Source organism: Luteibacter sp. ME-Dv--P-043b (genome assembly GCF_030209605.1).
Taxonomy (GTDB): domain Bacteria; phylum Pseudomonadota; class Gammaproteobacteria; order Xanthomonadales; family Rhodanobacteraceae; genus Luteibacter.
On record NZ_JARVRT010000017.1, the window covers coordinates 55,457 to 112,158 of the forward strand.

Here is a 56,702-nt window from a genome sequence, read left to right on the forward strand (position 1 = left end):
GGCCAGCAGCAGTTCCTCGCCCGCCGACATCTTCAGCACGTAGCCGTTCGCGCCCGCCTTCATCGCGATGTTGGCAAGCGATGGCTCGGCATGCATCGTGAGGATCACGAACGGCGTGGTGTCGCCACGTTCGCGCAATGCCTTGAGCACTTCCAGGCCGTTGCCGCGGGGCATGTTGATATCCGAAAGCACCAGGTCGGGCACCTCGCGACGAACGGCCTCAAGCAGCGCGCCGCCATCCTCCGCCACCGCCACGATGTCGTAGTCGGGTTCCAGCAAGCGGACGATGCCCTCGGCGACCATGCGATGGTCGTCGGCGAAGATGAGGCGTGGACGGGCCTGCACGTTCACGGGCTTGCCAGGGGCAGATGGACGCATAGCTGGACTCCTTTACCGGGCGCGCTGCGGAGATCGAAACGACCTCCGAGCAACCTGGCCCGCTCGTTCATGCTGATAAGGCCGATGCCGGACGCGTGGACCGGCAACCGCTCGGGATCGAAACCGCGTCCATCGTCGGCGATGTGCAGGGCGGCGTGGTCGGCGCCGATCGCCACGGCGATGGTCACCTGCGATGCCCCGGCGTGGTCCAGCGCATTGCGCAGCCCCTCCTGGGCGATGCGGTAGACGCACAGGGCGACCTCGCCGGGCAGCGTGGCGGCGTCCGGCGGCACGGACAGGTCGATGCGCGGCGGCCCCGATCGACCGGTCGACGTGCACAGCGCCTGCAGGGCCTCCTGCAGGCCGGCATGGCTGAGCCAGCCGGGATGCAACTGGTGCGACATCAGCCGCAGGTCTTCCGCCAGCGCCATGACCTGTGCCTGCACGTGGCCGACCTCGCCGGCCAGTGCGGCGGGAACGCGGCGGCGCAGCGCGCTCAGGTCGATGGAGGCGGCGGCCAGGCGCTGGTTGATGTCGTCGTGCAGGTCGCGCGCCAGGCGGGCTCGCTCCTGCTCCTGCGTCGCGATCAGCCGCCCGGCCAGCTCGCGCATGTCGTTGCGCGCGTTGTCCAGCGCGCGTTGGCCCGCCTGGCGTTGTTCCACGAGGGCGCTTATCGCGATCGCGCACAGCGTGGCCCCCAGCGTCCACAACTGCACCGCGAGCGTGGTGTCCTGCAGGCTGGCGGCGACGAACGGGCCACGGCCGCCAACGCTCAGTTGCGCGGCCATCACCACGATCACGAACATCGCGGCCGAGCTGCCGGCCATCTGCGCGCGCAGGCAGGCGGCGACGAGGATGGGTGCGGGGGCCAGGCACAGGAGCGGTAACAGCCCGGGACGCGCCCCCACGGTGTACCAGACCACGCCCAGCAGGGCGATGGCACAGGCCATGACGGCCACGAATACCGGCGGCACGCGCCCGGCGTGCCGTACGGAAGCATCGGGGCTGCGCAGGCTGGTCCACGCGGGCAGGTAGAGCACGTAGCCCAGGGCATGGGCCAGCGCGAGGTTGGTCCCGTCGCCCAGCACGGATCCGGTAAACGCGGTATGCGGTGCGACCAGCCCGATCAGCAGGGCGGAGCCGATCGGCAGGGCGACGACGGCGATGGCACCGCGGACCAGCAGCTTGCCGATGTCCTGCAGCAGCGGTGTATCGCCATGCACGTGGCGCAGTGCCCAGGCGGCGGCAGGCGTAGGGGCCAGCGCGGCGCCCAGCACGGCCATCGTATCTCCCAGGGGCAGGCGGAACAGACCCACGCAGACGACCAGCAGCCCTGCGAACGCGGACGTCACCAGCCACGGCCAGCGACGCGGCGGCGTGGCCAGCAAGGCGCCGAGCAGTACCGCGCCCGGAAACCAGACGATGTGCGTGCCGCCTTGCCGGCTCCACAGCGCGTATGACAGCAACTGCGCCGCCATGCAGCCAACGAACACGCCACCCAGCCACATCGCGCCGCGGCCGGCATCCTCGTCGCGGCCGGCACGCGCCTCAGCCATGCCGCACGCTCCAGCCATGGATGATGCGGCGCAGGGCGGCCAGGCCGTCGGTGAGCGCGGCCGGGCCCGGTTGCAGGATCAGCGGCGATTTCACCTCGTGAAGTTCGCCGTCGCGGATGGCCGGCACGCCTTCCCAGCCGGCGCGGGCAGCCACCTGTTCGGGCCGGAAGCGCTTGCCGCACCACGAGCCGATGATGATCTGCGGCGCGGTGGCGATGATTTCCGCCGGATCGCCGACGATCCGGTCGCGGGCCAGCGACTGGATGGCCCGATGGGGCAGCACGTCGTCGCCGCCTGCGATCGCGACCAGTTCCGAGACCCAGCGGATGCCGGAGATGCAGGGATCGTCCCACTCCTCGAAATACACGCGCGGACGGCATGGCAAGCGCGCGGAGGCCTCGCGCACGTCGTCCAGTCCGCGTGCCAGCTCATCCGCCAGCTGGTTCGCACGAGCGGCCGCACCGACCAGGGCGCCGAGACGGCGGATGTAGTCGAGGATGCCTTCCACGCTGCGGTGATTGGAAATCCATACCTCGACCCCGGCCTTGATCAGGGCCTGGGCGATATCCGCCTGGATGTCGGAAAAGCCCACGGCCAGGTCCGGCTGCAGCGCGAGGATGCGGTCGATCTTCGCGCTGGTGAAGGCGCTGACCTTGGGCTTGTCGCGGCGTGCTTCCGGCGGCCGCACCGTGAAGCCGCTGATGCCCACGATGCGATCCTGCTCGCCGAGCCGGTACAGGGTCTCGGTGGGTTCCTCGGTGAGGCAGACGATGCGGCGGGGGCCCATGACGACTCCGGAGCGTGACAGGCCCCGATTGTCACCGTTCCGGACGCCCTCGGCCAACGCCGCCGTCAGGCATCGCGATCCAGCGACCCTGTTGCCGGATTTCCAGGGGGTGAAAGCGACGCTTGTAGTCCATCTTCGGGTGCCCCGCGATCCAGAAACCCAGGTAGACATAGGGAATGCCGCGACGCCGGGCGAGGGCGGCCTGCTGGAGGATGCCGAAGGTGCCCAGGCTGCGTGCCGCCTCGTCGGGTTCGAAGAACGTGTAGACCGCCGAGACGCCGGTAAGGGCGATATCGGTCACCGCGACGCCGAGCAGGCGGCCCTCACGGCGCATCTCGAGGAACATGGTGGGACTCCACGGCGCGGCCAGGAAACGCTGGAAATCCTCTTCGTCGGCCGTGTCCATGCCGCCGCCGGCATGCCGCGTGCGCAGGTAGCGTTCGTAGAGCGCGTGGCGTTCGGCGGTGAACCCGGGCATCGCCTCACTCACGTCGATATCGGCGTTGCGCTTCAGGCATCGCCGCTGGGTGCGATCCGGCGTGAAGTGTTCCACGTCGATACGGCAAGGCACGCAAGCCTGGCAGGTAGCGCACTGCGGCAGGTAGAGGTGGCTGCCGGCCCGGCGGAAGCCCTTCGCCAGGGCCTGGCCGTAGAGCCGGTCGAGATGGGGCGCCCCCGGATCGATCACCAGGTTCTGTGCCGTCCGCTCGGCGAAATAGCCGCAGGCGTGCGGCAAGGTCTGGAACAGGCGGACGCGATCGGTCATGGACCGATCTTATCGCGTCTATTTGGGGATGTCGGCGGTGCTCAGGCCGGGTGGTAGACCGACATCCAGTGGGTGATCACGCCGGCGGCATCCAGCACCGGTTCCAGTTCGAGTCGACCGTGCAGTACCCCGCCGTCGGCCTTGCGCATCGAAACGGCGATCCGGGCGGCTTCGCCGGCGTCCACCGTACCCGTACGCCGCGCGAGCAGTGCCAGGTCGCCGACCAGGAGGTTGCCGATGATCAGACCCGCCACGCTCTCGGCACGATGGCCGGTGGCGCGGACGAAGGCGTCGTTGACGAAGACGATCTGGCACTCGCGCCAGTCCGCGTGGCTGGCGTCGGTGATCGCGATGGCATCGGGAAGACGCGCCAGCGAGGCGCGCATCAGCGCGAAGCTCTGCTGGTAATGCTTGCGCTCCATCATCTCGATGAGCACGCGCAGGCCGCGCGCGGAGTCCAGGTGCTGGCGAGACCACGGCCGCGAGCGGCCGCGTACGGTCTCCTGCCACGACGAGAAGCTCTGTCGGGGCGACAGCCGCGCGCCGGGGATGACCTCGAGCTTGGTCAGGGCCGGGTTGCCGGCCCAACGCACGTTGCGTACCTGCTCCGCGCGCGTCCAGATCAGCACGTTGTGCGAATCCGCCTGCAGCGGCATGAAGATGATGCCCGCGGCCAGGCTGGCGAACTCGGCCTCCGCCAGTTCGGGATAGTGCCTGCCGATCTCGTCGGTGTTGAGCACGCCCGTGATGCCATCGGCTCCGGTCGGGGTGTCGGAGGTGGCCACCACGTCGCGAATGCGCAGCAGGGCGTCCTCGGCGGGCAGGTGGCCGTGGCGGATGACGTGGTTGCCCGAGAAGATGGCCACGCCGTCGGCATCGACCACTTCCAGCAGCTCCGGCGCCAGCGTGGCCAGCAGGTCGGGATCGATCCGGTCGCTTTCGTTGAACGCGGTGATCAGTTTCTCGCGCACGGTCAGCAGCGTGCTCTCCACCTCCACCTTGTCCATTTCCTCGATGGCCGCCACGCGCATGGCGAACGTCCGGGCAACGGCATCAGCCACTTCACGCATGCGATGGTCGGCGAAGAACGGCCGGTAGTGGTGGCACGACACCAGACCCCACAGCCGGCCGTTGGTGATGATCGAGGCGACCAGGGTGGCGGTGACGCCCATGTTGCCCAGGTATTCCAGGTGCACCGGCGACACGCTGCGCAGCGAGACGTCGCTCAGGTCCGTGGGGGCTCCGGACTGCGGGTCGAAGGCCGGCAGGATGGGCGAGGGAACGTAGCGGCAGTCGCTGATCTGGCGGACGCGGTTGCGCAGGTAGAGCGCGCGCGCCTGCACGGGAATATCGGTGGCGGGGTAGTGCAGCCCGAGGTAGGCCTCCAGGTCGTCGTCGCGGGCCTCGGCGATCACCTCGCCGTGCCAGTCGTGGTCGAAGCGGTAGACCATGACCCGGTCGTAACCCAGCGCGCCACGGATGGTGCGGGCGACGCGGGACGCCGCGCGCTGCACGTTGCCGTCGAGTTCCAGCTTGTGCGCGAAGTCGAACGCGATCCGCAGCGGGTCCTCGTCGAAGGCGCTTTCGCGTGGCTCCAGTTCGATCATCCAGCGGGTGTCGTAGGCATGGACGCTGGCATGCCAGCCACCGCGACCGGCGTCGTGCGGGAAGGTCACCGCGACCCAGGGCGTATGCGCCGGGCGCTCGTCGTCGACGAACAGGTCCGAGGGGAGGCCGAGCAACGTGTCCAGCGGGGCACCCAGCGCGGCGGCGAGGTCGACACCGAGCAAGGGGGTCACGTTCTCGCTGACCTGGAGGATCGTCTGCGTCGCCGCATCGACCACGATCAGCATGCCGTGGGGCTGGACGGATCCCGGACTATGGATGGGCTCGCGATCGCAGGCGGTGAGGTCGGGAAGGTCAGACATCGGTGGGTTCCTTCAGCGTCCGGCGAAAACGAGCGAACATCCCTCGTGCGCCGTCGACGGCGGCACGGCAGGAGGCATCGTCGGGCAGGTGGGTGTCGAGGAGGTGCTGGAAACGGCGCCATGCGGACGGGGCGTCTTCGCCCACGGCGTAGAAGCGGTGTTCGCGATCCGGGTAGAGCTCGCGCAGGCGGCGTGCGATGAGGCGGCCGCCGAGGGCGGAGCCTTCGACGACGTAGAGTTCGCCCCAGGCGGTGGGGGTGTCGTGGGTTGGATCGCCCACATCGTGGGCTCCTACAGGGGCGCGGCCAGCTTGCGGTATCTCGCGGGAGGGATCGCCCACATCGTGGGCTCCTACGGGGGCGCGGCCAGCTTGCGGTACCTCGCGGGGTGGATCGCCCACATCGTGGGCTCCTACAGGGGGGCGGCCGGCCTGCGAATCCTCGCCTGTGTAGGAGCCCACGATGTGGGCGATAGCCAGATCGCCATCACGCCCCGGCTCGCCACGCCCCATCCCCAGATCCTCCCGCAGCAACCCCGCCCGCGACACATACGCCCATCCGGCCCCGGCCGCAGCACCTCGCAACCACGCCCCCCGCTCCGCCTCCCAGGCCTCGAACAGGCCCAACTGCGCACGCAGCAACGCGGCGTATCCCGCTTCGCTAAGCATCCCGTCCATCAGCCGGCGCATGCCGTCCGATGCTTCGGTGTCCTCGTGGTCGTCACGGGTCGCTTCGCGCAACAGCACGTGCGCGGCGCGATGATCGACGGTGTCGTGCACTCAGAGGACCTGCGTGGCCTTGAGGATCACGATCAACATGACGCCCACGACCACGGCCAGCACCATCAGGCGCACGCGGGAGGCCGTGCGCTGGGCCACCGGACGACGGTCCGGATCGCGGTGCATCTGCAACTCTTCCTGGAAGCGGATGACCGGCTCGATGCCCATCTCCTTGAGCAGGGTGCGGGCCTGGGGGAAGTCGTCGGCGCTCTTCACCCACACCTGCGGCCAGCTGTCCCGGTCGGACTGCCGCTGCGAGTAGCTGAAGCGCTGGTAGGTCGGGCGGTTCCAGGTCGAGCGGTTGGTGACAGTCGTCTCGATCGCGTGCTCGGTGAGCAAGGCGACGATCCGGTCGATGTTCTCGGGGCGGGGTGAGGTATAGATCTGGCGCATGGCCGGATTCTACGGGATTGCCGGCCCCGGCGCGCCTCAGTGGGGCGGTGCGACGAGGGCGGCGCGCAGGTCGTCCAGGTGGCCGTCGTTCGGCAGCGGGTCGATGCCGAGCAGGTAGGCCAGCAAGGGATAGACATCGACGTTGGGGAACGGCGCCAGCGTGACGCCGCGGCGGATCGACGGGCCGCGCGCCACGAACAGCGCGCGCATGGTCGGCGCCAGGTTGTCGTAGCCGTGCTCGCCGCGGGACATCGGCACCGTGCGCTTTGCCAGCGCCTCGTGCGAGATGATCGCCCAGCCCGTGTCCGCCATGCAGATCAGGGCGGGAACACGCGGGTGCTTGCCGTAGTTCAGCCGCGGGGGCAGGTCCTGCTTGCGGTAGCAGCGCATGTGCGCATGCGGGCCGAGCAGGCGGGCCTCGGCGGCCGATGCGTCCACCCCCGGCTTCGGGTTGAAGGCGGAAACCACGCCGAAGGCCACCGGGTCCAGGGCGTCCAGATCGGTTTCCTCGTCGGCGAAGACGATATTGCCCACCGGTACGTCGGCCATGCCGTGGTCGGACACCACGACCAGGTTGGTCCGGTCGTACAGCCCGCGGCGGCGCAGTTCGTCCACCAGGTAGCCGAGGGCGTCGTCCACCTCGCGCAGGGCGGCGTTCACCTCCGGCGAGTCGGGGCCGAACGCGTGGCCGGCGTGGTCCACGGCGTCGAAATAAAGGGTGTCGAACGCCGGCTTCGGGCCCGGCTCGTCGATCCACGACAATAGCTTGTCGACGCGGGCCCGCGAGGTCAGCGAATCGTCGAAGGGAATCCAGTGGTCGGGACGCACGCCGTGGATGGCGGCCTCGGTGCCCGGCCAGAACATGGTGGCCGTGTGCAGGCCATCCTTCTGCGCCGTGACCCAGATCGGTTCGGCATCCGACCACCAGCGGCCGTCGCTGGTCGCAGCATGGTTACCCAGGCTGAACTTGCCCAGCACCGGATCGACCATGGTGTTGTTGACGATGCCGTGGTGGTCCGGCACGCGGCCGGTGACCAGCGTGTAGTGGTTGGGGAAGGTCAGCGAGGGAAACGAGGGCAGCATGTAGGTCGCACGCGCGCCATCGCCGGCCAGGGCCAGCAGGTTGGGCGTGACGCCGCGCTCCAGGTAATCGGGGCGGAAGGCATCGATCGACACCAGCAGCACGGCGGGGCGGTCGGACGCGGCAGGGTGGGTGACGCAACTGGCGAGGACAAGTGTGGCGATCAGCGTGAAGATCGCGGCGCAGCGGGAAAACGTGGCGTTCATGGGGAAAAACGTAGGCTCACTATCGAACAATCCCCCCATGATGGCGGAGTCTCATGACCAATTCATCACGCAATCTCGTGCTGTCGATGCTTTTTCTTGCGATTCCGGTCGCGGCACTCGCCCAGACCCAGCCGGTGAAGCCCGCCGCTGCGCCGCCGCCGCGCCCGCAGGCGGTGATCGCCACGCCCTCGCATACCGAGCAGTGGCAGCGCCAGGTGGATCGCCAGCAGTTGCAGAACGCGCAGAACCAGAACGCGGTACGCCAGCAGCTGCAGCAGAACAACAGCACCATCCAGCGTAACAACACCACCGACCCCGCGATGCGCAATCAGATCGACAATGCGCAGCGCAGCCAGGACCAGCTCAATCGCGCTCGCCAGGACGCGGCGGACCGCCAGTACCAGAACGACTCGCTCAATCGCGGCAGTACCGCGCCGGCACGCACGGGTTCCGCCGGCCGCTGATCCGCTGCAAGCGGCGCCGACCCGACGGGCCGGTGATTGCTGCGTCGCCGCTGGCGGGCAATGGCGTGGCACGCCCATAATCGGGATTCCCCGCATTCCGGAGTTTCCCGATGACGGCTGCCACGCGCATCGACACCACCCGCACCGTGCGCGCCCCGCGCGGCACCGACCTGACCTGCCGCAGCTGGCTCACCGAAGCCGCGTATCGCATGCTGCAGAACAACCTCGACCCCGAGGTGGCGGAAAACCCCGCCGAGCTGGTGGTCTACGGCGGCATCGGCCGCGCGGCCCGGAACTGGGAATGCTTCGACGCCATCCTGCGCAGCCTGCGTGAACTGGGTGATGACGAAACGCTGCTGGTGCAGTCGGGCAAGCCGGTGGGTGTGTTTCCTTCCCACCTGGATGCGCCGCGCGTGCTCATCGCCAATTCCAATCTCGTGCCGGCGTGGGCGAACTGGGAGCACTTCAACGAGCTGGATCGAAAGGGCCTGATGATGTACGGCCAGATGACGGCCGGTTCGTGGATCTACATCGGCTCGCAGGGCATCGTGCAGGGCACCTACGAGACCTTCGTGGAAATGGGTCGCCAGCACTACGGCGGTTCGCTGGCGGGCCGTTGGATACTCACTGCCGGCCTGGGCGGCATGGGTGGCGCGCAGCCGCTGGCCGCGTCGCTGGCCGGTGCGTCCTCACTCTCCATCGAATGCCAGCAGAGCCGCATCGATTTCCGCCTGAAAACGCGCTACGTCGACGAGCAGGCCACCGACCTGGACGATGCGCTGGCGCGGCTGGATCGCTACGCGAAGGAAGGACGCGCCGTGTCGGTGGCCCTGCTGGGCAATGCGGCCGACGTGCTGCCCGAGATGGTTCGCCGTGGCGTGCGTCCGGATGCCGTGACCGACCAGACCAGCGCGCACGATCCGGTCAACGGTTACCTGCCGTCCGGCTGGACGGTGGAACAATGGCTCGAGCGTCGACGCACGGACCCGGCCGGTACCGCCGCGGCCGCCAAAGCGTCCATGCGCGTGCACGTCGAGGCCATGCTCGCCTTCCACCGGCAGGGCGTACCGACCTTCGACTACGGCAACAACATCCGCCAGATGGCCAAGGATGAAGGGCTCACCGACGCGTTCGCCTTCCCTGGCTTCGTGCCAGCGTTCGTGCGTCCGCTGTTCTGCCGCGGCATCGGCCCGTTCCGCTGGGTGGCCCTGTCCGGCGACCCGGAAGACATCTACAAGACCGACGCCAAGGTCAAGGAGCTGATCCCCGACGATCCGCACCTGCATCGCTGGCTGGACATGGCGCGCGAGCGGATCAGTTTCCAGGGCTTGCCCGCCCGCATCTGCTGGGTCGGCCTGGGCCAGCGGCATCGCCTGGCGCTGGCCTTCAACGAGATGGTCCGCCATGGCGAACTGAAGGCGCCCGTGGTCATCGGACGCGACCACCTGGATTCCGGCTCGGTCGCCAGCCCCAACCGCGAGACCGAGGCCATGCGCGACGGCAGCGATGCGGTGAGCGACTGGCCGCTGCTCAATGCCATGCTCAACGTCGCCGGCGGCGCCACGTGGGTCAGCCTGCACCACGGTGGCGGCGTCGGCATGGGTTACAGCCAGCACAGCGGCGTAGTCATCGTGGCCGACGGCAGTGAAGCCGCCGACCGCCGGCTGGCCCGCGTACTCTGGAACGACCCCGGCACCGGCGTCATGCGTCACGCCGACGCGGGCTATGCCGACGCCATCGATTGTGCCCGGGAGCAGGGCCTCAACCTGCCGATGCTGTAATCAGCGCCCGTTGGCCCACGAGGTCACGTACCGCTCCGGGTAGATCCGCTGCAGGGCCAGCACCTTGGGGCGGTCGTTGATCGCGATGTACATGGCATCCGGGTTCAGGCGCATGTAGTCCTGGTGCTCCGCCTCGGCCAGGTAGAAGCCCTTCAGTGGGGCGACTTCCGTGACGATGCGGCTGGGGAACGCCTTGGCCGCGGTGAGCTGGGCGATGTAGGCCTCGGCCAGTTTCTTCTGATCCGGCGAGTTGTAGAAAATGGCCGAGCGGTACTGCGTGCCGCTGTCGGGTCCCTGCCGGTTCAGCAGCGTGGGGTCCTGCGCCACCGAGAAGAACACCTGCAGCAGCTGGCCGTAGGTGACCTGGGTGGGGTCGTAGACCACCTTGACCGACTCGGCGTGGCCGGTATCGCCCTCGCTCACGTCATCGTAGTTGGCATGCTGCGCATCGCCACCGGCATAGCCCGTGCGAACGCTTTTCACGCCACGCACGTGCTGGAACACGCCCTCCACGCCCCAGAAACAGCCGCCGGCGAAGACGGCGGTAGCCTCGCCCGAGGCCGGCGTGGCATCCACGGCAGGCGCCGGCAGCCGTACACCTTCGTCACGTGCGGACGCGGCCGAGCAGGCGGTGAGGGCGACGAGCAGCGCGGGCAACAGGGAACGACGAGACATGGCTTTTTCTCCCGGTCGGCATGACCTGATACATGAGACCGGTGTACCCGCGAAAACCTGACAGGATGTGAAGTCCGCCTTCACGTTCGTGTACCTACAGAATCGGCCAAACGCGCCGTTAAGCACCCGATGCGCGTGACACGGTAGAGTCCGCCGCTCGTTCGGCGACGCACCCGACAGGGATCTCACATGCGTCGAGAATACCGTTGAGAAAGGAGGGAAAACGTGGCGTATGACCTGGTAGAACGACGTGTCTTCGTGACCGATCTCGAGATCGGCATGTACGTCAGTCGCCTGGACTGCGACTGGTCGGACACCCCCTTCCCGTTGCAGGGCCTGCCCATCACGTCCCGTGAGGACATCGAATCGCTCAGCCGGTTCTGCAAATACGTGTTCGTGGACACGCAGCGCCACGTCGGCCCGGATCGTTCGCTCAGGCCGCCCAGCGTGGTGGCCAAGGCAAAGCCGGCTGCCGTCGTCCGGCCGGCTACCAGCACGCGCCTGGTCAGCCGCCATGCCTATACCGACACCGCGTCGTTCGACGACGAGATGCCGCGCGCCAGGGCGGCTTACGACACCGTGGCCGATTTCGCGATCCAGATGGTGGATGACCTCCGTCAGGGCCGCCCCGTGGAACCGCAGGCCATCGAGAACGCGGTGCGCCCCATGGTGGAAAGCGTCCTGCGCAGTGGCGATGCCTTCTTCTGGATCGAGAGCCTGCGCCGACGGGACGGCTATACCTACCAGCACGCGATCGGATGCAGCACCCTGGCCGCCGCCTTCGGTCGCCACATGGGTTTCGAAGGCGACGCCATCGTCAGCCTGGCGGCGGGCGGCCTGCTGATGGACGTGGGCAAGTCGCAGTTGCCCGAAGAGCTGCTGGGTCGTGATGGCCCCCTCAACGACGACGAATGGGATCTCGCCCGCCAGCACGTCGGCGAGGGTGTCGCCATCCTCGATCATTCGGGCGTCCTCGACGACGAGGTACGCGACATGGTGCTGACCCACCACGAACGCTTCGACGGCTCCGGCTATCCGTCCGGCCTGGCCGGTACCTCGATCCCCCTGGCCGGCCGCATGGCGGCGATCATCGATACCTACCACGCGATGTCGACGCCGCGGCCCTACCGGGCAGCGGTGTCCCAGCACACTGCGTTGCGGGAGCTGTACAAGGGCCGCGACCATGGGTTCCAGGGCGAGCTGGTCGAACAGTTCCAGGCGTGCCTGGGCGTGTATCCCACCGGCACCCTGGTGGAACTCAACACCGGTGAGGTGGCGATCGTGATGGTGCAGAACCAGTCGCGGCGTCTGCAGCCACGCGTGGCTATCCTCACGCGGCCGGACAAGAGCCACCTCGACGATTTCCTGATCGTGGACCTCATGCGCCAGGTGGATGTGGTACGCCGGGAAATCCTGCGTACGTTGCCGTCCAATGCCTACGGCATCGATCCACGGGAATATTTCACCGCATGAACGAGCGGGCGCACATCCTGCCGGCGGTACAGGCCATCCTCGACAGGTCGTCGGTGGATGCGGGCCCGTGCGCGGTGCTGATCGTGCGCCTGCAAGGCATGCGCGAGGCGCAGCTTCGCTTCGGCTACGACTTCGGCAGCGAGGTGATGCTGGCATCGCGCGAGCGCATCGTGGACGCGGTGCGCCACGTGGACACGGTGTTCGTCGCCGGCGACGACACCTTCGTCGTCGTGCTGCCGATGGTGCGTAACCGCACGCATGCGTTGCTGGCCGCCACGCGTATCGTGGCCGCGTTCGACAAGGCGCTGCTGCGCGGCGAGCGCCCCTGGCACGGGCGCGCCGTGGTCGGCGTGGCCATCCATCCGGACCATGGCGTCACTGCCGAATGGCTGTACCGCCGCGCCGAACTGGCCCACGACGAAGCACTGCGTATCGGCGAAGCCTTCGCCATCTACAAACCGGACGTGACCCCCGTCGAGATCCTCTACGGCGAGCTGCGCGAGGATATCGAGGCCAACCGGCTGCAAGTCGCCTTCCAGCCGCTGCACGACCTGCGCACGGGCGAGATCAGCCGGGTGGAGTCGCTGGCGCGCTGGACCACGGCCGCCCAGGTGGTCGTGGGGCCGAACGATTTCATCCCGTTCGCCGAGCGCAGCGACCTCATCGTGCCGTTGACCCGATGGAGCCTCAACGCATCGCTGCGCCATGCGGCCGCGTTGCATCGGGGTGGCTGCCCGATGGACGTGGCGATCAACCTGTCGCCGCGCGTGTTCGTCGAACAGGGTTTTGCCGAGCAGGTGCTGGGCGCCATCGAGATCTGGGGCGTGCCGCCACAGTCGGTGATCGTGGAGATCACCGAAACGGCCCTGCTCACCGACATGGACATGAGCGTGCGCGTGCTGCGCCGCCTGCGCGACTGCGGCGTGCGCGTGGCCATCGACGACTTCGGCACCGGTTATGCTTCGTTCGCCTACCTGCGCCATTTCCCCGCGACCGAACTGAAGATCGACCGCAGCTTTGTCGACGCCATGCGCGGCGACCGCCGTACCGAGCTGCTGGTGCAGGCCATGATCGACGTAGCGCATCGCCTCGGCCTGGAAGCCATCGCGGAAGGCGTGGAAGACGAATTCACCCTGCGTCGCCTGGTCGAGATGGACTGCGACCTGGTGCAGGGCTACCACATCGGCCGTCCCATGCCCGCCGAAGCCTTCGTCCAGGAACGCCTGGCTGCCGTGTCGATGGTCTGACGCCGTCGCGGCGTGCAACCGTGCCGCCGTGCACCACGATGCCATCGCCACGCCCTACCGTGCCGTTGCCCGCCACGCTGCCATCGCCACTTCCTACGGTGCCGCTGTAGGAGCCCGCCCTGCAGGCGACCCCCATCCGCGATAACGCCGATCCAACGCCTCGATCTCCGCGTCCAGCGCCCCCTCATCCCCCTCGTTGACCAGCACATCGTCGGCGATCGCCAGGCGATCCTCCCGCCGCGCCTGTGCCGCGATCATCTTCCGCGCCAGCGCCTCGTCGATGCCGTCGCGCCGGACCAGCCGCGCGATCCGTGTCGCTTCCGACGCATCCACCACCAGCACGCGATTCACCCAGTCGTAGTGCGCCCGGTTCTCCACCAGCAGCGGAATGGACAGGATGCAGTAGGGTCCGGTGTCGGCGTCCGCTGCCGCCCGCAGCCAGGCACGGATGCGCGGGTGCAGGATGCCTTCCAGTGCCGCCCGGGCCGAGGGATCGTCAAACACCCGCTGGCGCATCGCCGCTCGGTCCAGCCGGCCGTCCCGGTCGAGCGCGTCGGCACCGAAGACACGCGTCACCTCGGCCAGCGCGGGCGAGCCCGGCTCCACCACGGCGCGAGCCGCCACGTCCGCGTCGTAGGCATGAATGCCGCGTGCCTCGAAGCGTCGCTCGACGGCGCTCTTGCCGGAGGCGATACCACCGGTGAGTGCCACCACGAAGCCGCTCATCGCAGACCCGTGGCGCTCAGGTAGGCCCCGAGCAAGCGGTCGCCCAGCAGCAACCAGACCCAGCCGGCGGCCGCGATGTAGGGGCCGAAGGGGATCGGCACCTCACGCCCATGGCGCCGCAGCAGGATCAGCGCACCGCCCACCAGGGCACCGATGAGGGACGACAACATGACGATGGGCAGCAGGGACAACGGGCCCATCCAGGCGCCCAGCGCAGCCAATAGCTTGAAGTCGCCATGGCCCATGCCTTCCTTGCCGGTCAGCAGCTTGAACAGCCAGTAGACGCTCCACAGGCTGAGGTAGCCGAGCAGGGCGGCGAGGATGGCCGAGGTAGGCTCGACGGGCAGCGGCTGCCAGGCCGGCACCAGGCAGAGGGCCAGGCCGATCCACAGCAGCGTGTAATTCAGCTCGTCCGGCAGCAGCTGGGTGCGTGCGTCGATGCCGGACAAGGCGATGAGGAAGTAGGTCAGCACCAGGCTGGCCGCCGCGCCGGGCGTCGGCCCGAACCGCCAGACCACCGCGGCGCTGGCCAGTCCGGCCAGCAGCTCGACCAGGGGATACTGGATGGAGATCGGCTCGCGGCAGTATCGGCAGCGCCCGCGCAGCAACAGCCAGCCCAGCAGCGGGACGTTGTCGCGCGCGGCCAGCGGATGCTTGCAGCGCGGGCAGTGCGACGATTCCACCACCACGCCGGGCGGCAGCGGCTCGTCCACCGTGTCCAGTTCCAGCACCTCTCGCGCCTGTCGGCGCCACTCGGCCTGCATGCGCGCGGGCACGCGCAGGATCACCACATTGAGAAAGCTGCCGACCAGCAGGCCGAAGACGCCGGCAAGGCCGATCCAGAGAGCGAGGGGCATGTCGGGCATGGAAGATCCGTGGTCAAGAAAAAACCCTCCGCCCGCGAGGGCGAAGGGTTCCTATTGTGCATGGCGTGGCCGGTGCGCGGTCAGACCGTGCCGGCCAGCTTGAAGATCGGCAGGTACAGGGAGATGACCATGCCGCCGACGAGGACGCCGAGGATCACCATGATGAACGGCTCGAGCAGGCTGCTGAGGGTGTCCACCGCGGTGTTCACTTCTTCTTCGTAGAACTCGGCCACCTTGAACAGCATGGAATCCAGCGAGCCGGACTCCTCGCCGATGGCGGTCATCTGCACCACCATGTTCGGGAACAGGTTGGTCTGGCGCATGGCCAGCTGCAGCTGGTGGCCGACGGCGATGTCGTCGCGCATCTGCTTCACCGCGTTGCCGTAGACCACGCTGCCGGTGGCGCCCGACACCGCGTCCAGGGCCTCCACCAGCGGCACGCCAGCGTGGAAGGTGACGCCCAGCGTACGCGCGAAGCGGGCAATGGCCGACTTGTGCAGAAGATCGCCGATGACCGGGATCTTCAGCGAGAACCGATCCAGGAAGTGAGCGAACTTCTGCGAGCGGTTCTTGGCGAAGATGAGCGCCGCGACGGAGCCGACGATGCCGCCGATCACCAGCCACCAGTACGACTGCATGAACTTGGACGCCGAGACGACGAACTGCGTGGGCGCGGGCAACTCGGCCTTGGCCTCGGCGAAGGTCTGCTGGAACACCGGCACCACGAACAGCAGCAGGATCATCGACACCAGCAGGGCCACCACCAGCACCATGATCGGGTAGAAGAGGGCTTTCTTGATCTTCTTCTTGATGCCCTCCATCCGCTCCTTGTAGGTGGCCACCGTGTCCAGCACGGTATCGAGCACACCGGCGGATTCACCGGCGTGGACCAGGTTGCGGTAGAGCTCGTCGAATTGCACCGGGTAACGGCCCAGGGCCTCGTGCAGCGACGCGCCGCCTTCGATGTCGGTCTTGACGTCGATCAGCATGTTCTTGAAGCGGACGTTCTTCTGACCCTGCGCGATGATGTCGAAGGCCTGCACCATGGGCACGCCCGAGGCCATCATCGTGGCGATCTGGCGGCTGAAGATGGCCACGTCCTGCGGTTTCACCTTCTTGCCCGAGCCGCCGAACATCGGCTTGGTCCGCTCGCGCACCTGCTGGGGGTTCATGCCCTGGCGGCGCAGCTCCGCCTTGACGAGGGAGGCGTTCTTCGCCTGCATCTCGCCCTTCATGCGCTTGCCGCGCTTGTCCAGTGCGATCCAGTCGTACATGACGAGTGCGCTTACGGTGGCTCGCGCGGCGCCCATGGCGCGCGCATTCTTGCTGGCGGTGGCGATAGCCATGACGCGGTGTTCCCCCCGGGGTTGATGCTTCAGGTGGCCGCCGCCGTGCGGTCGGCCCCTGCTCTTATTCTAGTTTGAACGGAGCGCCGGGTGGGTTTCTGCCATCTGACGCACATCTTTACCGGTCTCGTCGGCTGACGAGACCGTCAGTCCTTGGTGACACGGTTGATCTCGGCCAGGCTGGTGACGCCGTTGCGGACCTTGAGCAGCGCGGAGGCGCGCAGGTCGTTGATGCCGGCCTTCTTCGCCACGTCGGCGATCTGCATGGCGTTGCCGCCCTCCAGGATGATCTGCTGGATATCCTCGACCAGCGGCATGACCTGGTAGATGCCCACGCGGCCCTTGTAGCCCTCGTTGCAGCTGTCGCAGCCGACGGCCTCGTAGATGGTGATCCCGGCGTCGATTTCGTCCTGGCTGAAGCCTTCGGCCAGCAACGCTGCCGGGGGCAGCTGGATCGCCCGCTTGCAGTCGTGCAGCCGGCGGGCCAGGCGCTGGGCGATGATCAGGGTGACCGACGAGATGATGTTGTAGGGCGCGATGCCCATGTTCATCAGGCGCGCGATGGTCTGCGGCGCATCGTTGGTGTGCAGGGTGGACAGCACCATATGGCCGGTCTGCGCGGCCTTGACCGCGATCTCCGCGGTTTCCAGGTCGCGGATCTCGCCGACCATGATGACGTCCGGATCCTGGCGCAGGAACGAGCGCAGGGCGGCGGCGAAGGTCATGCCGCGCTTGACGTTCTGCTGGACCTGGTTGATGCCCTCGACGCGGATTTCGACCGGGTCTTCCACCGTGGAGATGTTGCGGCCCTCGGTGTTGAGGATGTTCAGCGCGGTGTACAGCGAGACCGTCTTGCCGGAGCCGGTGGGGCCGGTGACCAGCACCATGCCGTAGGGTTTCTCGATGGCGTTCAGGTAGAGGTTTTTCTGGACTTCCTCGTAACCCAGCTTGTCGATGCCCAGCTTGGCCGAGGAGCCATCCAGGATACGCAGCACGATCTTCTCGCCGAACAGCGTGGGCAGCGTGCTGACGCGGAAGTCGATGGCGCGGGTCTTGGTCAGGTTGAGCTTGATGCGACCGTCCTGCGGCACGCGGCGCTCGGCGATGTCCAGGCCGCTCATGACCTTCAGGCGCGAGGCGATGCGGTTGCCCAGCTTGTTGGGTGCCGTGGCGACGATGCGCAGGATGCCGTCCATGCGCAGACGCACGCGGTAGATGGCTTCGAAGGGCTCGAAATGGATGTCCGAGGCGCCGCGCTTGATCGCGTCGACTAGCACCTTGTTCACGAACTTGACGATGGGCGCGTCGTCGTTGGCGTTGGCGTCGATGCCGGTGGTGACGTCGCCTTCCTCGTCGCTGCTTTCCAGGGCCAGCTCGTCCAGGCCGCCGTCCTCGAAGGCCGGCACCGAGTTGTTCATGGCCGCCAGCGCGGTGTCGATCACCCGGCGCAGCTGGCCGCGCTCGACCAGCACGGGCTCGACCATGTGGTTGGAGTGGAACTTGATCTCGTCCAGTGCGTGGGACTGCATCGGGTCGGCGATGCCCACGAACAGGCGCTTGCCGCGCTTGAACAGCGGCAGCGCCTGGTGCTTGGTGATCAGCGCCTCGGTGACCAGGTCCAGGGGCATGTTGGCCGTGGCCATGGCGCCGATGTCCATCAGCGGCATGCCGAACTCGGCGGAAGCCACCTGGGAGAGCTTGGCGCTCTCGACCAGGTGGTGGTCGACCAGCCAGGCGGACAGCGACGATCGCTTCTCGGCGGCATCCTGTACCGCCTTGCGGACGTCGGCCTCGGCCATGACACCCTCGTTGACGAGGCGCCGGGCCATGCCGGTCAGTCCCGCCAGCATGGGGGAGTGCATTTGTGAAGCCATGTAGGGTCCCGTCTTCCCCGAGATATGCGCCTGAATCTACTCTAGATTGTGGGTTTGGTCACGTCGGAAGATGTGAGTTTAAACGGAGCGGCGGCAGCTGGCGTGAAATCCTGTACGATGCGCCGGCCCTGCTGCCAAGGTCGGGTGCCGGGGCCTGCCGACAGGGCGGCACGTTTGCATTCGAGGACGCGTGCGTGCTCTTTAATTCGCTGACTTTTCTTGTTTTTTTTGCCATCGTTTTCGTGCTTTTCCAGCTCATCCGTAGCTGGAAACCGCGAAAATGGCTTTTGCTGGTGGCGAGCTATGCGTTCTATGCGGCATGGAATCCTCCCTATGTCTTCATCTTGTTTGCATCGACTTGCCTGGATTGGTGGCTTGCGCGCCTGATCTGGCGTGAGGAGCGGACGTCGCGCCGACGCCTGTGGCTGGTCGTCAGCCTCGTCGCGAACCTGTCGCTGCTTGCCTTCTTCAAATACGGCGCATTCGTGCTTGGCAATGCGCAAGCGGCCATGGCGTGGCTCGGCGCTACATATCAGCCACCGCTCTGGAATATCGTGCTGCCGGTGGGCATCTCCTTTTATACATTCGCATCGTTGTCTTACACGATCGATGTCTATCGCAAGGAGATTGCGGCGGATACGCCATGGGCTGACTACGCGCTGTTCGTAGCCTTCTTCCCGCACCTCGTCGCCGGACCGATCGTGCGCGCCCGGGCACTGCTACCTCAAATTGCCCGCCCCACGGATCCCTCCCGTGAGCAGATCGGTTGGGGTCTCACCCTCGTCGCCATCGGGCTGTTCTGCAAAAGCGTACTGGCGGACAGCTTGCTTGCGCCTGTGGCCGACCTTTTCTACGCCGCCCCTGCGGCTCACCCCGGATTGGGTGCACTGGCCGGAATTTTTGCGTTTTCCGGACAGATATATTTCGATTTTGGTGGTTATTCGCTTTGTGCAATCGGCTTGGCGATGTGCTTCGGCTTCGCGTTTCCGGACAACTTCAGGTTCCCTTACGCCGCCCGGGGATTTTCGGATTTCTGGCGTCGCTGGCACATCTCCTTGTCCACCTGGCTTAGGGACTACTTGTATATTCCGCTGGGTGGCAATCGGGGTGGTGAATGGCGTACATGTCGGAACCTCATGCTGACGATGCTCCTCGGTGGCCTCTGGCATGGCGCGTCGTGGATGTTCGTACTCTGGGGCGCGTTGCATGGTGGTTTCCTTGTCGTGGAGCGCATCGTGCGTCGCATGCGGCCTGGCTTGTTCACTGACACCGGTGCCGCCCCGGTGCTTACTTGCCTGACTTTCCTGGCCGTATGCCTGGCCTGGATTCCGTTCCGTGCTCCCGATCTGGCGACGTGTGTCGCCGTGCTCCGGTCCGCTTTCCAGCTCGCGTTGCCTTCAAACGACGAAGCCATCGCGCTGATTGTGATGGTGGCCGCGCTGGCATGGCAGTGGCGCATGCGTGACCGGTCACTCGAGGACGTTGCTTCCGGCTGGTCCGAAGGCTTGCGTGGCATGGTTGTCGCCGCATGCCTCGTTGGCGTATTCATGAGTTCGGGGGGCGACAGTCGTGCGTTCATCTACTTCCAATTCTGATATCCACCTTACTCGGCGCGTCATGCCCGGCGGCCGTTGGCTGGTTCCTTTCGCGACAGGCCTTCTTCTACTGCTGATCATGGCCGGATTGCTGGAAGGGGCGCTTGCCGCGCGAGGCTTCAAGCCAACCGTCGTCGACTCCCCCGCTGTGTGGGCACGGGAGCGTCTGCATGCGAGCGAAGCCGGATCACGCGCACTTATTCTTGTGGGCGCCTCACGCGCGCAGCTCGATGTGGACCTGGGTGCGCTTGCCGAGGCTACCGGCAAGCAACCGGTACAGCTCGCTATCGACGGTAGCTCGTATATCCCGGTGCTCGCGGATCTCGCGGCCGACGATCGGGTCACGGGAACGGTCATCGTTGATTACCAAGGTGGCGTGCCGGATCCGGACTATCAGGATGCCTCGAACCGCTATGTCGACTACTGGCGACTACACGAACGCGCGGGGTCGAGCTACGATTTCGCGAGGATCGAGAGCGCGCTATCAGCTTGGCGTCAGGGGACCATGCGTAGCTATGCCGACGGTGCGGGGCCTTTTGCGGCCCTCGTCGCCCGGGTGCTTGCCCCCAAGGCGACGCCGCAGTACCTCATTACCCTGCCGAACAGGTCGCGGGATGCCGACTATTCCCGCGTCAGTATGCCCGCGTTTTATTATCAGCGTGTCATCCGGAATGCCGGAATTGCTGCGCTGCCAGCCTTGCCGGACTATGCTGCCGTCGATCGCGAGCTGGCGGAGCGTATCCAGGCGCTGCCGCAAGCTTCTACGGCAAATCTCGAAGCGAACACCGCCCGGCTGAATGACATGGTGCGAAAAATCGAGGCAAGGGGCGGCACAGTGGTTTTCGTCATGTTTCCCCGTTCGGGCCTCGTGCGCGCGGCAGACGACGCCATCTATCCCCGCGCGGTATTCTGGGACCGTATCGTGCCGCTGGCCGGCGGCAAAGGCCTCTACTACGCGGACGAGCCCGCGTTGCGGGACTTCACCTGTCCGGACGGATCGCATCTGGACGTTCGGGACAAGCGCCGGTTTACCCTGGCGCTGGCGAGGTCGCTTGAGACTCGGGGCTGGATAAGGGCGGGGGGCTGAATCGTGTCTTTTATTGCATCGAATTGGAGCAGTCGTTGAGCCGTCTAAGCATCATCATTCCCGCCAAGAACGAGAGCGCAGCCTTGCGTGCTCTCCTGCCGCAGGTGCGTGGTCTGTACCCAGACGCTGAAATCCTCGTCATGGATGACGGTTCGACCGATGACACCCGTGCTGCCTGCGATGGAGTCGGCGTCACTTGTGTCTCGGCACCGTACTCGATGGGCAATGGTGCTGCGATTAAGCGTGGCGCGCGTGCCGCTACGGGTGACGTCCTGGTTTTTATGGACGGTGACGGCCAACACGATCCGCGGGATATCTTGCGCCTTGTTGGCCGTCTGGACCAAGGCTATGACATGGTAGTGGGTGCTCGCGACTGGGACAGCCAGGCTGGCGTGGGTAGAGGCCTGGCCAATACCCTCTATAACTGGCTGGCAACCAGGATGACCGGACACGTCGTCGCGGACCTTACTTCTGGATTCCGGGTTGCGCGCGCCGAGCACTTTCGCGAATTTATCCACCTCCTACCAAACGGTTTTTCCTATCCGACGACCAGCACGATGGCTTTCTTCCGAAGCGCGTATGCGGTGGCATATGAACCGATCAAGGCAGCACAGCGTGTGGGCAAGAGCCATATCAAGCCGTTGAAGGATGGTATTCGTTTCCTTCTGATCATTTTCAAGATCGCGACGCTTTACTCGCCGTTGAAGCTCTTCGTTCCCGCGAGTGTCCTGTTTTTCTTACTCGGGCTGGCGAACTACCTCTACACATTCATTACCGAGGGGCGCTTGACCAACATGTCCACGCTGATGTGGAGCGCGGCGGTTATTGTTTTTCTTATTGGTCTGGTCTCCGAACAGATCACTTCCCTGATGTACGTGAAACAGCGTGATTGACCGATCGGCCCATGCTGCCGGATCCCCGCGGGTACAGGTCTTCATACCGACCTACAACCGTGCCGATCGTCTCGAGAAAGCGGTGTCGAGCGTGCTCGGCCAAAGCTGGGCGAACCTTGATGTCATCGTGCTCGACAATCATTCGACCGATCATACCGTCGATGTGATGCAGCGCCTCATCGCCCGGGACGCGCGCGTCCGGCACGTCCGCCACATGCAGAACATGGGGATGCTCGCGAATTTCAACGCGATTCCATCCCTCGTGGACGGCGACTACTTCTGCATGCTTACCGATGATGACACGTACGAGCCCGATTTCCTGACCACAGCATTGGGTTGGTTCGACAGATATCCGGAGCTCGGCTTCGTCGCCTGCGACGCGCCCACTAGGAAATACGGCGTCATCCAGGGAAGTCAACTCGACTACTGGCCGGAGGGCCGTCACGCGGCGGGCGCGGGAACTCTGAAGTGCCTGCTTGGACACTATCCGATCATTACCAACTGTTTATTCAGGGCAGATCTCCGTGATGAATTCCGTTTCGAGCCCGACCTAGGTAATACGGGCGATGGCTACATCCTTACAGAGATCTGTGCAAACCATCCGGTAGGCATCTCTCGCTATGTGTCGGGTAGCTGGAACAACGACGGAGATAATGCCTCTTCGTTGCAAGGTTTCGACGCAACGCTCATTACACGGATCGCCATCGCCGAGTACGAGCTTTACCGCGGCCTGTTTGCCAGCGGTCGCTTCGCGCGGCGCTGGCTCGTCGTGGCTTGGTTCAAGCGTTGCCTGAGCGTACTTGTGGCTGCCGACCGCGCGGGCGTGCGGATATTGCGTTCAGACACTCCACTGGACAGCGCTTTTGGTCCGGCCTCCCGTGGCGTGCTGACGGCTATTGTGGCCACGCGTGTCATCCGGTTCTTTCCGTGGTTGTTGTCTACCTGGCGCAGATACACGAAGTCGCGCGTGCGTCGCGATGATGGGCGTCCTATGCGTTTACCTTCAGATCGATAGCGGAGCTTCCGGCAACCATGAAAGCGGTCATTCTTGCAGGCGGCCTGGGCACGCGCATCTCGGAAGAGACGCATCTGCGCCCAAAGCCGATGATCGAGATCGGTGGCAAGCCGATTCTCTGGCACATCATGAAGATGTACTCGGCTCACGGAGTCAACGACTTCGTGATCTGTTGCGGATACAAGGGCTATCTGATAAAGGAGTACTTTGCCAACTATTTCTTGCATACATCGGACGTCACCTTCGACATCGCGCGAAACACGATGGAAGTGCACGAACGCCATGCCGAACCTTGGCGAGTGACCCTTGTGGATACCGGCGAATCGACGATGACGGGCGGTCGCCTGAAACGCGTAGCTCCATACCTGGAAGGCGAGGACGCCTTCTGTTTCACCTATGGGGACGGTGTATCCAATCTGGACATCGGCGACTCCATCGCCTTTCATCGAAACCATGGAAAGCTCGCTACGATTACGGCGGTACGTCCGCCGGGGCGTTATGGCGCTCTGCGCCTCGACGGTCGACGTGTCGAAGGCTTTATCGAGAAACCCGACGGTGATGGAAGCTGGATCAATGGTGGGTTCTTCGTGCTATCGCCGAAATGCATCGAGCTGATTGTGGATGACACGACGACTTGGGAGGCCGGGCCGCTCTCCAAGTTGGCGGAAACGAACGAGCTGGTTGCATATGAGCACGCCGGATTCTGGCAACCAATGGATACCTTGCGCGAGCGTAACCTGCTCGAGCAGCTCTGGTTTTTGGGACACGCACCGTGGAAGGCATGGTGAGTACGTTGCGTCGAAGCGATTGGGAAGGGCGTTCGGTTTTTCTTACCGGGCACACAGGATTCAAGGGCAGCTGGCTGGCGCTCATGCTCGAGGCCTTCGGTGCTCGCGTGCACGGCTATGCGCTTGACCCCGACACGGGAACGTCGATGTTCGGCGTTGCCAACGTCGAGGCCCTCGTTGCATCGGACACACGTGCCGATCTGGCCGACCGTGATCGCCTCGCCGCGGCGATGGCGTCGGCAGTACCCGACCTTGTCCTGCATCTGGCGGCCCAGCCGTTGGTCCGGGAAAGCTACAAGCAGCCCGTCCGTACGTTCGCGACGAACGTCATGGGAACGGCACATTTGCTGGAGGCGGTGCGGTCGACACCCTCGGTAAAGGCCGTGGTGATCGTCACGACGGACAAGGTCTACGAGAACGACGGTCGCGGTATTCCGTTTGTGGAAACCGACCGACTCGGTGGCGATGATCCCTACAGTGCTAGCAAGGCCGCTGCAGAGTTTGTGACAGCAAGCTATCGCCATAGCTTCTTTCGCGAACCGGCCGCTCCGCGCGTGGCATCCGCACGCGCGGGTAATGTCATCGGTGGAGGCGACTGGGCACCCGATAGGCTCGTCCCGGATTGCATGCGGGCCTTTACCGAAGGAGCGCCAGTACGCCTGCGCTATCCGGCGGCAAGCCGCCCCTGGCAGCACGTGCTGGAGCCGCTCAGCGGTTACATGACGCTCGCCCAGGCTCTATTATCCGGCGCGGACGCCGCACATGCGTGGAACTTCGGTCCACCCGCGGCCGACCAGGCGGCGGTCGGCGATGTCGCCAGGGTCGTCGCGGAGTTGTGGGGTGGCGACGCAATGGTGCTTACCGATGACGTCACGGTCCACCCGCATGAAGCCGGGCTGCTCGCCCTTGACAGCGCGCGCGCCGTACATGACCTAGCATGGCAGCCGCGCTGGCCGCTTCGGCGCGCCCTGCAAGAAACGGTGGCCTGGCAGAAGCAGTGGCTCGCTGGCGGCGACATGCAAACGTTCAGCCGCAAACAGATTGCGGCCTATCTGGAATCGACAGCGTCATGACCGATCGTTTTACCCACGTCCACGAACCGATCCGGGGTTTGCATGTGTTAGACAGGCGTCGGCTGGGCGATGACCGAGGTTTTCTCGAGAGGCTTTACGATTCCGATGCCGCGGGGCAGCTCCTGCCTTTCGCCCGGATCGCACAGATCAATCGGACGATGACCGCCCTGGAAGGAACGGTCCGCGGCATGCATTTCCAGCGACAGCCTTACGCGGAAGTCAAACTCGTGCACTGCATCCGGGGTAGCGTCTTCGACGTAGCCGTGGATTTGCGCGAAGGCTCGCCGACTTACTTGCACTGGCATGCTGAGGTACTCAGTGCGGACAATGGACGCTGCCTGCGTATCCCCGAAGGCTTCGCGCATGGATTCCAGGCTCTGGAAGCTGGCTGCGAGCTAATCTACGTGCACAGTCAACCCTACCGGCAGGATGCCGAATGCGGCGTGTGGCCGCTCGATCCGCAGCTCGGTATCGCCTGGCCGCGCGCCATCGCCCTTATGTCGGACCGGGATGCCCAACATGGCCCGATCGATGCGACGTTCCAGGGAGTCATCGCATGAAGTGCAGGCATTGCGCGCAGCCTCTCACCGACCGTTTTATTGACCTCGGCAGCGCGCCGCCGTCGAACGCCTATCTCAGTAAAGCCGGCCTGTCCGCACCGGAGAAGTGGTACCCACTCACTGTACTCGCCTGCACCCATTGCTGGCTCGTACAGACAGAGGATTTCACCAATGTGAGTGAATTGTTCGATTCGGAATACGCCTACTTCAGTGGCTTTTCGACGAGCTGGCTGGCGCATTGCGAGCGCTACGCCGCCACCATGGTCGAGCGTTTCGGCCTAGATTGCGTATCGCTCGTGGTCGAAATCGCCGCGAATGACGGTTCCCTGCTTGGCTGTTTCCATGATCGGGGCATAGCCAGTCTCGGCGTCGAGCCGACGGCAAGCACAGCCGCCAGTGCCCGGGCTCGTGGGCTGGATATTGTCGAAGCATTCTTTTGCGTCGACCTAGCACGGGAACTGGTCACAAAAGGACATCGCGCCGCGCTCATGGCCGCCAACAACGTGCTGGCGCATGTGCCGGACATCAACGACTTCGTCTCCGGCTTTGCGATACTGCTTGCGGACGACGGCGTCGCCACATTCGAGTTTCCGCATCTGCTGAACCTCGTGCGAGAGCGCCAGTTCGATACGATCTACCACGAACATTATTCCTACCTCTCGTTGCTGGCGGTGGCGCGGATCTTCGCGGCCAACGGTCTGACGGTTTTCGACGTGGATACGTTACCGACACATGGAGGCAGCCTGCGCGTATACGCGCAGCGCGCCACGACCGGGGCCCGGCCCGTCGGGCCCCGGGTAGGGGTGATACTCGAAGCGGAGCGCCATGCTGGCATGAACTGTGTCGACTTCTATCGGCGGTTCCAAGTCCAGGCGGAGACGGTGAAGGACGATTTCCTCGCCTTTCTGATAGAGGCGCGACGGGCTGGCAAGCGCGTCGCGGCTTATGGCGCAGCGGCGAAAGGCAATACGTTGCTTAACTTTGCGGGGGTCCGTTCCGACCTGATCGGGTTCGTGGTTGATCGCAATCCGAGCAAGCAAGGCAAATACATGCCGGGAAGTCGCATTCCCATTCGTGACGAGGCGGCCCTGCTCGCCGAACAGCCTGATTACATCGTCCTGTTGCCGTGGAACCTTCGCGCTGAGCTGGTTCAGCAACTCGACTATGTGCGCGAATGGGGCGGTCGATTCGTGACCGCCATCCCCTCACTTGCTGTGTTCGATCCGTGAGCGAGTCGCAGGGTATGACGCGGTTCTGCGGCGGTTAGCGTCAATGGGGCTTCGCCGCAACATCGTTGCGAATTACCTAGGCGCTGGCTGGAACGCGCTCATGAATGTCGCCTTCATTTCTGCGTACATCCATCATCTTGGTCCTGCAGGTTACGGGCTGATAGGCGTCTTCACATTGTTGCTTGGCCTGATGGCGTTGCTTGATCTAGGCATGGCGCCGATGGTCAGCCGCGAGCTGGCTCGGCTGGGCGCGATCGAGCCGGGCGGGTCGGCCGCTCGGCTGTTGCTGCGCGGTGCCGAACTGGTGGCGGTGGTGCTAGGTGTCGTCGTGGCTGTAACGATGATCGTGGCAAGCCCGTGGCTCGCATCGCACTGGCTCGATACCCGCGGCCTGCGCCAGGAGGAGGTCATCTTTGCGTTGCGTATCATGGCGCTGCTCGTCGGGCTGCGCATACTTGAGAATGTGTATCGAAGCGCGCTCATAGGATTGCAGCGTCAAGTCGTACTCAACGCCGTGCTTGCGGCGTCTGGAACGTTGCGTAACGGTGGCGCATTTGTCGTCGTGGCCTGGATAGCGCCTGAAATCCGCGCGTTTTTCCTTTGGCAACTTGCCACAGGGGCGGCCACGGTCGTGGCATTTGCCATGGCGGTCCATATCAGCTTGCGGACAAATATGCGGCCGGGCCGATTCTCACTCGCCCCGCTACGAGCTACCTGGCGTTTCGCGGTCGGCACGATGGTCGTAGCGAGCCTATCGATCATACTGGGTAACCTCGACAAGATCCTGCTCACCCGGCTTCTTCCGCTCAATGCATTCGGTTATTACGCGCTCGCTGTGGTGGTCGCCCAGGCACCGCTTGGGTTGATCACGCCCATCGCGCAGGCGTTCTACCCGCGCTTCATCCAATTGCACGCCGCCGATGACGAACGGCTTTCGAGCCTGTACCACTCTGCCACTCAGGGCGTCGCGATCCTAATCGGCACGGCGACTGCCTTCCTGGTGCTGTTGGGACGGCCGGTGCTGCAACTGTGGTTGCACGACCCGATGACTGTGGATCGTGTGGTCGGCTTGGTGGCCGTGTTGGCCGTCGGCAGCATGTTCAACGGCATCATGACCTTGCCGTATTTTCTGCAGTTGGCCGCGGGCTGGACTGCCCTGACGATCCGCGTCAATCTCTTGGCGGTGTGCTTGGTCGCGCCCGCGCTAGCGTTGCTGGTGCCTACCTACGGCGCAATGGCGGCTGCCTGGATCTGGCTATGCCTCAACGCCGGTTACGTGCTGGTCGCGGTGCCGCTGATGCACCGCCGCCTTTTGCGCGGCGAACTGGCGCGGTGGTATGTCCACGACGTGATTCCCCCGGTGCTCGCTGCCACGGTCGTCGGTGCCACATGGCGCTGGCTGCCATTGCCGCTACCCGCAGGTATCTTGGGTTGGGCTTTACTGACCCTGGAGGGCGTCGTGATGCTCGTCGTGGCCGGTCTGGCCACACCCGTCTTGCGACATCGATTGGGTCAGTGGCGCACCCGCGGCACACCGTAACGCAGCAGCATCGAGAGTTTTCGTGGCAAGGGCGAAAATGTAGACAGGTAGGCACCCAGGCCGACGCGTCGGCGGCGCATGTTGCGCTCGCGATGTGATATCAAGGAGCGCCAGTGCGCGCGCAGTTGGCACGGGACGTTGAGATAAATGTCGAAGAAGATCCGCCGGTCACGGCGAAGCAGGGCCATTAGCGTGCCTTCGGCCATTAGCAGCACGATGTGCAATGCCAGCAACGGCCAGACCACAGGCCCTGGCGTGCACGCGACCATCGCGAACGACTTGTTGCGCTCACTCAGCCGGCGCCGCTTCAGTGTGGTCACCAATCCGTCGCCGGTGACGCGGTTGCCGCCGAAGGTCTTTCCCTGCCAGTGACGATACCCGCTGTGCGCAAGCGCGATCACGCGTCCGCCCTGCAAGCGGGCTAGGCAACACAGATACAGGTCCTCGCCGATGGATTCCATCCATTCAGGAAACCCGCCCAATGCGTGCCAGGTATCGCGGGCGATCCAGAGGCAGGCTCCGATGGTCATGGCAACATCGCGCATTCCCTCGCGCCGGTTAGGTACCGGGTTGTAGAACAGATCCAGCGCGCAGCCGCGGTCGATCAGCGCGCCGTCTTGCCAATCGTATTGCGGCAGGGTCAGTACGTCGCCTTTGCCGTGAATGACTGCCGCTTCCAAAAGAGCTTCGATGGCGTCTGGCAGCAGGGCGGCATCGTTGTTGAGCAGCAGCAGAAAAGGCGCGGACGCCATCTCTGCCATACGGTTGTTACCGATGCAGAAGCCCACGTTAGACTCGCTCACGAGTATAGCTACCTGCGGATAGCGTTCTCGAATGAAGGCGACGGAATCGTCAGTCGATGCATCGTCGTGCACGAGGATCTCGATACGCCCGGCGACGGTTTGGGAAAGTAGCGAGTCGACACAATCGGCCAGCAGCGCTCGGCCGTTGTAGTTGGCGATGCAAACGGTGCACACCGGGTCTTTCGGGCCGCCTAGGGCTCGATGGAGCGATACCATCGCCAGGTCTCCTCAATGCCTTCGTGAAGACCTATTCGCGCGTACCATTCGAACCGAGCGCGCGCTTTGCTCGCGTCCACCGCTACATGGATCGCGTCGACGGCACGCGGCTCATGGTAAGTCCGTGGCAGAGTGAGTCCGGCCACGTCTTCCATGACCTGAAACAGCTTGTTGAGACTGGTGCTGCATCCACTGGCGGCGTTGAATACCGCCATGCCCGCCAGCGGCGGCGCCTTAGTAGCAGCGACGCAGAGGTCGACCAAATCGTCGACATGAATGTAATCGCGCGTCTGCGAGCCGTCGCCCCAGACATCCATGGCCTGCTCATGGCGCATATGCCAGAACGCAGTTGGGATGACGCCGAAGCCGCGGCGGGTGACTTGGCCCGGACCATACACATTGGAGGGGCGCAACACCGTCGCGGATGCATCGAATTGCGCGCACCACGACCCCACGAATGCCTCCGCTGCCGCCTTGCTGGCGCCGTGATATGACCGTGGGCCCACTGCATCGTCCTCCGCGGAGGCCTTGCCGTCCGCTGGCACGTAGAGGGAGCCGGCGGACGACATGTATACAAGTCGCACACGTGTATGCGTCTGCAGCGCTTCCAGAAGTGTAAGCAGGTGAGTCAGGCTGACCGCTTCGGCCACGGGGCGTCCGGCAGAGCCCCCTGGCGTAGACACACTGGCGAGATAGATCACCGCGTTGACGGACTTCAGTAGCGTGCGCCACGCGTCCACCGACGGTGTCTCTTCAGCGCTCCAGTGGATGGACGTGTGGGATATGCCGGGGTCACGCCTAGTAATGGCGGTGACCTGATAGCCGTCGTCCGCAAGGCGCAGTGCGAGATGCCGGCCGATAAACCCGCCGGCACCAACGACGAGGATCGAGTCATTCATGGGTGTGTCCCGAGCAGTGATGCGTATACCGCTGCGTAGCGCGACGCGGCATCATCCCAGTCGCCGAAGAGATTTTTCGCCCAATCGCGCGCGCGAAGGGACATCGAAGCTTGCGTGGCCGGGTCTTCGAGTCGCTCAATCGCTTCCGCATACTCCTCGCGAGTGTCGCACAGCATGCCGGTGGTGCCATGCTTGACGATGCTCGCATGCGCAGGCATGGCGGAGGCGATGATCGGAAGCCCCGAAGCCATGGCCTCGAGCATGGCCTGGGGACGCCCCTCGGAGTGCACGCTCAGGGTGATGAGCCCGACGGCTTTCGGGAACCAGTCAGAGGCGAGTGAATCAGGCGTGGCTGCGCCGTGGTAATGCACCCAGGAAGGTACCTGTACTTGCTCCTGCATGGGTCCGAATAGATGTAGCTCGCGCGCTTGGCCAAGGAATAAGGATTCGGACCAATCGAAGAGCGGACCGAGCTTGTTTGCGGTGAGCCGCGTCACGGCAATCCACCGGGGCGGGTCGAGCGGTAGCGGCCGAATCGCATACCATCGTTCGTCGATCCCGAACGACACGGGAATCACCGTTGCGATATCACCGAAGGCCTGTTCCAGCACGGGTACCATCCATTCCGCATTCGGACAGAGCGCCACGCGGCGCCCACGCATGGTACGCCTCAGCAAGGGGCGCATCAGCGGTAATTTCATAAGGTTGAGGTCGTTTCCCAGAACCGAGATAACGAGGGGTTTCCCGTTCGCCGGGAGTGGTAGAGCCGACTGCAGCCAGTTTATGTGATACAAGTCGGCCTCGGTCTCGCGACAGTAGCAGCGATAGAGCATGCGCAGCAGGCGGATCGGCGCGAAAGGTGCCCGCCAGCCCCGCTGGCGCATGAGGTGAGAAATGCCGCCGGCCTCCATCAGTCCACTTAGCCAGGTCCTCTCGTTGGTTGTAGCCGCATAGGTGACACCCGGCGGCAGTTCACCCGGCGGCGCCCACAACCGCACAGATATACCCTCGCGACGACCGATCGCTGCCACCAAATGACGAATGAACACGCCCCGCCAGTCACCGCCGTTCGCGGGGTAAGAGGTGCTTGTCATCAATACATTCATGTGTAGTCACCGGGTGCTAGACGAGGGTGGTGCGCTATTCACTTTTTCTGCGTCGATCTCTTTGCGCAAAGGCGTAATCATCGCCGTCAGTCGGTTGCCCACGTTCAACGTTTGGAGAAATTCCATTTGCTTCTCGGCGAGGTTTCGATCGCCCATCGCCAAGGCGAAACGGATAGCCGTGACGTGATAAGCGGGTTCATGAGGTTCGGCTTCACTAGCGCGTCGAATCATGTCGTAGCCCAACTTGTGATCATCGAGACCGCTCCAGGCGAAGTCTGCATAGGCGGCCAGGAGGCGCGATCTCGGCGAGGGATGCGAAAGCGCTGCTTGATACATCTCGAGTAGTTTGTCGGCCGGCAAATCGCAGTTCTGCTGGAGTGTGCAGTTCGTGAGCGACATGATCGCACTTTCGTCCTCGATGCTGACAGGGCCTGCTCGGAGCTTGGCCTCCATAGACACCCACCACGCATCATTGATCGGTTGCTTAAGCTTCGCCGCGAAGAAAATGAGGGCCTGTTCGGCTAGCGTGGACGATCGGGGTAGCGCAGCGGCACGCTCCAATGCGGCATATGCCGGCTGTACGAAGGGCGACGCCTGTCGATATTTGGAAACGATTATGTACGTGCGACCAAGTTCGTACTGAGCACGCGGAGAGTCGGGAGCTCGAATAGCGAGTTCCTGAGCGAGCGACAGTGGGTTTCCCCAGCGAGTGGCTGTAAAAGCTGTGAGCCCCAGGTCGTATAGCCACAAAAGGGAAATTAAGACGGTGGCCGCGAGACGCAAGCGCGTGCGATCGGTATTCGCGTCGCGACCAATCGCGAGGACAACGATTGTTAGGGCAAGTCCCAGACTCGAAAAGTAATTGCGATGCTCGTAAATGAGTTCTAGCGGAACGATGGTTGCCGTCAGCGTATGACAGGCGAAAAACCACGCGATGCCCACGGTAGCGAGGGGGGTTCGCTTGCGAAGTCCCCAGGCTGCCACGACCAGTACGAGGAGCAAGACCGCACACACCAGTGTGCTCCACGGTTGGGTCCACCCAGTGGAGACAACGAAGTCGTCGTGATAGAACGACAAGTCCGGCAATGTCGGAAGTATCGTCCAAACGATGTAGTCGACCACGATGCGGAATTCGCTGAGGAGCCGTTCCGGCATGGTGAAACTGCGCGGTGCCCACGTCGACTGTGCGAAGAGCGACGGCCCCACTAGGATCGCGCCGGTAATGACAGGAATGACTAGGACGACGATAAAAAGCGCGACGACGCGGCGACTGATTCGCGCCGTGTCACTAGCAATTAAGTCGCACCTTCCTCGAAATATAACCACTTCGATGATTGCCGCATATAGCGGCGTAAGTACTGCTGTCTCTTTGGCTAGCAGGCCGAACGCAGATCCTGCCACGATGCTTGCGGCGGCGAGAGCGAATCCCCGCCCGTGGAACAGCATCCTGCGCCGGCCGACGACATAACCCAGCAATCCAAGTAGAACGAATAAGTTGGCCAGGCTCTCCATGCGCTGGACGACGTAAAGCACAGCCGTCAGATTTATCGGCATGACAAGCCATAGGGCCACCACGGAGGCGGCCAGCACGTCATCGCAGCGAGCAAGCTCACGATTTGCACCGACGGATAGCAAGCGCAGTAGCGCGAATGCCACTATGCCGTTCAAGAGATGTATGGCGATGTTCGTCAGTTTCATACCCGCCGGGTCAGCACCCGTAAGCAGGTAGTTCATCGCAAAGCTGAGTGATGCCAGCGGACGTTTGAACTCGCTGGATGGAGAAGACAGGGCGGCGTTCAGTAGTGCCGGCGCCGACCAGCTAGTCACATGCACCCCTTCGTTGTCGACGATGTTCGGGAAGTCGTCGAAGAGGAAGCCGCCGGAAACGCCTGGTGTATATGCCGCAGCCGTGGCAAGCAGTGCGGCTAGCATCCAGAGCCATGGGTGTGTCCGAAGGCCGGCAACGAAGCGAAGTGTCATAAGCGAGCCTTGTAGAACTACGTCAGGGTCGGCTCGCCCCAGAAGGCGAGCGGCTCGTAGTCGGGATAGGGATAGTGTCCGAGATTCATAGTGATCGAAGAATTACGCGCAGTTATGTGCCGTTCGACCAGTCGTCGTATCGAAACGGGCTGTCCGCTGCATATATTGAAAACACCCTCTTGCCCGGAGCGGGCAATGGCAAGAAATTGCCGGGCGACCTCTTCGATTGGCAGGTAATCCCGTAGTTGTTCGCCACCGCTCATGTCAAAGGTCGCGTCACCACGATCGATCGCGGCATCGAGTTGCGCAAGGATGGAACGAGGGTTCTGCCCGTCGCCGTACATGTAGAAGAGGCGTGCCCACTGGAGGCCAAAGGGGAAGTCCCCGCGAAGAAAGCCGAGTTGGCGCCTAAGCATATCTTTCGCCGACCCGTAGGGAGTGGACGCACGCGGCTCGGTCAACGCAGAGAGACATCCGTTTTGCATCCCATACTCAAGGCAGGTCCCTGCCACGAGTACTTGGCTGGCGCCGAGCCTGACCATCTGCTTGATGAAGGCGTAGCTCCGAGGCAGGTTTTCCTCCAGATGCAACAGCGTCCGATAGTTGGGTAGGCCGGACCAGGCCAGGTGGATCAGGAGTGCGCCCGGCCGTGGATTAAAGCTGCGGACGTCCTGGCCCAGTTCCATGGGCACGAAGAGAGCTCCATCGAAGCCAGGGAGATCACGTGCCTTCTCCCTGGAGCGACCCATCGCGACCACGTCCCAGCCATCCGCCACGAGCAAGGGCACGAGATGGCGGCCCACGAAACCGGTGGCGCCGCTAACGATGACCTGCCGGGGGGGGGCTTGGGAAGGAATGTGGTTCATCCTGGCCACTTTACCCCCCAATCCGCGGAGACGACAGCGCTACTCATGCGACGGTACTGCACTGTCCTGATCGCGCGCTTGCTGAGTGAGCGCGTCGCGTAGATGTTCAATCTCACGGGGCCAATACCGGTCGCGGCGGAGAATTTGCGCATGAATCCATGCCATACCATCCGACGGTGAAGGGCCGGGTTCGACGGGAAGCGTTTCGAGTAATTCGAGATGCTGTAACCCTCGTGCTGGATATCCGGCATTACCGAGGAGTGCTGCTTCGTTCAAGGCAACTTTCGCTGTCGGCTCTTCGGCTAGGGCCTGTGCAAACATGCCCTGCGCCTTTGCCGCATCTCCGGAGCGCAATGCTATGGTCCCACGCAGGTGCGCGATATCTTGTCGGCGGCCAGGTAGAGAGGTCGCGCGCTCGTTCCTTGCCATCGCTTCGACGAGGCTGTCGAGGGCAGTGTCGTCCAGGCCGGTGCAAGGTCGCCTGGAAAGATCCTCGATACGGGATTGGAACCACCGGGTAAGGAGCGCGCCTGGGTCGCGCGGTGCCGTAGCGAAGGCGCGCGCCGCAAAAGTTAGGTCGGACGTCGAAACACCACCTGTTGCGCAGTGGATATCGATCAGGTTGATAGCAATCTGAGGCTCCGCGGGAAATCGAAGGCTTGCCCTGTCGATGCGCTGACGCGCCGCTCGCAAGAGCCCTCGTGAGAACTCGGCCTGTGCCGCATTTGCCTGGGCGCGAGGCGACCCGAGTTGCTGGTCTGCCCATACGGTCGCCTGGGTCAATTCATCCCCCCAAAGCATGGCCTGTGATCGAGTAAGCAGGAACAGGCCGGATAAGAGCACGGCCGGTAAGCCGAGCCGTAGCCAGCGGTAACGCGAAGTAAGGATCGCCAGCGACAACGGCCAGAACATCAGTGCGGCGGGAAGATAATTGCGATGTTCGAAATAGAGTTCCAGTGGTACGGAGGTCGATTCAAGGACCTGGCCTGCACCGAAGAACAGGATAGCGACCGCAACTGAAGGTGCTCGACGACGCAGGGCAATGGCAGCGCAGAGCGTAGCGATCCACACGAGCGGTGCTATCCAGGCGTACCATGGATCGAAAAGCGAATTTACCGGGACGAGTTGGTCGTGGAAAAACGTGCCGGCCGCTGGCTTCAATAGCCACAACCTTGCTAGATAGTCGAACAGGATAGCTGGTTCGGTAATTAGGCGCTGGTCAATGCTCCAGCCGCGAACCAGCAAGGGTGGTTCGCCGAACGCGGAGATCGCTAGCCAGGCGAGCGCCGCCAATAAAAGCGCGCTCGGAACGACCAGGGCGATGCGACGATGCCATGTGTAACGTTGTGCGACGGGGTGTGGCATAGCTGGCAGCGTGATGTCGATCACCATGGCGAGCAATGGAATAACCACGCCGTTAGCCTTACACATTATCGCCAACAACGTGGCACCACCTCCGCCGACGTATAGCCACGCTGCGGCGTACCGGCCTTGCTTGGCAAAAGCATTGCGAGCAGTAAGCCATGCGATCAGTGCAACTAACGCAAAAGTGCTCACAAGCATCGCTTCGCGTTGTACGACGTATAGAACCGTCGAGACGAGAAAAGGATGCAAGGCCCACATGGCTGCAGCGAGCCACGCGGCCGTATGGGTTAGGCGATGTCGAAGTTCGTATCTGCGGCCTAGAAGGGTAAGGAACTGGCCGAGTAACAATACATTTAAGAGATGGATTGCGAGATTAGTAACTTTGAATGGCAACGGGGCGGCGGGCCAGTCACGCGCGTTTAGTACAAAGCTGGCTAGGGCGATCGGGCGCCCCGTGGGATCGGCTGTGCCGGAAGTGACGTAGCGAAGGAAACTGCCAATGTCATGAATAGGTCCATTCTCCCCCAAGACGGGGAGACTGGCCCAGTCGTCGAAGAGGAATGGGCCCCTGATGCCAGGCAGGTAGGCAACGGCGGTCACCGCCAGAATTGCGGCTACGAGAATTAAAGTAGCACGGGCTTTAAAGATCATGTGGCGAACATAAAAAAGGGGCCGGAATCCGGCCCCTTTGTCATACCTAAAACCCGGATTACTTGCGGCAAGCGGTCGGGAGGTAGGCGTCGGCGACGTAAGTACCGGCAGCCTTGGCACCACCGCTCGCGGCCTTGCAGTTCCAGGCGATCGTGCCGCCATTGTCGTAGGGCGAGAGAACGATGATGTTGTTGTTGATCTTGCTGTTTGCTTCCTGCGGGGCGGAGCTATTAAACGTCGCGACAATGATGCCCTTCGAAGCGTCAACCTGCGACACGTACTTGCCCGTGATCGACTTCGCGGTGGCGAGGCCGGCCGTGACGTTCGACGGCGGGAACACGCCCTTGTTGTTGTAGTACTCGGCCACGGCCGTCTTAGCACCGTCAGCGAGGTTCATGCCTTCCGTCACCTGGGTACGGATGATGTAGTTCTGGTACTGCGGGATGGCGATGGCAGCCAGGATCGCGATGATGGCGACCACGATCATCAGTTCGATGAGCGTGAAGCCCTTCTGGACGTTCTTCATGGAATTCCTCGTTATGTATTGACTAACCGAAAAAGTGACGCCCCCTGAGCCCTAGCACCCTCCCCGTTGCCGGGATCAGACGCTCCCTCACTTACTTTGGTCAGGAACGACCAGGAAGCTCGCCGCAGAGCTTGCATTGAACATGCCATGCGTCGCGACCGGCCTATTGCCGCATATTGCCGGTGTTGCGATTGTGCATCGGGTCACGCTTGAGGAGCAACTGGAAAATTTCACGGATTCAGCGGATTAGCTCGAGAACGGGCGTGACGTGCAATGTCACAAGGTGACGTAAAAGGTCAGCTCGACCGGCAGATTGATGGCAAATAGCGGTTGGCCATTGTCGAAGAGCAGGACCAGCCAATGCTGCCGCCGTTGTCTATCGGAGACAGCGTCAGCGTCTGCCCTTGTAGGCGTATGTTGGCATCAGGGCGAGCGTAAGCGATCTGCACCTTGCCTGTTGACAAGAGGGTGATGGACGACACGTATTTGCCATTGATCGACGTGGAAGCTGGTAATCCCGCCGAGAGGTTGGAGCCTGGGAAATGCCCGGTGTTGTTTCGGAACTCCCATATAGCCGTTTTTGCCCCCGCCACTGTCTCGAGCCCTTCCGCCGCCTGTGCACGTATCAGGTAATCCTGATATTGAGGAACGGCAATGGCGGCCAGAATGGCGATGATGGCAACGACTACCATCAACTCGATGAGCGTGAAACCGGATGTGGCTCGCGTGCGGAATGAGTGCATGGTGGAGCCCCTTTGGTCTTATCGGGAGCGTAAAAGCACGGTTCGTACCAAACGACCGGGCATTCCTTTCGCGTCACTTGAAGTGCGACATTGACTGCGAAAGATGGTGTAAGACGATATCGCTCCGTGCTTGGTGCCGAGTTGCGTCCTTCCTTTTGGCCCCGTACCGTTCCACAACTGACTAGATAACGAAGGGAACCCCATGAAGCCAGTCCTCGCCGTGCTAGCTCTCGCGCTGGCATCCGGCCCCGCCCTGGCGGCCGACGCCGACACCGTCGCGTTGCACCCTTTCTCCATCCGCGACCTCGTGATGATGGACCGAGTAGCCGACCCCCAACTCTCCCCAGATGGTCGCTACGCACTCTTCACCGTGCGTTCCACGGACTACGCCGCGAACAAGGGAACGACCTCCATCTATGTCATGGACCTCAACAAGCCACCGCAGCCGATCAAAGTGGTCGATAAGGGCTCGTCGCCACGCTGGGCTCCCGATGGCCAGTCCATCTACTATTCCGCGCCAAAGGACGGCGTAGCCCAGGTCTGGCATCGCACGTTCGACGCGGATAACGGTAAGGGCTTGGCCCTGACCGTCCGAGCTGGCGATGCCGTAACCGACGCCCAGCTGGACGTCGGCTCTTTCAAGCTGTCGCCCGACGGCTCCAAGCTGCTGCTCAGCTACGAGGTCTTCACGGACTGCCCGGACCTGGCCTGCACCAAGGAGCGCCTCGACGGCCGCGAGAAGGACAAATCCACCGGCACCGTCTACGACAAGCTCTTCGTCCGCCACTGGGATACCTGGGCCGACGGTCGCCGCAACCAGCTCTACATCGCGGATGCAGCCGGTCCCTCCCAGCCGCTTCTGCTAAGCCGCGGTATCGACGGCGACGTCCCCAGCAAGCCCTTTGGCGGCGAGGACGAGTTCACTTTCTCCCCGGACGGCAAGACGGTTTATTTCGACGCGCGTATCGCCGGCACCACTGAGCCTTGGTCCACCAACTTCGACATCTACAGCGTCCCGACCGACGGCTCGGCGGCACCGACCAACCTCACGGCCGACAACCTGGCCTGGGATGCCAATCCGCTGGTCTCCCCGGATGGCAAGACGCTTTTCTACACGGCCATGAAGGAGCCGGGCTCCGAGGCTGACCGCTTCGGCATCTGGGCGCTGGACCTCGCCTCCGGCCAGAAGCACGAGGTGGACCCGTCATGGGATCGCTCGGCGGGCGCGCTGCAGGTATCGCCGGACGGCAAGACCCTCTACACAACCACCGACGACAACGGCCAGCACCCGCTGTTCGCGATCGACGTGGCGACCGGCAAGGCGACGATGCTGGTCACCGATGGCGCCGTGGGCGGCTTCGCACTTTCGGCAAAGAAGATCCTGCTGACCCGCGACGACCTCAAGCGGCCGGCCGACCTGTACACGGCGGACTTGAGAGGGAAGGGCCTGAAGCAGGTCTCACATTTCAACGCCAAGCGTATCAAGGGCGCGCAGACGGGTGATTTCGAGTTCTACACCTTCAAGGGCGCCAATGGCGACACCGTGCAGGGCTATGTGGTCAAGCCGGTCGGCTACAAGAAAGGCAAGACCTATCCCGTTGCCTTCATCATCCACGGCGGCCCGCAGGGCGCCATGACCAATAGCTGGAGCTATCGCTGGAACGCGCAGACTTATGCGGGCCAGGGCTTCGCCGTGGTCACGGTCAACTTCCACGGTTCCACGGGTTACGGGCAGAAGTTCACGGACGCCATCTCCGGCGATTGGGGCGGCAAGCCGCTCGAAGACCTGAAGCTCGGTTGGAGCGCCGCGCTGTCGAAGTACAACTTCCTTGATGGCGACCGGGCCTGTGCCCTGGGCGCAAGCTACGGCGGCTACATGGTCTATTGGATCGCCGGCGTCTGGAACCAGCCCTGGAAGTGCCTTGTCGATCACGACGGCGTCTTCGATGCGCGTGCCATGTACTACGACACGGAAGAACTCTGGTTCGAAGAAAAGGAGAACGGCGGCACGCAGTTCGACCATCCGGAAAACTACGAGCGCTTCAATCCGATCAATCACGTGAAGGACTGGCGCGTGCCGATGCTGGTCATCCACGGCGGTAAGGACTTCCGCATTCCCGAGACACAGGGGATGGGTGCATTTACAGCCCTGCAGCGTCGCGGTATCCCAAGCAAACTGCTGCATTTCCCGGATGAGAACCACTGGGTACTCAAGCCGCAAAACAGTGTGCAGTGGCATGAGACGGTGAATGCGTGGTTGAAGGAGTGGACGGCTCCCACGGCCGGCGCGAAGTAGCTAAAGACAGAAGCGGCAGCCGGCTTGCCGGGCGCCGCTTCTCGGGTTCCGCAGATGGTTCGATTCAACGTGGGTGGATCATCGGGATAATCCGCAATAGCCCCGGTTTAGTTGAATCAGTCTCTGGATTCGCAGAGCGCACCCACCCAAATCGCCACCGCCACAGCCCCACCATCCGCAATCCCCATCACCCGCTCACCAAGATAAGCCGCACGCCCCGCATTAGCACGCAACGTCGCAGTCTCATCAGCTCCCCGACTCGCACCAACATGCATCGCCTCCAGCGCCTGCGATGCACTCATCCCCGCATCCAGCGCCTCCTTGTAAGCCCGCGCAGCCGGATACAACGCATCCAGCATCGTACGGTCCCCAGCCTTAGCCCCACCCAGTTCCGCGATGGCATCCGTAGCCGCCAATAACGCGTCATGCCACTGCAACGGCTGCGGGTCATCGGCACCGTCAAGCTCCCTGGCCGCGCGCATCAGGCCCGTGGCATAGAACGGCCCCGAGCTTCCGCCGATAGCTTTCCGCACGGCATCGGCCATGCTCCGCAAAGCCATCGCCGGCGTGTGCCAGGCATGGTCGGGCAGTTCCAGGATCGCCTCGGCTCCACGCCGCAGGCTGGCCCCCAGATCGCCATCGCCTGCCTTGGTATCCAGTTCGGTCAGTTCGTCCTCGGCCGCCAGCAACGCGCGTGCCGCAGCATGGCTGGCTTTTCGAACGGCATCCCCCATCGGCGTGGGTGCGGTTATCGCCAACGCTTCATCAGACGCGTGTTCCACCTGCAACACGGGCGCATCGTTGAGCTTGCCGCCACCCGGCCATGCCGGAGCCGAAGCCGGCGCATCAAGCAAGGCAAGCAGTTCGTCGTCCACTTTCAGCAGCGACAGCGATGCGCCCGGCATATCCAGCGCCGTGAGGAAATTGCCGCACCACGCTCGGGCGACCTCCATGCCCCTGGCCTCAAGAAAACGCAGCGCACTGCGAAGCAGAATGTCCAGCTCCATGGGCGGAGTCGCGCCCAGCCCGTTCACCAGTAGCGCAACCCGCTGGCCGCGCGCAAGACCAAGGTCATCGATGATCGACGTGAGCACGGTATCCGCCAGGCCGTCGGCCGTCGCGATGGGCCCTTTGCGTACCCCAGGCTCGCCATGGATGCCCAGGCCATATTCGACCTCCTGCTCGCCCAGTTCGAAGCCGGGACGGCCGGCGGCGGGCACGGTACACGAGCCGAGCGCCACGCCCATCGAACCCAGGCCGGCCACCGCGCGACGGCCTGACGCGGCTACGTCGGCAAGAGACTTGCCCGCCGCCGATGCCGCACCGACCACCTTGTGTATCAACACCGTACCCGCGATGCCACGGCGCTTGTCCGGCGCCACGGTGTCCCGCAACGCCACATCGTCGGCCACCGTGACAACCTCTACGGGGATGCCCTCGCTCCGCGCGATCTCCGCGGCAAGGCCGAAATTGAGTCGGTCGCCGGTGTAGTTCTTGACGACCAGCACGGCACCCGCAGGACCACCGACGACGCGAAGGGCGGCGAGCACCGCATCGACGCTGGGGGAGGTGAAGACGTCTCCCGCGATCGCCGCCGCCAGAAGTCCTTCGCCAACGTAGCCCGCGTGAGCCGGCTCGTGCCCGCTGCCGCCACCGGAAAGGATCGCCACCGTCGAATCGCCATCATGCCGTTTGCGCACCACGACGTTCTGGTCTGAAAGCAGGGCTTGCCCCGGTGCGCGGGAAACCGCGCCTTCGAGCATCTCACGGACGACATGGCGTGGATCATTGATGATCTTCTTCATGGTCTACCGGACCTTTGGGTGAACAGCGAGGAAGGCCCGAGCATAGGCCCGACCATGCCCTGTGCGAAAGGCTCTCAAAACGTCGGCCCCCCATCAAAGCCGCCGACACATCAACCCGCCCATCCGCTCCTCCGCAGCAACCGCTTCCTCCTCCGCCACCTCCCCCGACACGGCAAGATCTTCCGTCGCCAACGCCTCCGCGAATTCCGCCACCGCCAACACATCCAGCATTGCCCCGAACGGCACCAGCAACGCAAGCAGCTTCGCCAACGGTGACGTCTCCGCCTGACTCTCCCGCACCAGCCCGGCCTGTCGTCGAAATGCTTCGTTGTACCAGGCGTATACAGCGCGGTCGTTCGCATCGACGAAGCACACCGGTTCCCGCGTCGGGTCCAGGCTGGCCACGCCTTCCCGGTAGCGGAAATCGTCCGTGCAAGGTGGCGCGACGTACGACTGGTTGTCCCGGTACGCCGCTGCCACGCGTGCGATGCGAAACGGCGTGGCGATCTCGCGGATGCCACGGAAGGACGCGCGTGCCACGGTATGGCGGTTGATTTCGGATTCCAGCAGGGCACCGAGGTACTGCGCATCGTAAGCGTCCAGTGGGCTGCCTTCGGGCAGGCTCATGAAGCGCGCCAGCACCTCGGGTTCGACGTTGCGCACCTCGCGCTTGTCCTCCGGCGTCGCCGCGATGCGTTCGCGCAGGATCTGCGCCGCCACCGCGTATTTGGCGGCAAACGTGCTGTGTGCATTGCCGAAGAGTGCGAGCGACTGCCGGAAGATGTCGGCTTCCACGCCGGCCTTGATCGCGTTCAGCGCCGCCTGTTCACTGCCCCAGTCGTCGGTTGTGTGGGGCAGCCTCACGTCCTCTGGGCGCGCCTTGGTGAAACCCAGGTCCCACTGGAGCATCCTCCAGGCCTCGTGCAGGTAGATCAGCCGTGTCGGGCTGTCGAGTCGTGCGGCGGCGGACCTGAACGTGTCGTCGATGCGCTGGCTGTCATAAGCGGCCGGCTCCGTATACGCGTGCGGTGGCAGGTGACTGGGTACCTGCAAAAGCTGTGACCAGTGGGTGTCGTCGAGCACCTCGCTATCCGCATGGTCGTGGCGTTCGGCAAGGTAGGCCTTGAGAAAATCGACGGGTGGCAAGTCGTTCGCAACCACGATACGCGGCAAGGCAAGTAGCAGCCATAGCGACGCCTTGAGAGCATGGGCATCCATGTCGTGAGGGTCTCCGATAAAGTCGGGTGGGGCGTCGTGCGACGCAGGTGAGGCGAGGGTCTAGGAGCGAACGCACTGCGGTGCATCCGGCACCGTCCGCTCGTTCGACACCCGTTGGTGGAAATGACGCAGCATCCTGTTTTTCGTCATCTGCAGCAGGCGAAACACCTGCGGCGATTCCTGCGTGGGTGCGGGAAGATGAAACACATGGATGTCCAGGTCGTACGCATCGGCCACGATCTGCATGGCACGCCGACACACCGGGCAAGGCGGGCTGGACGTCCACATGCTCACGCGGCCGCCCGGCGTCAGGTGGTTTTGCACGATGTCACGCTCAAGCGTGCGCAGCCCGCGCATTTCCGCGTCGAACCGATGTCCCACACCCGCCGCTTCGCCGGGTAGTCGAAAATCCTCGATGGCATCCAGTACGGACGGCTCGTTCTCGACCACATGCGCATAGACGCTGGGGTTGCGCTCCCGGTAATAACGTTGCCATTCCGGCATGGCGTAGGCGGCATCGCCTTGTGCTTCACCGACACCCATGGCGGCCGGCGGCGCCCTGCCCGATAGGGCGTGGTACAGCGTGGTGCGTGGCTGCCCCGTTGCGTTGCGCCACTGGTACTTCAGCTGGGCGACATTGGCACGCGACCACTGCGCCGCGAACGGATCGAAGTCCGCCTGCGTCGTCAGCTGTGTTTGTGTGGCCGCGTAGCGCTGTGCACCGCGAAGGTTGAACTTGAATGACTCGATGAGGCGCTGCCCGGCATCATAGGCATCGCTGGTGTCGACCTGGGTGAACTGCACCGTGCCCGCCTCGGCGGGGCGCCATGAGGTACTCGCTATCAGCAGTAAGGCGACGGCAAGGCGTGGGTGGTTGACCATCAGAGGGGCGCCGTGTCGGTGTCTCCGGGGGGACGGGGCGCCTATTTGGCCCGAGCGGAGCCGTCGGGTCTGTCAGTCCCTGCCGCTCATCACGCGAGGCAGGGCGAGGCCATGTACGTCGGCGCGACCACTCAGAACCACTTGTTCCGCTTCAGGGCAATGAAAATCCCACCCACGATACACGCCACCAGACAGGTGATGGCCGGATACGCCCAGGGCTTGTCCAGCTCCGGCATATGCACGAAGTTCATTCCGTACCAGCTGGTGATCAATGTCGGTGCCGCCAGCATGGCCGCCCAGCCGGCCAGCTTCTTCATCACCTCGTTCTGCCCGAACGTCACCAGCGCCAGGTTCACGCTGATCGCGGCCCCCAGCATCTCGCGCATGGCGGAAATCGACTCGTTGACACGGAACACGTGATCGTAGATGTCGCGGAAGTACGCGCGCAGTTCGTCGTGGATCAGATGCGGGTGCAGTCGTACCAGCTGCGCCACGATGTCCTGCAATGGCACCACTGCCAGCCGCAGCGTCATCAGTTCGCGCTGCATGTCGTACAGCCGCTTGATGGTCAGCCGGTTGTACGTCTCGGCGAAGATGTCGTTTTCCAGCTCGTGCAGTTCCTCGCGGAAGTCGCGAACGATCGGCAGGAAGTTGTCGACGATGAAATCCAGTACGGAATACAGCGCGTAGCTGGGCCCCATGCGCAGCAGCTCCGGCGACTGCTCACAGGTGCGCCGCGCCGGTGCGTACGAGAGGGACGCCCCGTGGCGCACCGTCACGAAGTAGCGCTGCCCGACGAAGATCTGCGTCTCGCCGAAAGCAATGTTGCCGCCAACCAGTTGCGCGGTCTGGGCGACGATGAACAGGGAGTCGCCGTAGGTCTCGATCTTGGTGCGCTGGTGGGCCAGCTGTGCATCCTCGATGGCCAGGTCGTGCAGGTTGAACTCTTCCTGCAGTTTCAGCAGCAGCGGCTCGTCCGGTTCGTGCAGCCCTACCCAGACGAAGGTGTCGGGTTCCTTGAGGACATCGCTGATCGCGTCGAGGCTGATGTCGCCGATCCGGCGACCGTCGGTGCGGTAGGCGACGCAGTTGACCACCATGCCGCCGGAGGCAACGTAGGTGGGCGCGGATTCGGGGAGGATCGAGACAGAGGCCATGGGCGGCATGATGCCGGGCCATGTGTGACGGGGCAATGTTACGCGGGGGCCATCGAGCGACTCCGCAAGAACGTGCGGATCAGTCGTGCCGGCGACAGAACGTCACGAACAGCGCGGCCCAGCAGGGCAATGCGAACAGCAGCCAGGGCATGTTGCGCTGGGGAAAGTCCGGCCACAGGTGCAGCAGCATCCCGATCACCGCGGCGGCGAACGAGAGGGCCGCGATGCGTGGCGCGAAGCGTCCCATGGGGCGGCCAGCACGGCGCAGGCGCCAGATGCCGGGTATCAGCAAGAAGGCCAGTGGCTGGTACGCCAGCAGGTTGAAGTTGCCCCAGGCCGAGCGATGCAGGGTCAGGGTCCACAGGCCCAGCATGAACAGCCCGGCGAGGCCGGCGAACACCGTGAAAAGCGTGCCCGCGGCAACGAAGACACCGCGTGCCACGCGATGCCGGCTGAAGGCGGGCAGGGCGAGCGGGATCGCCAGCAGCAGGCCGGCCAGGAGCAGCGGCCAGCGCAGGTCGGGGGCCTGTTCCGGGGGCGGCACGAGGCGGGCTTCCGCGAGGGTGGTCTCGCCATCCACCAGCGGCCGGGCGTCGTCGCCTTCGCCGATCCGCACATGGCGCAGCTCGTCTTCCAGCACCATCGGCAGGAAGGCTTCCTTCCAGGCTGTCATCGGCTGGTCGGCGTAGGGTCCCAGGCCCAGGTCCATGCCCAGCATCAGCCAGGCTTGGTTGCTCATCAACCGGGCAGTCTGTTCGCGATACGTCATGCCGCCTTCGCGGGCGCCCAGCTGGCGACCGAGTGCGCCACCCAGTGCCGCGTCCAGCGCATCGCGCACGCGCGTGGTGCAGTTGTCCGCGTAGTAGTCGTAGTGGTAGCCGGCGTTTTCGGGTCGGACGTTCCAGAGCATGAAGCGACGCAGGTCGTCCTTCTGGGCATCGTCCAGGCTGAGGTGCTGGCGACGCACGTAGCGCCCCTCACCTGCGTAGAAGTCCACGTCCGACTGCGTGGTTTCGGCATCCATGCGGTAGGCCATGATGCCGCGCGCGAAATTGAGGATGAAACCCTTCTGGTCGAAGTCGAACACGCCGTAATTGAAGGCGATGGCCTCGCCGCTCATCCGGTCGCGTACCTCCAGCGCATCATGACCGAAGCGCTCCCAGTAGATGTCGCCGGGGCCGTAGGTCATCAGCGAGATGTCCAGGTCCGAGGCCGGCGCATCGACGATGCCGGCGCGGGACAGGGGGGCGAAGCACAGGGCGAGCAGGAGGATCAGGGCGTGGCGCATGGTCGGGCTGGAATCCTTGCCCGCAGGCATGGCTGTCAGGAACCGCCGGCCCGGAGGCCGGCGGCAGACGTCAGGCTGCGCGGTTGGCGCGTGCGACGTGGAACTGCTGGACGCGGCGGTCGTCCGCTTCGGTGACACGGAACAGGAAGTCGCCCACGGCGATCTCTTCCCCGGCGGCCGGCAGGTGACCGAACTCCGAGGTGATCATGCCGCCGACGGTGTCGAATTCCTCGTCGGAGAAATGGGCGCCCGCGATCTCGTTGAAATCGGCGATGGGAGTCAGCGCGCTCACGGCGAAACCGCCGTCTTCCAGCGCCTGCACCAGTACCGGATCTTCCTCGTCGTCGTGCTCGTCGTCGATCTCGCCGACGATCTGTTCCAGCACGTCTTCGATGGTGATCAGGCCGGCCACGCCGCCGTATTCGTCCACCACCAGCGCCATGTGGTTGCGTGTGAGGCGGAACTCCGCCAGCAGCACGTTCAGGCGCATGGACTCGGGAATGAGCACGGCGGGGCGGAGCAGGGCACGCACGTCGCCCCCTTCGCTCTGGCCGTAGTACTTCAGCAGGTCCTTCGCCAGCAGGATGCCCAGCACTTCGTCCTTGTCCTCACCATGCACCGGAAAGCGCGAGTGGCCGGATTCGACGACGGCGGACAGGATCTCGGGGAGGGAGGCATCGGCCGGCAGGCTGACGATCTGGGCGCGGGGCACCATGACATCGTCGACGCTGAGCTCGGTCACCTTGATGGCACCCTCGACCATGGTCAGGGTGTCGTTGGAGAGCAGGCCGTTGGCCTGGGCGGTCCGCAGTTCCTCGATCAGTTCGTCGCGGTTGCGTGGCTCGCCGGAAAACATATGGCCCAGACGGTCCCACCACGATCGGTGGGTCGGGCCATGGGTACTGCCAGGGTCCTCGTTCATCACTCTTTGCGTTTCTGCCCGGAAGGGCGGAACGGCCAGTCTAGCGGAATTCTCATGACGGTTCAGGGCTACAGTCGCCTGGGGGGCGCGTAGGAGCGCACGATGTGCGCGAAAAGCCAACAAAGCGATGAAGCGGCATGCTCCCCATTCCTCCCTCCCCCCTCGCAAGCCGCCACATCAGCCATCCGGCCCCGACACGTCAGCATCGGGCGTTCCGGATCGCGCACATCGTGCGCTCCTACGAGGTAGGTTGGTCAGAGGGTTTCGGCGGGCAGGGGCTCATAGGGGTTGGCAATGCCCAACCCCGCCAGGATGCGCGTTTCCAGGGCCTCCATCGCGTCGGCTTCGCCGTCGTCGATGTGGTCGTAGCCCAGCAGGTGCAGGATGCCGTGCACCGTGAGGTGGGCCCAGTGATCGGCGGGCTTCTTGCCCTGCTCGGCGGCCTCGCGTGCGACCACAGGGGCGCAGATGACCAGGTCGCCGATCAGGGGCAGGTTCACGCCGGGGGGCAGTTCCACGGGGAAGGAGAGCACATTGGTCGCGTAGTCGCGGCCGCGGTATTGCAGGTTCAGCGCCTGGCCTTCCTCGGCATCGACGATACGGATCGACACCTCGGCGGCCTTGCGGCGGCGGGCGCCCTTCAGCGCGGCCTCCACCCAGCGGCGGAAGCTGGCGGAGGCGGGCACGCCCTTGCGTGAAGCGGCGGCGTAGCCGACCGCGACGTCCACGGGAATCAACGCGGCGGTTCCTGCTTGTCCTCGAAGGCCTCGTAGGCGCGCACGATCTTGGCCACCAACGGGTGGCGGACCACGTCGCGCGAGGTGAAGAAGGTGAAGCTGATGCCGTCCACGCCGCGCAGCACCTCGATCGCGTGGCGCAGGCCCGAGCGGATGTGGCGGGGCAGGTCCACCTGCGAGACGTCGCCGGTGATGACCGCCACCGAGCCGAAGCCGATGCGGGTCAGGAACATCTTCATCTGTTCGACGGTGGTGTTCTGTGCCTCGTCGAGGATGACGTACGAATCGTTGAGCGTGCGGCCGCGCATGTAGGCCAGCGGGGCGATCTCGATGACGTTGCGCTCGATCAGCTTGCCGACCTTCTCGAAGCCGACCATCTCGTACAGCGCGTCGTACAGCGGCCGCAGGTAGGGGTCGATCTTCTGGCTGAGGTCGCCGGGCAGGAAGCCCAGTTTCTCGCCGGCCTCCACCGCGGGGCGCACCAGCAGCACGCGCTGCACGCGGTTGGCTTCCAGCGCCTCGATGGCGCTGGCCACCGCGAGGTAGGTCTTGCCGGTGCCGGCCGGGCCCACGCCGAAGTTGATGTCGTGGGTGGTGATGGCGTGCAGGTAGCGGGCCTGGTTGGCGCCGCGGCCCTTGATCACGCCGCGCTTCACCTTGATCACCACTTCCTGTGCGGATTCGGCAGCCTGGTCGTTGAGCGCGTCGATGCCCGATTCCGCCAGGCGCAGGTGGATGGCCTGGCCGTTGAGGATCTCCGTCTCGGTGGCGGCATACAGCGCGCGGATCACTTGCTCGCCGGCGCGCGCCGAAGCTTCGTCGCCGATGACACGGAAAATGGCGCCACGGTGGTCCACTTCCACGCCAAGGCGCAGTTCGATCTGCCGGACATGTTCGTCCAGCGGTCCGCAAAGGTTGGCGAGGCGGGTGTTGTCCTCGGGATCGAGGGCGAAATCGCGTTGGGTCAGGCCTGGATTCATAGGGTCCGGTGCGTCACGTTAGGGGCGAGGGCTTACGACGCCAGCGCGACCTCGTCGTCCAGGCGCACGCGGCCACGCAGCGAGTTGCTCATGGCTTCGGTGATCGTGACGTCGACGAACTGGCCGATCATGCGAACGTGGCCGGGAAAATTCACGTACCGCATGTTTTCGGTGCGGCCGCTCATCTCGTTGGGGTTGCGGCGGCTGGGTTTTTCCACCAGCACGCGCTGCACACTGCCGACCATGGCCTCGTTGATCCGGCGCGCGTTCTCGTTGATGGCCGCCTGCAGGCGGGCGAGCCGGGCCTGCTTCACCTCGGCCGGCGTGTCGTCGGCCAGGCTGGCGGCCGGCGTGCCGGGCCGCGAGGAGAACACGAACGAGAAGCTCTGGTCGAAACCGATGTCGTCGATCAGCTTCATGGTCTTTTCGAAGTCGTCGTCGGTCTCGCCGGGGAAACCGACGATGAAATCCGACGAGACGCAGATGTCCGGGCGCACGGCGCGCAGCTTGCGGATGCGCTGCTTGAATTCCAGCGCGGTGTAGCCGCGCTTCATCGCCGCCAGGATGCGATCCGAGCCCGCCTGCACGGGCAGGTGCAGGTAGTTGGCCAGCTGCGGCACGTTGGCGTAGGCCTCGATCAGCGAGTCCGAGAACTCCAGCGGATGCGAGGTGGTGAAACGGATGCGGCCGATGCCGTCGATCTGCGCGATGGCGTGGATCAGCACCGAGAGGTCGGCCACGTCGCCGTCGTGCATCGGACCGCGATAGGCGTTGACGTTCTGGCCCAGCAGGTTGACCTCGCGCACGCCCTGTTCGGCGAGCTGCGCCACCTCGACGATCACGTCGTCGAACGGGCGGCTGATTTCCTCGCCACGGGTGTAGGGCACCACGCAGTAGGAGCAGTATTTCGAGCAGCCTTCCATGATCGAGACGAAGGCGGTGGGGCCTTCGGCGCGTGGCTCCGGCATGCGGTCGAACTTCTCGATCTCCGGGAAGCTGATGTCCACCTGCGACTTGCCGGTGGCGCGCTGGGCTTCGATCATCTGCGGCAGGCGGTGCAACGTCTGCGGACCGAACACCAGGTCCACATGCGGGGCGCGCTTGAGGATGGCATCGCCCTCCTGCGAGGCGACGCAACCGCCCACGCCGATCAGCACCGGCTTGCCGTTGGCCTTGTGGGCCTTCCAGCGGCCGAGCTGGCTGAAGACCTTTTCCTGGGCTTTTTCGCGGATGGAGCAGGTGTTGACCAGGATGACGTCCGCGTCGTCCTCGTTCTGGGTCAGCTCCAGGCCATGGGAGGCGAGCAGCACGTCGGCCATCTTGGCCGAGTCGTACTCGTTCATCTGGCAGCCGTGGGTCTTGATGAAAAGCTTGCCGCTCATGCGCCGGGGTACCGTGATTCGTGGGAGTTGCCGAACCGCGCAGTTTACGCCCCCGCCGGGGTGCGTGCCAGTTGCCCGCAGCGGATCAATGACTTGCGTGACGATCGTCGGCCTCGAGCCCTTGGCAGGAAAAGGGGGCTCGGGCACACTCGCGCCCATGGTTCACGACGCGACGCCAGGGGAAAGCGCCGGCCATCGCGCCCGCCGTTTTCATCCTTCCGGCACGGCCCTGCGCAGGGCCGCGGGTACGTGCGCGCTCCTTTTGATAGGCCTGATGGCCGGCCCGGCCGCTGCGGGCTCGCTGTATCGCTGCACCGGTTCCACGGGCGAGACGGTGTTTTCGGGTACCACGGCCGGCTACAAGGACTGCAAGCGCATCGGCAGCACCGGGCCCTCGCGTCCGGCCCGCTCGATCGCGACAGTCGCTCCCGCCGCCCAGGCACGGTTGCCCGCGTCGCCGTCCGGCCAGACCCGTTCCAACAACGGCCAGTCGTCTTCTGCCCCGACCGCCGTCTTCGAGCCGGTCGCCGGGCCGCCCTCGCTCAAGGGGGTGATCGGGTCCGTGGCCCTGGCCCCCACCGTAGCCGGCCCCTCGCTGGCCGGCATCACGGGGGGCGTGGTCGGCGGAATGGAAGGTAATGCCCAGGAGCCGCTGGTCCTGCCTGCCGTGACGGCGGCGACGCCGTCCCCCGCGGTGCCGAAGGGGCAATGGGACTACAAAGAATCGGCCAGTTCTGACCTGACGGCCGCCGTCGCGCCCGAGACGCCGAAGGGTTCCCGTGTACTACGCGGGGCGGTCTATCGCATCACGCGGGCGGACGGCGGGGTGGAGTACACGAACATCCCGCAGGGCGGCGGCGGGAAGGGCGGCACCGTCAAGATGCTCTTTACCTATATCGCCACCTGCGCCGCCTGCGACGTCCATTCGAAGGTCGACTGGAACCGCGTCGCCCTCAACGTGGCCGCCTATGGTGACGCGATCCGCGCGGCCAGCAGCGAGTTCAGCGTGGACGAGGCCCTGCTGCGTGCGGTCATCCATGCCGAAAGCGCGTTCAACCCGCGGGCCCTGTCGGTGGCCGGCGCCCAGGGCCTGATGCAGCTGATCCCCGGCACGGCGCGGGACATGGGTGTCATGGACGCGTTCGACGCCAGTCAGAACATCCGTGGCGGCGCCCGCTACCTGGCCCTGCTGCTGCGCACCTTCAACGGCAACGAACGCCTCGCCGCCGCAGCCTACAACGCCGGCCCCGGCGCCGTGCAGAAGTACAACGGCGTGCCCCCTTACGACGAAACCCAGGTCTACGTCGAACGCGTCGGCGTCCTCCGCAAACGCTACAACGACCTCCTGAAGCCCCACGCCGCGCTGTAGGAGCGCGCGATGCGCGCGACATCTTTTCGCGATGACCTGGGGGCTGGCGCGTGGGCGGGAAGGTTGTCGTTTAGACGATTTCGCGCACATCGTGCGCTCCTACCCCGCGCGTTCCTGCCCACGGCGCGTCTCCTACACCCGGCTCACGGCGCGCCGTAGGAGCGCACGCGCGTGCGCGAACCGCCACACCTAAACGCCTGCGCCTACCTCAATGCCTGCATAGGCGCCGTAGGCGGCCGCTGCGTGGGCGTTACCGTGGTCGCGAACGCCGCTCCATTGCGCAGCCCGGACACCTTCACCGCCACGCCCGGCTTCAACGAGGCCTCGTGCCGCCGCAAATCGGACGGATCGAGGATGTCCTCGTCCCCGATACGCAGCAACACGTCGCGCTGCTGGATACCGGCCAGCGCCGCGGGCCCGCCGGGCGATACGTCGTTGACCACCACGCCCCGGGCCGCGGAGGGCAGGCCGCTGTCGGCGGAGATGGGCACCGCGCCGTAATCCGCGCCGATCCAGCCGCGCACCACGTGGCCCGTCTGGATGATCTGGTCCAGCACCTCGCGGGCGCTTTGCACGGGAATGGCGAAGCCGATGCCCTCGGCGCCCACGGCCTGGCCGATCAGCGAGGTGTTGATGCCGACCAGTTCGCCATGCGCGTTGACCAGTGCCCCGCCGGAGTTGCCGAAGTTGATCGCGGCGTCCGTCTGGATGAAGTTCTCCAGGCTGGACAGGTTGAGCTGGCGCCCGATGGCGCTGACGATGCCCATGGTCACGGTCTGGCCGATGCCGAAGGGGTTGCCGATGGCCAGCACCACGTCGCCGACCCGGGGCCGGCTTTCGGCGTCGGTCATGTGGATGGCGGGGAGGTTGCCCGCATCCACCTTGAGCACGGCCAGGTCGGTCTCGTCGTCCGAGCCCACCACGCGGGCCTTGGCGACGCGGCCGTCGTAGAGCAGCAGCTGGATGTCGTCGGCGTTGGCGATCACGTGGTTGTTGGTCAGGACGTAGCCGTCTTCGCGGACGATCACGCCCGAGCCCAGGTTCTGCTGGCGGCGGGTACGGGCCGGGCCGGTGGGCACGCTGAAGATACGCTGCAGCACCGGGTCCGAATACAGCTCGCGCGGCTGCTCGGTCACCATCTTGTTGGCGTAGATGTTGACCACGGCTGGCGCGGCCTTGGCCACGGCATCCGCGTAGGAGGCGGGCGCGCCGGCGGCTGGGGCCTCGGTGTCGGCGCTGGCAGTGGCCGGCTGGGTGGCCGGAGGGGTGAAGCGCTGGCGCAGGAAAGCGCCGCTGCCCGGCCAGAACAGGCCCACCACGAAGGCGACGGCCAGGCCGAGCACGACGAAGCGGGCAACGAAGGCGAGCGTGCGTGCGGCGTGGTTCATGGAATAACGAGGGGTCCTGTCGTCGTCGCGTCGCCTTGCCCGGGGGAATCCGGGCAGCCGGTGGTGCCGGATTTTCCGCTTCCTGGCGGATTCGTGACCGTCCCACCCGTCATGGAGCACAGGGGGTGGTTCAGTTTATTGTACGTGGGTGGTGCCTGCCGTTACACTGACTTGATATAGCGGAAGCCGATTTCCGAACGAACCGGCGATAGGGGTCCGCATTCTCAATGGCATAAGTTCCGGAGAGCCTGATGGCGAACGAAGTCGTCGATCACGGGCGCCGTCGCTTCCTCACCACCACGACCGCGGTCGTGGGCGGTGTCGGAGTGGTCACGGCGGTCGTGCCCTTCATCAAGTCGTGGGAACCGAGCGCAAGGGCAAAGGCAGCGGGAGCGCCTGTCACGGTCGACATCAGCACCATCGAGGCGGGCCAGAAGGTCACGTTCGCCTGGCGCAGCCTGCCGGTCTTCGTGGTCAACCGGACCAAGGACCAGCTGGCCCAGCTGAAGGGCCTCGAGCCCCGCCTGCTGGATCCGCAGTCCTCGGACGCAGGCCAGCAACCGAAGTACGCCACCAACGAGAACCGCTCGATCAAGCCCGAGTGGCTGGTCGTCATCGGCCTGTGCACCCACCTGGGCTGCGTGCCGGACTTCGTGCCCGACATCAAGCCCGAGCCGTTCGACGCCAACTGGAAGGGCGGTTTCTACTGCCCCTGCCACAAGTCGCGCTACGACCTGTCCGGGCGCGTCTTCGCCGGCGTGCCCGCGCCGAAGAACCTGGCCGTGCCGCAGTACCACTTCCTGGATGACTCGCACATCCAGATCGGTGTCGATCCGGAGGGGAAAGGCTGATGGCCAGCATCTTCGATTGGGTCAACGAACGCGCGCCTAACCTGGCGCCGACGTTCCGCAAGCACATGACCGAGTACTACGCGCCGAAGAATTTCAACCTCTGGTACTACTTCGGTTCGCTCGCCCTGCTGGTCCTGGTCAACCAGATCGTGACCGGCATCTTCCTGACCATGAACTACAAGACGAGTGCGCTGGAAGCGTTCAACTCGGTCGAGTACATCATGCGCGACGTGGAGTGGGGCTGGCTGATCCGCTACATGCACTCCACGGGCGCCTCGCTGTTCTTCGTGGTGGTGTTCCTGCACATGTTCCGCGGCATCATGTACGGCTCGTTCAAGCGTCCGCGCGAGCTGGTCTGGATCCTGGGCATGCTGATCTTCCTCGTGCTGATGGCCGAGGCGTTCATGGGCTACGTGCTGCCGTGGGGCAACATGTCGTTCTGGGGTGCGAAGGTCATCATCTCGCTGTTCGGCACCATCCCCTACATCGGCTCGTCGCTGGTGGAGTGGATCATGGGCGACTTCCTGCCTGCCGACGCCACGCTGAACCGCTTCTTCGCGCTGCACGTCATCGCGCTGCCGCTGGTGCTGTTGCTGCTGGTGGTGCTGCACCTGGCTGCCCTGCACGAAGTGGGTTCCAACAACCCCGATGGCGTCGACGTCAAGCACGGCCCCAAGGGCAACCGCTGGGATGCGACCAAGCCCATCGACGCCATTCCGTTCCATCCGTACTACACGGTGAAGGACCTGGTGGGCGTCGGCTTCTTCCTGACCATCGCCGCGTTCATCATTTTCTTCGCGCCCACCTTCGGCGGCTGGTTCCTGGAGCACGACAACTTCACCCCGGCCAACAACCTGGTGACGCCGAGCCACATCAAGCCGTCGTGGTACTTCACTCCTTTCTACGCGATCCTGCGCATGATCCCGTCGTTCTTCGGCACGGCGATCTGGGGTGTCATCGGCATGTTCGGCTCCATCCTGCTGCTGGCGCTGCTGCCGTGGCTGGACCAGGGCGCCGTGCGTTCGGTGCGGTACCGTGGCATGGGCTACCGCATCGCCCTCGGCGTGCTGGTGGTGTCCTTCCTGTCGCTTGGCGCGGTGGGCGCCGGCGTCACCGCCGAGCTGATCCCCGAATGGTTCCCGCATGCGGACGTCACCACATGGGAGAACGCCTTCGGTCGCCTGATGACACTGGGCTATTTCGGCTTCTTCGTATTCGTATGGGTCTACACGCGCTTCGGTTTCGAGAAGACCAAGCCGGTTCCGGAACGGGTGACGACGCATGATTAAGCGCTATCTTTCTTCCGCCGCCCTCGCGCTGGGCCTGTTCGTCGCCGCGTTGCCCGCCATGGCCGCCGAAGGTGGCGAGGGGCTTCCGTCCGCCGGTACCAACGTCAACGACCAGGCGGCGCTGCAGCGCGGCGCCAAGCTGTTCTTCAACTACTGCGTCGGCTGCCACTCGCTGAAGTACGTGCGCTACTCGCGCCTGGCTTCCGACCTGGGCCTGTCCGAAGACGAGGTGATGACCAACCTCAACTTCACGGGTGCCAAGTTCGGCGAGCCGGTGATCTCGCACATGCCGGTCGACGGGGCCAAGGCCTGGTTCGGCAAGGATCCACCCGACCTGTCGCTCGAGGCGCGGGCCAAGGGCGTGGATTTCATCTTCAATTACCTGAACTCGTTCTACCTCGACCCCACACGGCCGGTCGGCTGGAACAACACGGTGTTCCCCAACGCCTCCATGCCCAATCCCCTGTGGGAACTGCAGGGCCTGCAGGTGGCCGTGCACGGCGAGGCCAAGCCGGGCCAGGAAGCCACGGTGGAGAAGCTCGAGCTGCAGCGCCCGGGGCGGATGACGCCCGAGGAGTTCAAGGCGGCCACGCGCGACATCACCACCTTCCTCGAGTACACGGCCGAGCCGGCCGCTCTCGAGCGTCAGTCGGTGGGCGTGTGGGTCATCCTGTTCCTGGCCGGCCTGACCTTCCTGCTCTACCTCGTGAAGCAGGAGTACTGGAAGGACGTGCACGAACAACACGACGAGCACTGACCGATGTCCCGCGGGCGGCCCACGGCCGCCCGTTTCGTTTCGGGGACGGGTGGGGTTAGAGTTCCGAACACCGTAAACAGGGAGATCGACGCATGGTCCAGAGTGCTCGTTCGCGTGCGGCGCTGACGCTTTACACCAGCGCCGACGACATTCACTGCCACCGGACGCGCCTCGTGCTGGCGGCGAAAGGGGTGGCCTATGACAGGATCGTTCTCAAGCCGGATCGGCCGACGGCCGACCTGCTCGACCTCAATCCCTACGGCACCCTGCCGACCCTGGTCGATCGAGACCTGTGTCTCTACGACCCCCTGGTGGTCGTCGAATACCTTGACGAGCGTTATCCGCATCCGCCGTTGATGCCCATCGATCCGCTGTCACGGGCGCGCCTGCGCCTGGCCACCTGGCGCGTCGAAAACGACTGGCTGCCTGAGATCGAGGCGATTGCAGAGGGCGGCAAGGAGGCTGCCGGTGCCCGCAAGCGCCTGCGCGAGCAGCTGTTGTTGTCCGAGCCGCTGTTCCGGGCGTCGCGTTTCTTCCTCAATCCGGAGATGAGCCTGATCGACTGCCTGGTGGCCCCGGTGGTCTGGCGGCTGCCGCACCTGGGCGTGGACCTGGGCCGGGACGGCAAAGCCATCGTCGATTACGGCGAGCGCCTGTTTCACAGCCAGGGCTTTGCCCGCAGCCTCACCCCGGAGGAGCGAGACATGCGCCTGGATTTCAATTTCAGCCCCGGTTAGCGTCGGATGCCGCCTATCCCTTAAACTGTCCTTTCGACCTTGCCCAGCCGGGGCTTTGGTGATCCCCGACCTACCGGCGGGAACGACGAGGACAGCATCCATGGATACGAACGAAAGCGCGGGCATGACTTCCAATCGCCCGTACCTGCTCCGCGCCATCTACGACTGGATCAGCGACAACGGCCTGACCCCCTACGTGCTGGTGGACGCCGCCCAGCCCGGGGTCAAGGTGCCCGCCCATGTGGTGAAGAACGGCCAGGTGGTGCTCAACCTGGCCATGCGCGCCGTGGCCAATCTCGACCTGGGCAACGACAAGATCGGCTTCCAGGCCCGTTTCTCGGGTGTCAGCCAGCAGATCGTGATCCCCGTGCCGGCCGTGCTGGC

The 56,702-nt window shown here is 64.5% G+C and carries 51 protein-coding genes (2 of these 51 running past the window's edge); 20 read left to right on the top strand and 31 right to left on the bottom strand.

Going from position 1 to position 56,702, the window contains the following annotated elements; all coding sequences use genetic code 11:
- The 8 genes in view from QRN34_RS10930 to QRN34_RS10965 are tightly spaced (at most 41 nt apart) and all read right to left on the bottom strand, a layout consistent with a single transcriptional unit that may run on beyond the window.
- Positions 1-378, bottom strand: partial view of a response regulator transcription factor gene (locus QRN34_RS10930; protein WP_285404454.1) — the 5' portion only. The gene continues 276 nt to the left of window position 1, outside the view; only the first 378 of its 654 coding nucleotides appear in the window; its start codon is at positions 376-378; its stop codon lies beyond the left edge, outside the window.
- Positions 348-1,934 (bottom strand): ATP-binding protein, encoded by a 1,587-nt coding sequence (locus tag QRN34_RS10935; protein WP_285404456.1) that lies wholly within the window; start codon positions 1,932-1,934, stop codon positions 348-350. Before QRN34_RS10935 ends, QRN34_RS10930 begins: the two co-directional genes overlap by 31 nt.
- Entirely contained in the window at positions 1,927-2,721 is a 795-nt protein-coding gene (locus QRN34_RS10940) for a cobalamin-binding protein (RefSeq protein ID WP_285404458.1), read from the bottom strand. Before QRN34_RS10940 ends, QRN34_RS10935 begins: the two co-directional genes overlap by 8 nt.
- A 31-nt stretch (positions 2,722-2,752) precedes the next feature.
- Positions 2,753-3,487, bottom strand: a complete 735-nt coding sequence (locus QRN34_RS10945; protein ID WP_285404460.1) for an arginyltransferase — start codon at positions 3,485-3,487, stop codon at positions 2,753-2,755.
- 41 nt (positions 3,488-3,528) lie between these two features.
- A complete protein-coding gene (locus QRN34_RS10950; RefSeq protein WP_285404462.1) occupies positions 3,529-5,415 on the bottom strand; it encodes a GAF domain-containing protein in 1,887 nt (628 codons plus the stop codon).
- A complete protein-coding gene (locus QRN34_RS10955; protein ID WP_285404464.1) occupies positions 5,408-6,193 on the bottom strand; it encodes a biliverdin-producing heme oxygenase in 786 nt (261 codons plus the stop codon). Before QRN34_RS10955 ends, QRN34_RS10950 begins: the two co-directional genes overlap by 8 nt.
- Complete coding sequence (locus QRN34_RS10960) at positions 6,194-6,586, bottom strand: hypothetical protein (protein ID WP_036140358.1); 393 nt, start codon at positions 6,584-6,586, stop codon at positions 6,194-6,196.
- Positions 6,587-6,622: 36 nt separating this feature from the next.
- Positions 6,623-7,873 carry an ectonucleotide pyrophosphatase/phosphodiesterase gene (locus tag QRN34_RS10965; RefSeq protein ID WP_285404467.1) on the bottom strand — a complete coding sequence of 417 codons (1,251 nt, stop codon included), beginning with the start codon at positions 7,871-7,873 and terminating at the stop codon, positions 6,623-6,625.
- 53 nt (positions 7,874-7,926) lie between these two features.
- Here QRN34_RS10965 and QRN34_RS10970 point away from each other — a divergent pair, with 53 nt between their 5' ends.
- Positions 7,927-8,337, top strand: a complete 411-nt coding sequence (locus tag QRN34_RS10970) for a hypothetical protein (protein ID WP_285404469.1) — start codon at positions 7,927-7,929, stop codon at positions 8,335-8,337.
- Positions 8,338-8,447: 110 nt separating this feature from the next.
- Complete coding sequence (gene hutU, locus QRN34_RS10975; protein ID WP_285404471.1) at positions 8,448-10,118, top strand: urocanate hydratase; 1,671 nt, start codon at positions 8,448-8,450, stop codon at positions 10,116-10,118.
- Here hutU and msrA read toward each other — a convergent pair whose 3' ends face one another.
- Complete coding sequence (msrA, locus tag QRN34_RS10980; RefSeq protein WP_285404473.1) at positions 10,119-10,793, bottom strand: peptide-methionine (S)-S-oxide reductase MsrA; 675 nt, start codon at positions 10,791-10,793, stop codon at positions 10,119-10,121.
- A gap of 258 nt (positions 10,794-11,051) precedes the next feature.
- On the opposite strand from msrA, the gene QRN34_RS10985 reads away from it, so the two are divergent.
- Entirely contained in the window at positions 11,052-12,266 is a 1,215-nt protein-coding gene (locus tag QRN34_RS10985; protein ID WP_285404475.1) for an HD-GYP domain-containing protein, read from the top strand.
- Positions 12,263-13,513 carry a GGDEF domain-containing phosphodiesterase gene (locus tag QRN34_RS10990; RefSeq protein ID WP_285404477.1) on the top strand — a complete coding sequence of 417 codons (1,251 nt, stop codon included), beginning with the start codon at positions 12,263-12,265 and terminating at the stop codon, positions 13,511-13,513. Before QRN34_RS10985 ends, QRN34_RS10990 begins: the two co-directional genes overlap by 4 nt.
- 93 nt (positions 13,514-13,606) lie before the next feature.
- Here QRN34_RS10990 and coaE read toward each other — a convergent pair whose 3' ends face one another.
- The 4 genes from coaE to pilB form a co-directional block, all read right to left on the bottom strand.
- Complete coding sequence (coaE, locus tag QRN34_RS10995) at positions 13,607-14,239, bottom strand: dephospho-CoA kinase (protein WP_285404483.1); 633 nt, start codon at positions 14,237-14,239, stop codon at positions 13,607-13,609.
- Positions 14,236-15,105 (bottom strand): A24 family peptidase, encoded by an 870-nt coding sequence (locus QRN34_RS11000; protein WP_285404485.1) that lies wholly within the window; start codon positions 15,103-15,105, stop codon positions 14,236-14,238. Before QRN34_RS11000 ends, coaE begins: the two co-directional genes overlap by 4 nt.
- 80 nt (positions 15,106-15,185) lie before the next feature.
- Positions 15,186-16,451: a type II secretion system F family protein gene (locus tag QRN34_RS11005; RefSeq protein ID WP_036140378.1), complete on the bottom strand. Its 1,266-nt coding sequence runs from the start codon at positions 16,449-16,451 to the stop codon at positions 15,186-15,188.
- Positions 16,452-16,597: 146 nt separating this feature from the next.
- A complete protein-coding gene (gene pilB, locus QRN34_RS11010; protein WP_285404487.1) occupies positions 16,598-18,325 on the bottom strand; it encodes a type IV-A pilus assembly ATPase PilB in 1,728 nt (575 codons plus the stop codon).
- 194 nt (positions 18,326-18,519) lie between these two features.
- Between pilB and QRN34_RS11015 the strand changes: the two genes are divergently transcribed.
- The 9 genes from QRN34_RS11015 to QRN34_RS11055 are packed head-to-tail and all read left to right on the top strand — an operon-like array spanning position 18,520 to position 28,105.
- On the top strand, positions 18,520-19,920 hold the full coding sequence (locus QRN34_RS11015; RefSeq protein WP_285404489.1) for an MBOAT family O-acyltransferase: 1,401 nt from the start codon (positions 18,520-18,522) through the stop codon (positions 19,918-19,920).
- Positions 19,921-19,942: 22 nt separating this feature from the next.
- Positions 19,943-21,007: a hypothetical protein gene (locus tag QRN34_RS11020; protein ID WP_285404491.1), complete on the top strand. Its 1,065-nt coding sequence runs from the start codon at positions 19,943-19,945 to the stop codon at positions 21,005-21,007.
- Between the two features lie 35 nt (positions 21,008-21,042).
- Positions 21,043-21,900 (top strand): glycosyltransferase family 2 protein, encoded by an 858-nt coding sequence (locus QRN34_RS11025; RefSeq protein WP_285404493.1) that lies wholly within the window; start codon positions 21,043-21,045, stop codon positions 21,898-21,900.
- Positions 21,893-22,915 (top strand): glycosyltransferase family 2 protein, encoded by a 1,023-nt coding sequence (locus QRN34_RS11030; RefSeq protein WP_285404495.1) that lies wholly within the window; start codon positions 21,893-21,895, stop codon positions 22,913-22,915. Before QRN34_RS11025 ends, QRN34_RS11030 begins: the two co-directional genes overlap by 8 nt.
- A gap of 17 nt (positions 22,916-22,932) precedes the next feature.
- Entirely contained in the window at positions 22,933-23,703 is a 771-nt protein-coding gene (rfbF, locus tag QRN34_RS11035; RefSeq protein ID WP_285404498.1) for a glucose-1-phosphate cytidylyltransferase, read from the top strand.
- A complete protein-coding gene (gene rfbG / locus QRN34_RS11040; protein ID WP_285404589.1) occupies positions 23,697-24,776 on the top strand; it encodes a CDP-glucose 4,6-dehydratase in 1,080 nt (359 codons plus the stop codon). Before rfbF ends, rfbG begins: the two co-directional genes overlap by 7 nt.
- The gene (locus tag QRN34_RS11045; RefSeq protein WP_285404500.1) at positions 24,773-25,336 is read left to right on the top strand and encodes a dTDP-4-dehydrorhamnose 3,5-epimerase family protein; all 564 of its coding nucleotides are present in this window, start codon (positions 24,773-24,775) and stop codon (positions 25,334-25,336) included. The genes rfbG and QRN34_RS11045 overlap by 4 nt, the downstream gene beginning before the upstream one ends.
- Complete coding sequence (locus QRN34_RS11050) at positions 25,333-26,565, top strand: class I SAM-dependent methyltransferase (RefSeq protein ID WP_285404502.1); 1,233 nt, start codon at positions 25,333-25,335, stop codon at positions 26,563-26,565. Before QRN34_RS11045 ends, QRN34_RS11050 begins: the two co-directional genes overlap by 4 nt.
- A gap of 43 nt (positions 26,566-26,608) precedes the next feature.
- Positions 26,609-28,105 (top strand): oligosaccharide flippase family protein, encoded by a 1,497-nt coding sequence (locus QRN34_RS11055; protein WP_285404504.1) that lies wholly within the window; start codon positions 26,609-26,611, stop codon positions 28,103-28,105.
- Here the strand turns inward: QRN34_RS11055 and QRN34_RS11060 are convergent.
- From QRN34_RS11060 to QRN34_RS11095, 8 genes are all read right to left on the bottom strand, one after another.
- Complete coding sequence (locus QRN34_RS11060; protein ID WP_285404506.1) at positions 28,078-29,124, bottom strand: glycosyltransferase; 1,047 nt, start codon at positions 29,122-29,124, stop codon at positions 28,078-28,080. The two genes, QRN34_RS11055 and QRN34_RS11060, sit on opposite strands and share 28 nt — an antisense overlap.
- A complete protein-coding gene (locus QRN34_RS11065; protein ID WP_285404507.1) occupies positions 29,100-30,023 on the bottom strand; it encodes an NAD-dependent epimerase/dehydratase family protein in 924 nt (307 codons plus the stop codon). Before QRN34_RS11065 ends, QRN34_RS11060 begins: the two co-directional genes overlap by 25 nt.
- Positions 30,020-31,129, bottom strand: a complete 1,110-nt coding sequence (locus tag QRN34_RS11070) for a glycosyltransferase family 4 protein (protein WP_285404509.1) — start codon at positions 31,127-31,129, stop codon at positions 30,020-30,022. Before QRN34_RS11070 ends, QRN34_RS11065 begins: the two co-directional genes overlap by 4 nt.
- A gap of 6 nt (positions 31,130-31,135) precedes the next feature.
- The gene (locus QRN34_RS11075; protein ID WP_285404511.1) at positions 31,136-33,109 is read right to left on the bottom strand and encodes a hypothetical protein; all 1,974 of its coding nucleotides are present in this window, start codon (positions 33,107-33,109) and stop codon (positions 31,136-31,138) included.
- 17 nt (positions 33,110-33,126) lie between these two features.
- A complete protein-coding gene (locus tag QRN34_RS11080; RefSeq protein ID WP_285404513.1) occupies positions 33,127-33,975 on the bottom strand; it encodes an NAD-dependent epimerase/dehydratase family protein in 849 nt (282 codons plus the stop codon).
- Positions 33,976-34,014: 39 nt separating this feature from the next.
- Complete coding sequence (locus QRN34_RS11085) at positions 34,015-35,991, bottom strand: tetratricopeptide repeat protein (RefSeq protein WP_285404515.1); 1,977 nt, start codon at positions 35,989-35,991, stop codon at positions 34,015-34,017.
- Between the two features lie 58 nt (positions 35,992-36,049).
- A complete protein-coding gene (locus tag QRN34_RS11090; RefSeq protein WP_285404517.1) occupies positions 36,050-36,517 on the bottom strand; it encodes a pilin in 468 nt (155 codons plus the stop codon).
- Between the two features lie 296 nt (positions 36,518-36,813).
- Positions 36,814-37,260: a pilin gene (locus QRN34_RS11095; protein WP_285404519.1), complete on the bottom strand. Its 447-nt coding sequence runs from the start codon at positions 37,258-37,260 to the stop codon at positions 36,814-36,816.
- 202 nt (positions 37,261-37,462) lie between these two features.
- Between QRN34_RS11095 and QRN34_RS11100 the strand changes: the two genes are divergently transcribed.
- Positions 37,463-39,556 (top strand): S9 family peptidase, encoded by a 2,094-nt coding sequence (locus QRN34_RS11100; RefSeq protein WP_285404521.1) that lies wholly within the window; start codon positions 37,463-37,465, stop codon positions 39,554-39,556.
- Positions 39,557-39,672: 116 nt separating this feature from the next.
- Here the strand turns inward: QRN34_RS11100 and QRN34_RS11105 are convergent, their stop codons facing one another.
- The 9 genes from QRN34_RS11105 to miaB form a co-directional block, all read right to left on the bottom strand.
- Complete coding sequence (locus QRN34_RS11105) at positions 39,673-41,361, bottom strand: dihydroxyacetone kinase family protein (protein WP_285404522.1); 1,689 nt, start codon at positions 41,359-41,361, stop codon at positions 39,673-39,675.
- Positions 41,362-41,454: 93 nt separating this feature from the next.
- The gene (locus tag QRN34_RS11110) at positions 41,455-42,534 is read right to left on the bottom strand and encodes a hypothetical protein (RefSeq protein ID WP_285404524.1); all 1,080 of its coding nucleotides are present in this window, start codon (positions 42,532-42,534) and stop codon (positions 41,455-41,457) included.
- A 105-nt stretch (positions 42,535-42,639) separates the two neighbouring features.
- Complete coding sequence (locus QRN34_RS11115) at positions 42,640-43,461, bottom strand: hypothetical protein (protein ID WP_285404526.1); 822 nt, start codon at positions 43,459-43,461, stop codon at positions 42,640-42,642.
- A gap of 131 nt (positions 43,462-43,592) precedes the next feature.
- Positions 43,593-44,618 (bottom strand): magnesium and cobalt transport protein CorA, encoded by a 1,026-nt coding sequence (locus QRN34_RS11120; RefSeq protein WP_051939065.1) that lies wholly within the window; start codon positions 44,616-44,618, stop codon positions 43,593-43,595.
- Between the two features lie 79 nt (positions 44,619-44,697).
- Positions 44,698-45,906 (bottom strand): DUF4105 domain-containing protein, encoded by a 1,209-nt coding sequence (locus QRN34_RS11125; protein ID WP_285404530.1) that lies wholly within the window; start codon positions 45,904-45,906, stop codon positions 44,698-44,700.
- Positions 45,907-45,976: 70 nt separating this feature from the next.
- Positions 45,977-46,828: a transporter associated domain-containing protein gene (locus tag QRN34_RS11130; protein ID WP_036140415.1), complete on the bottom strand. Its 852-nt coding sequence runs from the start codon at positions 46,826-46,828 to the stop codon at positions 45,977-45,979.
- Positions 46,829-47,082: 254 nt separating this feature from the next.
- Positions 47,083-47,562, bottom strand: coding sequence for an rRNA maturation RNase YbeY (gene ybeY / locus QRN34_RS11135; protein WP_285404590.1), 480 nt, complete (start codon positions 47,560-47,562; stop codon positions 47,083-47,085).
- On the bottom strand, positions 47,562-48,545 hold the full coding sequence (locus QRN34_RS11140; RefSeq protein ID WP_285404532.1) for a PhoH family protein: 984 nt from the start codon (positions 48,543-48,545) through the stop codon (positions 47,562-47,564). The genes ybeY and QRN34_RS11140 overlap by 1 nt, the downstream gene beginning before the upstream one ends.
- A 32-nt stretch (positions 48,546-48,577) precedes the next feature.
- Complete coding sequence (miaB, locus tag QRN34_RS11145; RefSeq protein WP_285404534.1) at positions 48,578-49,927, bottom strand: tRNA (N6-isopentenyl adenosine(37)-C2)-methylthiotransferase MiaB; 1,350 nt, start codon at positions 49,925-49,927, stop codon at positions 48,578-48,580.
- Between the two features lie 274 nt (positions 49,928-50,201).
- On the opposite strand from miaB, the gene QRN34_RS11150 reads away from it, so the two are divergent.
- The gene (locus QRN34_RS11150; RefSeq protein WP_285404536.1) at positions 50,202-51,296 is read left to right on the top strand and encodes a lytic transglycosylase domain-containing protein; all 1,095 of its coding nucleotides are present in this window, start codon (positions 50,202-50,204) and stop codon (positions 51,294-51,296) included.
- Between the two features lie 203 nt (positions 51,297-51,499).
- Here the strand turns inward: QRN34_RS11150 and QRN34_RS11155 are convergent, their stop codons facing one another.
- A complete protein-coding gene (locus tag QRN34_RS11155; protein WP_285404538.1) occupies positions 51,500-52,684 on the bottom strand; it encodes a trypsin-like peptidase domain-containing protein in 1,185 nt (394 codons plus the stop codon).
- Positions 52,685-52,935: 251 nt separating this feature from the next.
- Here QRN34_RS11155 and petA point away from each other — a divergent pair, with 251 nt between their 5' ends.
- From petA to QRN34_RS11180, 5 genes are all read left to right on the top strand, one after another.
- The gene (gene petA / locus QRN34_RS11160) at positions 52,936-53,535 is read left to right on the top strand and encodes a ubiquinol-cytochrome c reductase iron-sulfur subunit (RefSeq protein ID WP_036140421.1); all 600 of its coding nucleotides are present in this window, start codon (positions 52,936-52,938) and stop codon (positions 53,533-53,535) included.
- A complete protein-coding gene (locus tag QRN34_RS11165) occupies positions 53,535-54,824 on the top strand; it encodes a cytochrome b N-terminal domain-containing protein (protein WP_285404541.1) in 1,290 nt (429 codons plus the stop codon). The genes petA and QRN34_RS11165 overlap by 1 nt, the downstream gene beginning before the upstream one ends.
- The gene (locus tag QRN34_RS11170) at positions 54,817-55,581 is read left to right on the top strand and encodes a cytochrome c1 (RefSeq protein WP_285404543.1); all 765 of its coding nucleotides are present in this window, start codon (positions 54,817-54,819) and stop codon (positions 55,579-55,581) included. The genes QRN34_RS11165 and QRN34_RS11170 overlap by 8 nt, the downstream gene beginning before the upstream one ends.
- A 92-nt stretch (positions 55,582-55,673) precedes the next feature.
- The gene (locus QRN34_RS11175) at positions 55,674-56,318 is read left to right on the top strand and encodes a glutathione S-transferase N-terminal domain-containing protein (RefSeq protein WP_285404545.1); all 645 of its coding nucleotides are present in this window, start codon (positions 55,674-55,676) and stop codon (positions 56,316-56,318) included.
- Positions 56,319-56,442: 124 nt separating this feature from the next.
- Positions 56,443-56,702, top strand: the 5' portion of a protein-coding gene (locus tag QRN34_RS11180) for a ClpXP protease specificity-enhancing factor (RefSeq protein WP_285404546.1). 184 nt of this gene lie beyond the right edge of the window; only the first 260 of its 444 coding nucleotides appear in the window; it begins with the start codon at positions 56,443-56,445; the stop codon falls past the right edge of the window.

Bases quoted from the DNA above. Each gene is read 5' to 3' on its own strand.
- QRN34_RS11155 (WP_285404538.1), bottom strand. From the start codon at position 52,684: ATGAACCACGCCGCACGCACGCTCGCCTTCGTTGCCCGCTTCGTCGTG.
- QRN34_RS10940 (WP_285404458.1), bottom strand. From the start codon at position 2,721: ATGGGCCCCCGCCGCATCGTCTGCCTCACCGAGGAACCCACCGAGACC.
- QRN34_RS11060 (WP_285404506.1), bottom strand. From the start codon at position 29,124: ATGGTATCGCTCCATCGAGCCCTAGGCGGCCCGAAAGACCCGGTGTGC.
- rfbF (WP_285404498.1), top strand. From the start codon at position 22,933: ATGAAAGCGGTCATTCTTGCAGGCGGCCTGGGCACGCGCATCTCGGAA.
- QRN34_RS11070 (WP_285404509.1), bottom strand. From the start codon at position 31,129: ATGAATGTATTGATGACAAGCACCTCTTACCCCGCGAACGGCGGTGAC.
- QRN34_RS11105 (WP_285404522.1), bottom strand. From the start codon at position 41,361: ATGAAGAAGATCATCAATGATCCACGCCATGTCGTCCGTGAGATGCTC.
- QRN34_RS10945 (WP_285404460.1), bottom strand. From the start codon at position 3,487: ATGACCGATCGCGTCCGCCTGTTCCAGACCTTGCCGCACGCCTGCGGC.
- QRN34_RS11100 (WP_285404521.1), top strand. From the start codon at position 37,463: ATGAAGCCAGTCCTCGCCGTGCTAGCTCTCGCGCTGGCATCCGGCCCC.
- QRN34_RS11090 (WP_285404517.1), bottom strand. From the start codon at position 36,517: ATGAAGAACGTCCAGAAGGGCTTCACGCTCATCGAACTGATGATCGTG.
- pilB (WP_285404487.1), bottom strand. From the start codon at position 18,325: ATGGCTTCACAAATGCACTCCCCCATGCTGGCGGGACTGACCGGCATG.
- QRN34_RS11045 (WP_285404500.1), top strand. From the start codon at position 24,773: ATGACCGATCGTTTTACCCACGTCCACGAACCGATCCGGGGTTTGCAT.
- QRN34_RS11055 (WP_285404504.1), top strand. From the start codon at position 26,609: ATGGGGCTTCGCCGCAACATCGTTGCGAATTACCTAGGCGCTGGCTGG.
- hutU (WP_285404471.1), top strand. From the start codon at position 8,448: ATGACGGCTGCCACGCGCATCGACACCACCCGCACCGTGCGCGCCCCG.
- QRN34_RS10965 (WP_285404467.1), bottom strand. From the start codon at position 7,873: ATGAACGCCACGTTTTCCCGCTGCGCCGCGATCTTCACGCTGATCGCC.
- QRN34_RS10970 (WP_285404469.1), top strand. From the start codon at position 7,927: ATGACCAATTCATCACGCAATCTCGTGCTGTCGATGCTTTTTCTTGCG.
- QRN34_RS10935 (WP_285404456.1), bottom strand. From the start codon at position 1,934: ATGGCTGAGGCGCGTGCCGGCCGCGACGAGGATGCCGGCCGCGGCGCG.
- QRN34_RS11005 (WP_036140378.1), bottom strand. From the start codon at position 16,451: ATGGCTATCGCCACCGCCAGCAAGAATGCGCGCGCCATGGGCGCCGCG.
- QRN34_RS11170 (WP_285404543.1), top strand. From the start codon at position 54,817: ATGATTAAGCGCTATCTTTCTTCCGCCGCCCTCGCGCTGGGCCTGTTC.
- QRN34_RS11080 (WP_285404513.1), bottom strand. From the start codon at position 33,975: ATGAACCACATTCCTTCCCAAGCCCCCCCCCGGCAGGTCATCGTTAGC.
- QRN34_RS10990 (WP_285404477.1), top strand. From the start codon at position 12,263: ATGAACGAGCGGGCGCACATCCTGCCGGCGGTACAGGCCATCCTCGAC.
- QRN34_RS11000 (WP_285404485.1), bottom strand. From the start codon at position 15,105: ATGCCCGACATGCCCCTCGCTCTCTGGATCGGCCTTGCCGGCGTCTTC.
- coaE (WP_285404483.1), bottom strand. From the start codon at position 14,239: ATGAGCGGCTTCGTGGTGGCACTCACCGGTGGTATCGCCTCCGGCAAG.
- QRN34_RS10960 (WP_036140358.1), bottom strand. From the start codon at position 6,586: ATGCGCCAGATCTATACCTCACCCCGCCCCGAGAACATCGACCGGATC.
- QRN34_RS11140 (WP_285404532.1), bottom strand. From the start codon at position 48,545: ATGAATCCAGGCCTGACCCAACGCGATTTCGCCCTCGATCCCGAGGAC.
- QRN34_RS11125 (WP_285404530.1), bottom strand. From the start codon at position 45,906: ATGCGCCACGCCCTGATCCTCCTGCTCGCCCTGTGCTTCGCCCCCCTG.
- QRN34_RS11150 (WP_285404536.1), top strand. From the start codon at position 50,202: ATGGCCGGCCCGGCCGCTGCGGGCTCGCTGTATCGCTGCACCGGTTCC.
- miaB (WP_285404534.1), bottom strand. From the start codon at position 49,927: ATGAGCGGCAAGCTTTTCATCAAGACCCACGGCTGCCAGATGAACGAG.
- QRN34_RS11115 (WP_285404526.1), bottom strand. From the start codon at position 43,461: ATGGTCAACCACCCACGCCTTGCCGTCGCCTTACTGCTGATAGCGAGT.
- msrA (WP_285404473.1), bottom strand. From the start codon at position 10,793: ATGTCTCGTCGTTCCCTGTTGCCCGCGCTGCTCGTCGCCCTCACCGCC.
- QRN34_RS11175 (WP_285404545.1), top strand. From the start codon at position 55,674: ATGGTCCAGAGTGCTCGTTCGCGTGCGGCGCTGACGCTTTACACCAGC.
- QRN34_RS11065 (WP_285404507.1), bottom strand. From the start codon at position 30,023: ATGAATGACTCGATCCTCGTCGTTGGTGCCGGCGGGTTTATCGGCCGG.
- QRN34_RS11050 (WP_285404502.1), top strand. From the start codon at position 25,333: ATGAAGTGCAGGCATTGCGCGCAGCCTCTCACCGACCGTTTTATTGAC.
- petA (WP_036140421.1), top strand. From the start codon at position 52,936: ATGGCGAACGAAGTCGTCGATCACGGGCGCCGTCGCTTCCTCACCACC.
- QRN34_RS11095 (WP_285404519.1), bottom strand. From the start codon at position 37,260: ATGCACTCATTCCGCACGCGAGCCACATCCGGTTTCACGCTCATCGAG.
- QRN34_RS10950 (WP_285404462.1), bottom strand. From the start codon at position 5,415: ATGTCTGACCTTCCCGACCTCACCGCCTGCGATCGCGAGCCCATCCAT.
- rfbG (WP_285404589.1), top strand. From the start codon at position 23,697: ATGGTGAGTACGTTGCGTCGAAGCGATTGGGAAGGGCGTTCGGTTTTT.
- QRN34_RS11130 (WP_036140415.1), bottom strand. From the start codon at position 46,828: ATGAACGAGGACCCTGGCAGTACCCATGGCCCGACCCACCGATCGTGG.
- QRN34_RS11075 (WP_285404511.1), bottom strand. From the start codon at position 33,109: ATGACACTTCGCTTCGTTGCCGGCCTTCGGACACACCCATGGCTCTGG.
- QRN34_RS11120 (WP_051939065.1), bottom strand. From the start codon at position 44,618: ATGGCCTCTGTCTCGATCCTCCCCGAATCCGCGCCCACCTACGTTGCC.
- QRN34_RS11020 (WP_285404491.1), top strand. From the start codon at position 19,943: ATGCCCGGCGGCCGTTGGCTGGTTCCTTTCGCGACAGGCCTTCTTCTA.
- QRN34_RS11085 (WP_285404515.1), bottom strand. From the start codon at position 35,991: ATGATCTTTAAAGCCCGTGCTACTTTAATTCTCGTAGCCGCAATTCTG.
- QRN34_RS11165 (WP_285404541.1), top strand. From the start codon at position 53,535: ATGGCCAGCATCTTCGATTGGGTCAACGAACGCGCGCCTAACCTGGCG.